At 39.0% G+C, this 53,881-nt stretch carries 47 protein-coding genes (1 of these 47 running past the window's edge); 15 read left to right on the top strand and 32 right to left on the bottom strand.

Going from position 1 to position 53,881, the window contains the following annotated elements; genetic code table 11:
* Positions 1–348: 348 nt before the first annotated feature.
* The 7 genes from GQR56_RS06965 to GQR56_RS06935 all read right to left on the bottom strand — a co-directional run bounded on the left by GQR56_RS06965 (position 349) and on the right by GQR56_RS06935 (position 9,481).
* Complete coding sequence (locus GQR56_RS06965; protein ID WP_166109747.1) at positions 349–960, bottom strand: hypothetical protein; 612 nt, start codon at positions 958–960, stop codon at positions 349–351.
* Positions 957–2,837: an NACHT domain-containing protein gene (locus tag GQR56_RS06960; protein ID WP_166109744.1), complete on the bottom strand. Its 1,881-nt coding sequence runs from the start codon at positions 2,835–2,837 to the stop codon at positions 957–959. The genes GQR56_RS06965 and GQR56_RS06960 overlap by 4 nt, the downstream gene beginning before the upstream one ends.
* Before the next feature lie 516 nt (positions 2,838–3,353).
* A complete protein-coding gene (locus GQR56_RS06955) occupies positions 3,354–3,554 on the bottom strand; it encodes a hypothetical protein (protein WP_166109617.1) in 201 nt (66 codons plus the stop codon).
* A gap of 617 nt (positions 3,555–4,171) precedes the next feature.
* Positions 4,172–7,063: an aminomethyl-transferring glycine dehydrogenase gene (gcvP, locus tag GQR56_RS06950; protein ID WP_166109741.1), complete on the bottom strand. Its 2,892-nt coding sequence runs from the start codon at positions 7,061–7,063 to the stop codon at positions 4,172–4,174.
* Positions 7,064–7,238: 175 nt separating this feature from the next.
* Positions 7,239–7,628 (bottom strand): glycine cleavage system protein GcvH, encoded by a 390-nt coding sequence (gene gcvH, locus GQR56_RS06945; protein ID WP_166109738.1) that lies wholly within the window; start codon positions 7,626–7,628, stop codon positions 7,239–7,241.
* Between the two features lie 73 nt (positions 7,629–7,701).
* The gene (gcvT, locus tag GQR56_RS06940; RefSeq protein WP_166109735.1) at positions 7,702–8,784 is read right to left on the bottom strand and encodes a glycine cleavage system aminomethyltransferase GcvT; all 1,083 of its coding nucleotides are present in this window, start codon (positions 8,782–8,784) and stop codon (positions 7,702–7,704) included.
* A gap of 97 nt (positions 8,785–8,881) precedes the next feature.
* Complete coding sequence (locus GQR56_RS06935) at positions 8,882–9,481, bottom strand: hypothetical protein (protein WP_166109732.1); 600 nt, start codon at positions 9,479–9,481, stop codon at positions 8,882–8,884.
* Positions 9,482–9,607: 126 nt separating this feature from the next.
* Between GQR56_RS06935 and GQR56_RS06930 the strand changes: the two genes are divergently transcribed.
* Positions 9,608–10,453 (top strand): LysR family transcriptional regulator, encoded by an 846-nt coding sequence (locus tag GQR56_RS06930; protein ID WP_024612696.1) that lies wholly within the window; start codon positions 9,608–9,610, stop codon positions 10,451–10,453.
* A gap of 212 nt (positions 10,454–10,665) precedes the next feature.
* Complete coding sequence (locus tag GQR56_RS06925) at positions 10,666–12,822, top strand: TonB-dependent receptor (protein WP_166109729.1); 2,157 nt, start codon at positions 10,666–10,668, stop codon at positions 12,820–12,822.
* A gap of 337 nt (positions 12,823–13,159) precedes the next feature.
* Here the strand turns inward: GQR56_RS06925 and rlmB are convergent, their stop codons facing one another.
* The 5 genes from rlmB to GQR56_RS06900 all read right to left on the bottom strand — a co-directional run bounded on the left by rlmB (position 13,160) and on the right by GQR56_RS06900 (position 19,215).
* A complete protein-coding gene (rlmB, locus tag GQR56_RS06920; protein WP_024612694.1) occupies positions 13,160–13,903 on the bottom strand; it encodes a 23S rRNA (guanosine(2251)-2'-O)-methyltransferase RlmB in 744 nt (247 codons plus the stop codon).
* Complete coding sequence (gene rnr / locus GQR56_RS06915) at positions 13,900–16,392, bottom strand: ribonuclease R (RefSeq protein ID WP_166109727.1); 2,493 nt, start codon at positions 16,390–16,392, stop codon at positions 13,900–13,902. The genes rlmB and rnr overlap by 4 nt, the downstream gene beginning before the upstream one ends.
* A 199-nt stretch (positions 16,393–16,591) precedes the next feature.
* Positions 16,592–17,326 carry an enoyl-CoA hydratase/isomerase family protein gene (locus GQR56_RS06910; RefSeq protein ID WP_166109725.1) on the bottom strand — a complete coding sequence of 245 codons (735 nt, stop codon included), beginning with the start codon at positions 17,324–17,326 and terminating at the stop codon, positions 16,592–16,594.
* A 155-nt stretch (positions 17,327–17,481) separates the two neighbouring features.
* Entirely contained in the window at positions 17,482–18,096 is a 615-nt protein-coding gene (locus GQR56_RS06905) for a response regulator transcription factor (protein WP_024612691.1), read from the bottom strand.
* A 30-nt stretch (positions 18,097–18,126) separates the two neighbouring features.
* Positions 18,127–19,215 (bottom strand): sensor histidine kinase, encoded by a 1,089-nt coding sequence (locus GQR56_RS06900; RefSeq protein ID WP_166109723.1) that lies wholly within the window; start codon positions 19,213–19,215, stop codon positions 18,127–18,129.
* A 318-nt stretch (positions 19,216–19,533) separates the two neighbouring features.
* Here GQR56_RS06900 and GQR56_RS06895 point away from each other — a divergent pair, with 318 nt between their 5' ends.
* From GQR56_RS06895 to queG, 4 genes are all read left to right on the top strand, one after another.
* The gene (locus GQR56_RS06895; RefSeq protein ID WP_166109721.1) at positions 19,534–20,400 is read left to right on the top strand and encodes a DMT family transporter; all 867 of its coding nucleotides are present in this window, start codon (positions 19,534–19,536) and stop codon (positions 20,398–20,400) included.
* Positions 20,397–21,101 carry a glycerophosphodiester phosphodiesterase family protein gene (locus GQR56_RS06890; protein ID WP_166109719.1) on the top strand — a complete coding sequence of 235 codons (705 nt, stop codon included), beginning with the start codon at positions 20,397–20,399 and terminating at the stop codon, positions 21,099–21,101. Before GQR56_RS06895 ends, GQR56_RS06890 begins: the two co-directional genes overlap by 4 nt.
* A 49-nt stretch (positions 21,102–21,150) precedes the next feature.
* Entirely contained in the window at positions 21,151–22,368 is a 1,218-nt protein-coding gene (locus GQR56_RS06885) for a methyl-accepting chemotaxis protein (protein ID WP_166109717.1), read from the top strand.
* A gap of 66 nt (positions 22,369–22,434) precedes the next feature.
* Positions 22,435–23,568: a tRNA epoxyqueuosine(34) reductase QueG gene (gene queG / locus GQR56_RS06880; RefSeq protein ID WP_166109715.1), complete on the top strand. Its 1,134-nt coding sequence runs from the start codon at positions 22,435–22,437 to the stop codon at positions 23,566–23,568.
* A gap of 47 nt (positions 23,569–23,615) precedes the next feature.
* On the opposite strand, the gene GQR56_RS06875 is transcribed toward queG, so the two are convergent.
* The 3 genes from GQR56_RS06875 to GQR56_RS06865 form a co-directional block, all read right to left on the bottom strand.
* Positions 23,616–24,743 (bottom strand): response regulator, encoded by a 1,128-nt coding sequence (locus GQR56_RS06875; protein ID WP_166109713.1) that lies wholly within the window; start codon positions 24,741–24,743, stop codon positions 23,616–23,618.
* A gap of 50 nt (positions 24,744–24,793) precedes the next feature.
* Positions 24,794–26,788 (bottom strand): ATP-binding protein, encoded by a 1,995-nt coding sequence (locus tag GQR56_RS06870; RefSeq protein ID WP_166109711.1) that lies wholly within the window; start codon positions 26,786–26,788, stop codon positions 24,794–24,796.
* Positions 26,789–26,907: 119 nt separating this feature from the next.
* Entirely contained in the window at positions 26,908–27,396 is a 489-nt protein-coding gene (locus tag GQR56_RS06865; protein ID WP_024612684.1) for a GNAT family N-acetyltransferase, read from the bottom strand.
* An 82-nt stretch (positions 27,397–27,478) separates the two neighbouring features.
* Here GQR56_RS06865 and GQR56_RS06860 point away from each other — a divergent pair, with 82 nt between their 5' ends.
* The 6 genes from GQR56_RS06860 to GQR56_RS06835 all read left to right on the top strand — a co-directional run bounded on the left by GQR56_RS06860 (position 27,479) and on the right by GQR56_RS06835 (position 32,980).
* Entirely contained in the window at positions 27,479–28,054 is a 576-nt protein-coding gene (locus GQR56_RS06860; protein ID WP_166109708.1) for a glutathione peroxidase, read from the top strand.
* An 83-nt stretch (positions 28,055–28,137) separates the two neighbouring features.
* Positions 28,138–28,419, top strand: a complete 282-nt coding sequence (locus tag GQR56_RS06855; protein WP_024612682.1) for a peptidylprolyl isomerase — start codon at positions 28,138–28,140, stop codon at positions 28,417–28,419.
* 62 nt (positions 28,420–28,481) lie between these two features.
* The gene (locus GQR56_RS06850; protein WP_024612681.1) at positions 28,482–29,060 is read left to right on the top strand and encodes a glutathione S-transferase family protein; all 579 of its coding nucleotides are present in this window, start codon (positions 28,482–28,484) and stop codon (positions 29,058–29,060) included.
* 17 nt (positions 29,061–29,077) lie between these two features.
* On the top strand, positions 29,078–29,428 hold the full coding sequence (locus GQR56_RS06845; RefSeq protein ID WP_024612680.1) for a DUF2750 domain-containing protein: 351 nt from the start codon (positions 29,078–29,080) through the stop codon (positions 29,426–29,428).
* A 170-nt stretch (positions 29,429–29,598) separates the two neighbouring features.
* Complete coding sequence (locus GQR56_RS06840; RefSeq protein WP_166109705.1) at positions 29,599–30,279, top strand: hypothetical protein; 681 nt, start codon at positions 29,599–29,601, stop codon at positions 30,277–30,279.
* Positions 30,280–30,406: 127 nt separating this feature from the next.
* A complete protein-coding gene (locus tag GQR56_RS06835) occupies positions 30,407–32,980 on the top strand; it encodes a M1 family metallopeptidase (RefSeq protein WP_166109702.1) in 2,574 nt (857 codons plus the stop codon).
* 81 nt (positions 32,981–33,061) lie between these two features.
* Here the strand turns inward: GQR56_RS06835 and GQR56_RS06830 are convergent, their stop codons facing one another.
* Together GQR56_RS06830 and GQR56_RS06825 are read right to left on the bottom strand one after the other, a co-directional pair.
* Positions 33,062–33,427, bottom strand: coding sequence for a hypothetical protein (locus tag GQR56_RS06830; protein ID WP_007579906.1), 366 nt, complete (start codon positions 33,425–33,427; stop codon positions 33,062–33,064).
* A 105-nt stretch (positions 33,428–33,532) separates the two neighbouring features.
* Positions 33,533–34,408 (bottom strand): hypothetical protein, encoded by an 876-nt coding sequence (locus GQR56_RS06825; RefSeq protein ID WP_166109699.1) that lies wholly within the window; start codon positions 34,406–34,408, stop codon positions 33,533–33,535.
* Between the two features lie 116 nt (positions 34,409–34,524).
* On the opposite strand from GQR56_RS06825, the gene GQR56_RS06820 reads away from it, so the two are divergent.
* From GQR56_RS06820 to yjjG, 3 genes are all read left to right on the top strand, one after another.
* Positions 34,525–35,424: a phosphoribulokinase gene (locus GQR56_RS06820; protein ID WP_166109696.1), complete on the top strand. Its 900-nt coding sequence runs from the start codon at positions 34,525–34,527 to the stop codon at positions 35,422–35,424.
* 78 nt (positions 35,425–35,502) lie between these two features.
* The gene (gene yjjX, locus GQR56_RS06815; protein WP_166109693.1) at positions 35,503–36,048 is read left to right on the top strand and encodes an inosine/xanthosine triphosphatase; all 546 of its coding nucleotides are present in this window, start codon (positions 35,503–35,505) and stop codon (positions 36,046–36,048) included.
* Positions 36,049–36,061: 13 nt separating this feature from the next.
* Complete coding sequence (gene yjjG / locus GQR56_RS06810) at positions 36,062–36,736, top strand: pyrimidine 5'-nucleotidase (RefSeq protein ID WP_024612674.1); 675 nt, start codon at positions 36,062–36,064, stop codon at positions 36,734–36,736.
* 127 nt (positions 36,737–36,863) lie between these two features.
* On the opposite strand, the gene lpxC is transcribed toward yjjG, so the two are convergent.
* The 15 genes from lpxC to rsmH form a co-directional block, all read right to left on the bottom strand.
* Positions 36,864–37,775 (bottom strand): UDP-3-O-acyl-N-acetylglucosamine deacetylase, encoded by a 912-nt coding sequence (gene lpxC, locus GQR56_RS06805; RefSeq protein WP_024612673.1) that lies wholly within the window; start codon positions 37,773–37,775, stop codon positions 36,864–36,866.
* Positions 37,776–37,879: 104 nt separating this feature from the next.
* A complete protein-coding gene (gene ftsZ / locus GQR56_RS06800) occupies positions 37,880–39,127 on the bottom strand; it encodes a cell division protein FtsZ (RefSeq protein ID WP_166109690.1) in 1,248 nt (415 codons plus the stop codon).
* A gap of 21 nt (positions 39,128–39,148) precedes the next feature.
* Complete coding sequence (ftsA, locus tag GQR56_RS06795; protein WP_024612672.1) at positions 39,149–40,381, bottom strand: cell division protein FtsA; 1,233 nt, start codon at positions 40,379–40,381, stop codon at positions 39,149–39,151.
* The gene (locus GQR56_RS06790; protein WP_024612671.1) at positions 40,378–41,157 is read right to left on the bottom strand and encodes a cell division protein FtsQ/DivIB; all 780 of its coding nucleotides are present in this window, start codon (positions 41,155–41,157) and stop codon (positions 40,378–40,380) included. Before GQR56_RS06790 ends, ftsA begins: the two co-directional genes overlap by 4 nt.
* 1 nt (position 41,158) lies before the next feature.
* Positions 41,159–42,079 carry a D-alanine--D-alanine ligase gene (locus GQR56_RS06785; RefSeq protein ID WP_024612670.1) on the bottom strand — a complete coding sequence of 307 codons (921 nt, stop codon included), beginning with the start codon at positions 42,077–42,079 and terminating at the stop codon, positions 41,159–41,161.
* The gene (gene murC / locus GQR56_RS06780; protein ID WP_166109687.1) at positions 42,076–43,527 is read right to left on the bottom strand and encodes a UDP-N-acetylmuramate--L-alanine ligase; all 1,452 of its coding nucleotides are present in this window, start codon (positions 43,525–43,527) and stop codon (positions 42,076–42,078) included. The genes GQR56_RS06785 and murC overlap by 4 nt, the downstream gene beginning before the upstream one ends.
* Positions 43,528–44,604 carry an undecaprenyldiphospho-muramoylpentapeptide beta-N-acetylglucosaminyltransferase gene (murG, locus tag GQR56_RS06775; RefSeq protein WP_166109684.1) on the bottom strand — a complete coding sequence of 359 codons (1,077 nt, stop codon included), beginning with the start codon at positions 44,602–44,604 and terminating at the stop codon, positions 43,528–43,530.
* The gene (gene ftsW / locus GQR56_RS06770; protein ID WP_024612667.1) at positions 44,601–45,776 is read right to left on the bottom strand and encodes a cell division protein FtsW; all 1,176 of its coding nucleotides are present in this window, start codon (positions 45,774–45,776) and stop codon (positions 44,601–44,603) included. Before ftsW ends, murG begins: the two co-directional genes overlap by 4 nt.
* A complete protein-coding gene (gene murD, locus GQR56_RS06765; protein WP_166109681.1) occupies positions 45,773–47,107 on the bottom strand; it encodes a UDP-N-acetylmuramoyl-L-alanine--D-glutamate ligase in 1,335 nt (444 codons plus the stop codon). The genes ftsW and murD overlap by 4 nt, the downstream gene beginning before the upstream one ends.
* Positions 47,108–48,190, bottom strand: a complete 1,083-nt coding sequence (gene mraY / locus GQR56_RS06760) for a phospho-N-acetylmuramoyl-pentapeptide-transferase (protein ID WP_024612666.1) — start codon at positions 48,188–48,190, stop codon at positions 47,108–47,110.
* Positions 48,190–49,572, bottom strand: coding sequence for a UDP-N-acetylmuramoyl-tripeptide--D-alanyl-D-alanine ligase (murF, locus tag GQR56_RS06755; protein ID WP_166109678.1), 1,383 nt, complete (start codon positions 49,570–49,572; stop codon positions 48,190–48,192). Before murF ends, mraY begins: the two co-directional genes overlap by 1 nt.
* Complete coding sequence (murE, locus tag GQR56_RS06750) at positions 49,569–51,047, bottom strand: UDP-N-acetylmuramoyl-L-alanyl-D-glutamate--2,6-diaminopimelate ligase (protein ID WP_024612664.1); 1,479 nt, start codon at positions 51,045–51,047, stop codon at positions 49,569–49,571. Before murE ends, murF begins: the two co-directional genes overlap by 4 nt.
* A complete protein-coding gene (locus GQR56_RS06745; RefSeq protein ID WP_024612663.1) occupies positions 51,040–52,857 on the bottom strand; it encodes a penicillin-binding transpeptidase domain-containing protein in 1,818 nt (605 codons plus the stop codon). The genes murE and GQR56_RS06745 overlap by 8 nt, the downstream gene beginning before the upstream one ends.
* A complete protein-coding gene (gene ftsL / locus GQR56_RS06740) occupies positions 52,854–53,183 on the bottom strand; it encodes a cell division protein FtsL (RefSeq protein ID WP_024612662.1) in 330 nt (109 codons plus the stop codon). Before ftsL ends, GQR56_RS06745 begins: the two co-directional genes overlap by 4 nt.
* On the bottom strand, positions 53,180–53,881 hold the 3' portion of the coding sequence (rsmH, locus tag GQR56_RS06735) for a 16S rRNA (cytosine(1402)-N(4))-methyltransferase RsmH (RefSeq protein ID WP_024612661.1). 237 nt of this gene lie beyond the right edge of the window; 702 of the gene's 939 nt are visible here — the last part of the coding sequence; its start codon lies off the right edge, out of view — the gene reads right to left on this strand; it ends in the stop codon at positions 53,180–53,182. Before rsmH ends, ftsL begins: the two co-directional genes overlap by 4 nt.

The following is a 53,881-nucleotide window of genomic DNA, read 5'->3' as shown; positions in this document are numbered from 1 at the left end:
AAATTTTTTCAGAGGCACTCAAGCAATTAAATAAGGATTGCCACGAGTGCTTGTAGCTTATTAGCAATTGTGGGGATCCCTCAGGATTTGACCCCTTTGGTTCAGTTTAAGCGCATAATAAAGGGCAATAACATTGCCCTTTATTTTCTCATGCACTCTCCCACGGTTAATCACATGGTAAACACATTCTTAAACTCTACTCGTCGTGATCTCGGCAGGGTAATTGACTCAACGAGCAATAAACTATAAACCTAGGTACTTGGTATGTAGTCAAGATTTGGTGCCTTTGGTTTACATCTGCATGCTTAACCGGAAGTTTCTAATGGGTGAACCTTAAGGTTTCTTTATTCAAGTTATATAAATAAGAGTAAAAATTATATTCTCAACACTCACAACACTCAAACATATGATCCCTAACAAATATAATATAAATACTGCAGCCTTAGAGTAAAAGAAGCTACTATCGAGCTTTGAGTATGTAAGCCAAAATAACTCCCTTTCTTTATCCGGATGTATATAACTCCGTTGTGTATTTTCACCAGCTTCGACTCTAATAAGGCTGCAGTTTTCTCTTAAATTAGCAACCTGCGTATCAAGTTCTTTTAAACTAGCAGAATAACCTTTAATATCTAACTTTGAAAAAGGCATCTTATAGGAATCAACATAGTAATCGACTATGTGCTGAGTATTTTTCATATCACTTCTGAAATCATCATAACTACTATATTCTTTAATTATTTTTGGACACCTAAATTGATATATAATTGTACCGAGTGCAAAAAAAAGTGATGCATAAAAAAGTCTGTTTATTGAAAAAGAAAACTTTAACTCAAAGCCAAAGGCACTTTGTAGTAAATCTAAATTTTTATAAATAAAAGGTAGTAAAAACAGCCAAAAGTAGTTGCTTTTAACAAGAGAACTATTACCGACCCCTCTAATTAGTGACCAATTAATGTTCATACTACAAATTTTCCTTTTTCCTTAGCGTCTTCTTTTTTCTTGATAACCTTAGTTATCTCATGGTATTTTTCTTTTATACCATCCAAAGGTAGCTTATTTATTAAAGTCAAAAACTTACCATCCAACTCCGCCCCCCCTAAAACTTCATTTAAAGGTAATGTCCAGGCTTTAAAACTTGTATTATTGGTAAATTTCCCTTTCTCCCTTATAGTACGTGTCAAATCTGCCGCAGATATTTTAGAACAAATTATTTCATAAAAATCGTTAGATATTTTTTTAACATTCACCTGCCCCCTTTGATTATTTGTCACACTCCTGAGATAAACAAAATGCCTATCGATTACGAATGATGTTACCGACTCAAAATAAATACCTAATTCTTTAGTAACAACAGTTTTATCATCAATATCATACATTTCTACTTCATATAAATGAAAGTTTTTAAATAAGTCCTTGGCGCTATTTTTAGTAAAAACAAACTGATTTGGCAATTTAGACTTTTCGAATAAGTTTTTAATCCCCGGAAGGTAGAGGTTTTCATAAAATCTTATTTTATCAATTTCAACTAGAAAGTTTAGGACATCTTTCCATTTCTTCCATTTCACAGAACTACTCTCATAGAATTGAGAAGACGATTTATCATCGGCTTGGTTTTTAATGAAAGATGCAGAGAAGTAGTTTATTATTGAATCATGTATATATTTATACTTATGATTATCTTTTTGTATTATACAAGTGTTCTTTACAATATCTTCGAATACTTTCTCACTTAGCGCAGTATTTTTGCATGAATCACTCAAGCACTCTCTGATTACACTTAAGAAGCTTTCCTTATTGCTATCAAAGTCGTCTTTTTTACGTATTGAAAAAGAAATATGTTCAATAACCTCTTTTAGCTCATCCGCATTGAAACCACTAAAAGTTGGCCTAGTATAGCCAACTTTCAAACCATCATGTTCAGAAACTAATGTATCAAAGAGTTTTTTATAAAAATCAGAATAGCTTTCAGGTATTTTCACCTCACGCCTATACACCATTGAAAACATTGTCAAAACTAACGGAGTTTCTAAAACCTCTCTCAACTTAGCTGGTAAGCTATCTAAGTTTTTTAACAATGTAGTTCTTTGAAATGAATTAGGTTCGCACTCAATTAGCTTTTTAACAAAACTTACTTGCTCTGGCTTTCTTAAAGGTTTTATTTTATAAATTTCAAAACCAGCTAATCGCTGTATTTCATTCTCTGGCCGAGATGAAACAATTAACTTATTGCTTGGTATAATTGAACTGAGCTCACTTATTTCTGTCATTAATTTTTTTCTGCTTTCATGTTGAACTTCATCGAAACCATCAAGAAAAAAAGAAAACAAACCTATTTCAGTAAGCTTTTTATATAGCTCGATTGAGCATCTAAATCCCAGTGAATTGATCTTGTTTAATATAACTGAATCTAAATCCTCATCCTTATTGATGTCTTTTAATTCTATAAATATTGGAAAACTACTGTAAGTATTCAATTCATTTATAAACAAAAACCTTAATAAAATAGACTTCCCCTGACCAACAGTACCTTCAATGATTATAGAGCGATCAGCTTCAAAATCAGCCAACAGCTTCGTATTAAAAAATTGGCCGCTAGACTTAGATGACTTACTTACGATTTTTGAAGGGTAGTAAAAATCTCTTATTTTATTAGGCTCTTCTTTTTTATAAATAGTCGGCACGTACTCCACTCTTCGAATTTTTTCTACTACACTTTTGATGAGCGGTTCATCTATCCACTGATTAAATTCAGCCATTTCATGCTCTGATAATTGAGAATAAAATACTTTGAATAATTTAGTTAGCCCTGAGAATGGTTTATTCCTATTCGAAATCATGTACGTCCTTTACTAGAGAAAATAAATACATTATTTATATCAGTGATATACAATTTAAGTTTAAGGTTTATATCTGCTAATTAATTTAATTTCTTTGATAAAAGAATTATGTTCAGTAACACTAGGGTCAGCACTTGCCTCCAGCCAAGACCAAACACTCACCTCACGTTTAACACCGTCCCCCGTCATCACGCCCTGAAAACAAGCAATTGATGAGTAATGCATTTCATGGATGAAATGAAAGCCATGTTTGTACATGGATGTGCTTTCATGGCGTTTACGTTCACATCAATTGTGGTTTGAAGGATTAAGCGTGATGCTCGGGGCGTCGTGGGGTTCCAAGGGGCGGTCGGCGGTAGCCGCCCCTTAGTTGCCGCCAGCAATCTGGCAAAAAAACTTGAATAAGGTTTCTTCTCTAAAAGCGCGAAACGCATTCACATTATCGGTGACGATAACCTCAAACACCTATTCAAATACTTATTCGGGCTGCCGCCCGCGCGTCAGCAAGCTAAACGCCTACAACAAATAACACATACTCTTGGCTTTTAAGCGAGTATGTATATTTGTGATTCGTTGGGTTTCGTTACACTCTTCCCAACCTACGCCCAAATACAGAGGGTCAGGTCTTGTTTCTTGCCAAAACCAAACACCAACCTCACGTTTAACACCCTTCCCCGTCATTACGCCCTGAAAATAAGCGATTGATGAGTAATGCATTTCATGGCGTTTACGTTCACATCAATTGTGCATTGAAGGATTAAGCGTGATGCTCGGGGCGCCGTGGGTGAGGAGTGACCGAAACGAAGTTTCGCAGCGCGAGAAAGTGGAAGCATGGATGCTGACAGGAACCCAGCTTCAGGGATGAATTACTTGCAGCAGAGTTAAGTTTGAAAATCTATAGCCCCTCTTTGGCTGCGGTCGCCAGCGCGACAAACCTTGAATAAGGTTTCTAATTACTAGATGAGCCAAAAGCAAACAAAGTATGCGCCTACAAAATTTAAACACTTTTGGGCTGTCGCCCAACACGTCAGCAAGCTGCACGTCTACAAAACTTAAACACTTTTTGGGCTGTCGCCCAACACGCCAGCAAGCTGCGCGTCTACAAAAATTAAACACCTTTTGGGCTATCGCCCAACACGTCAGCAAGCTTAACGCCTACAACAATTAAACACCTTTTGGGCTGCGCCCAACACGTCAGCAAGCTGTGCGTCTACAATGTTTAAACACACACAAAAAAGCCGTTGCATTGCTGCAACGGCTTTTATAATTTTAATAAATTCCCAAACTATAATGGAACTTAATACCCATTAAAGGTCAAAAATCAGTCTCTGCTCTTAGTCGCGGTAAGTATCAACCGGTGGGCATGAACATACCAAGTTACGGTCGCCGTATACGTCGTCTATACGAGTAACGGTTGGCCAGAACTTGTTTTTAGCTACTGCAGGCACTGGGAATGCAGCGTAAAAACGGTCGTATGCACGGTCCCATTCGTTACCTAACACGTCGCCTTGTGTATGCGGTGCAAACACTAGCGGGTTGTTTTCGATTGACCATTCGCCAGAAATTACTTTTTCAATTTCGCCTTTAATTGATACCATTGCTTCGATAAAGCGGTCAATTTCGCCTTTTGACTCAGATTCAGTTGGCTCAATCATTAATGTGCCAGCTACTGGGAACGACATAGTGGGTGAATGGAAGCCGTAGTCTTGCAAGCGCTTAGCTACGTCCATTTCAGTTATACCTGATAGCTCTTTAAGCGGGCGCAGGTCAACAATACATTCGTGAGCAACACGGTTGTTACGACCACGGTATAAAATTGGGAAGTGCTTGCTTAGCTCATGCGTTAAGTAGTTAGCATTAACGATTGCCATTTCAGTGGCTTGTTTTAAGCCCTCTGAACCCATCATGGTGATGTAAGCCCATGAAATAGGTAAAATAGCGGCTGAGCCGTAAGGCGCTGCCGATACCGCACCGTTACCGATGTTAGTACCTGGTACGTTAATTACGCTGTGGTTTGGCATAAATGGCGCAAGGTGCGATTTAACACCAATTGGGCCAACACCTGGACCACCGCCACCGTGTGGAATACAAAACGTTTTATGCAAGTTTAAGTGCGATACGTCTGAACCAATAAAGCCTGGGCTTGTTACGCCAACTTGCGCGTTCATGTTTGCGCCGTCCATGTAAACTTGGCCGCCGTGCTCATGAATAATGTCACAAATTTCGCGAATTGTTTCTTCGTATACACCGTGCGTAGACGGGTATGTGATCATGATGCACGATAAGTTTTCAGCAACCTCTTCAGCTTTCGCTTTAAGGTCAACCATGTCTACGTTACCGTTTTTGTCGCAGTTAACTACCACAATTTTCATGCTTGCCATTTGCGCTGATGCAGGGTTAGTACCGTGCGCAGAGCTTGGGATCAAACATACATTACGGTGTGCGTCGCCGCGTGACTCGTGGTATTTACGAATCGCGATTAAGCCTGCGTATTCACCTTGTGCACCAGAGTTTGGCTGAAGTGATACTGCATCGTAACCAGTAATGTTTACTAGCCAGTCGTGTAGCTCGCCAATCATTATTTGGTAACCTTCTGCTTGATCCAGCGGGCAGAATGGGTGAAGGTTTGCAAACTCAGGCCACGTAATTGGGATCATCTCAGCGGTCGCATTTAGTTTCATGGTACATGAGCCTAACGAGATCATTGAGTGATTAAGCGATAAGTCTTTGCTTTCTAGTCGCTTAATATAGCGAAGCATGTCTGTTTCGCTGTGGTAGCTGTTAAAGTTTGGATGCGTTAGTACTTCGTCGTCACGTACTAAACTTGCAGGTATTGACTCGCTGCCATTTGCTTCAACGTCGGCTGCAATAGCGTCAACACTTAGGCCATGGCCTTCGCCTAAAATAATATCGAATAACTGTGCAATATCGGCACGTGTTGTTGTCTCTGATACCGAAATTGAGTACTCGCCTTCGTGGTTTGTTGCAAAGTTTACGCCTTTTGCAATTGCACGTGCTGTTACGTCGTTTTTGTTGTCGCTTACTACTGTTAGCGTATCAAACCATGTGCTGTGCTTAAGTGCGATGCCTTTAGCTTTAAGACCACTTGCTAAAATATCAGCAAAGCGATGTATACGCTGCGCGATAGTTTTTAAGCCTTGTGGGCCGTGGTACACCGCGTAAAACGCTGCCATGTTGGCAAGTAATACTTGCGCTGTACAAATGTTTGAGTTGGCTTTGTCGCGGCGAATGTGTTGTTCGCGCGTTTGCATTGCCATACGTAGTGCGTCGTTACCTAAACGGTCTTTAGATACACCAATAATACGACCTGGTAATGAACGTTTGTATGCGTCACGTGTTGCAAAAAATGCAGCATGAGGGCCGCCATAACCCATAGGTACGCCAAAACGTTGAGCCGAACCAAGTACTACGTCTGCGCCTAGCTTACCCGGTGCTTTTAATAGTAATAAACTCATTATGTCGGCAGCAACACAGGCAATTGCCTTTTTGCTTTGTACGCCAGCAATTAGGTCTGTTATGTCTACCACTTCGCCTGATGTAGTTGGGTATTGAAACAATGCGCCAAAAATGTCGTGGTTAACGGCATCTTCTGCTTTACCTACAATTATTTCAAAACCAAACTGCTCTGCACGCGTTGTTACTACGTCGATTGTTTGTGTGTGTACGTCGTCTGCGATGAAAAAGGCATTTGCTTTTTTAGCTTTTGATACGCGTTTTGCAAGGCCCATAGCCTCTGCAGCCGCTGTTGATTCGTCAAGCAGTGATGCGCTTGCTAAATCAAGACCAGTTAAATCTAGAGTCATAGTTTGGAAGTTTAATAATGATTCTAAACGCCCTTGTGCAATCTCTGGCTGATACGGTGTGTACGCTGTATACCAACCTGGATTTTCTAGTACGTTACGTAAAATTACGTGCGGTACGTTAGTTGGGTGGTAGCCTTGACCAATGTACGATTTGAAAACTTTATTTTTGCTTGCTACTGATTTTAGGTAGCTTAGTGTTTCAACTTCAGTACGGCTTTCGCCAACTGTTAATGGCTGCTCTAAGCGAATGCTAGCAGGTACAGTTTGGTCGATCAGCTCTTGCACACTCGATACTTCTAAAGCACTTAGCATATCGCTTACTTGTGCTGGGCTTGGCCCAATATGGCGGCGAATAAAATCTTGCTTTTGCTCTAGTTCTTCAAGAGATTTGGCGTTTGACATGAATCCAGATTCCTATGATCTAAAAAGTGTGGCTACTGCTGATGGGTAAACAGCAATAACTTAAAATTTTTATAATTTAACGGCTTACTGTGTATGGGAAAGTGAGCTATAAAATCATAAAAGCCCCGATATCTAAACAGAACACGCGGGGCTTTTAGTTACCTACAAAGAGTGATTACTCTTCGTCGATAGTGTGCGAGTAACCTTCAGCGTCTAATAAGTTGTCTAGCTCAGACTCGTCAGATGCTTTAATACGGAATAACCAACCATCGCCGTAAGCGTCGTTGTTTACTGTTTCAGGTGAGTCTTCAAGTTCTTCGTTAATAGCAACAATTTCGCCACTGATAGGTGCGTAAATGTCTGATGCTGCTTTAACCGACTCTGCTACTGCACAGTCTTCACCAGCGTCTACTGCGTCGCCAACTTCTGGTAATTCAACAAATACCATGTCGCCAAGAAGTTCTTGTGCATGCTCAGAAATACCAACAGTAAATGTACCGTCGCCTTCACTGCGAACCCACTCGTGTGAAGGTGCGTATTTTAACTCGCTAGGAATGTTGCTCATTTTATTCGTCCTTTGGTTTACATTGGGAGAATACCAATCAAAGTAATTGCTCTGATTGGTATAACCAAATTATTTAAAGTATTGATTTACCGTTACGTACAAAGCTAGGCTTTACTACTTTAACGTTTACTAATTTTTTACGCATTTCTACTTGAGCTGTATCGCCTGTTGAACGTGGTACACGTGCAAGGGCTACACTAAAACCAAGTGTTGGTGAAAAAGTACCAGAAGTAATAATACCTATCCCACCGTCAACAATTACTTTAGAACCGCTACGCAAAACGCCTTTTTCTTCAAACACTAAGCCAACTAGTTTGTCGGTGCTTTTTTCTGCGCGTTGCTTAACAAGTACGTCACGACCAATAAAGTCACGACTCTCTGGTTCCCATGCAATGGTCCATGCCATGTTAGCAGCAAGTGGTGATACGCTTTCGTCCATATCTAGACCGTAAAGGTTCATACCAGCTTCTAAACGCAGCGTGTCGCGTGCACCTAAACCAGCAGGCGCAACACCTGCGTCTAGCAGTTGTTGCCATAAATCGGCTGCTTGGTCGTTCGGTACTACTATTTCGTAACCGTCTTCGCCAGTATAACCCGTTGTGGCAATAAATAAATCACCTACTTGAACACCAAAAAACGGCTTCATACCTTCAACAGCGGCTTGTTGCTCAGCATTTAAAAGAGTGGCTGTTTTAGCTTTAGCATTAGGACCTTGTACTGCAATCATTGCAAACTCAGGACGCTCTGTAACAGTTACGTCAAACTTGCTCGATACGTTAGCTAAATGCGCTAGGTCTTTTTCGCGCGTTGCTGAGTTAACAACTAAGCGGTAAAAAGTTTCGCTAAAGAAATAAATAATTAAGTCGTCTATTACACCGCCTTGCTCGTTAAGCATGCCTGTGTAAAGCGCTTTACCTGGTACGGTTAATTTTGCAACGTCGTTAGCTACTAGCTTACGTAAAAATGCTTTTGCTTGAGACCCTTCAATATCAACAATAGTCATGTGTGATACGTCAAACATACCTGCGTCGGTACGTACGCTATTGTGTTCTTCTATTTGTGAGCCGTAGTTGATTGGCATTTCCCAGCCATGAAAATCAACCATTTTTGCGCCCGCTTCTAGGTGCTTAGCATGTAGTACAGTTTTAGAAGTCATAACATTCCTTCACGTTTAAATTAACCCTTAGAGGGCATGGCTTAAATAGATCTAAAAACAGGTGAGCATTGTTATGCTCACCTGTTTTTTATATTTGTTACGCGGCTTTGTTTTGCATAAGTGCAAAACCTTTCGCTTGCATATAGCTTTGCCATTTTTGTAGTTCTGGCGCTTTAGCTATAAGTACAAAATGTTGTTCGTCGTTTTTATCAATAGCGGTAATAAACACTTCGCCACTTTGCGCACCGTAACATAGTTGCGCGTCAGAAAGGCGCAAACCTGGTGTTAACTTAAAAGCATTTACTAGGGTATCAAACGCGTTGTCGCCACTTAAAGTAAAGCTAGTTAGGTCGGTGCGTATTACATAATCAATATCAAAACGAAGTTGTTGCTCGTTTATGAGCGATTGTAATTGAAGGCTTGCGCTGTGGTGCAATACAAATCTAAAAGCGGTTTCGCTAAAGTAATACACTGCGTAGCTGTAATCAGAATTTAGGTCGCCGTCGAGGGTGCCTTTAAATCCTAAGCCGCTGGCCGTTAATTTTGTTAAATCGAGACCTAAAATGGTGCTCAAAAATACCGAGGCTTCGCTGCCGCTAAAATCCATTACAACGTTATTGTTGTTTGCTTGCAAAGCGTTAATAACTGCGTTGTTAGCATTGCTGTGGCGGGCAAACATTATTGGATTAAAAGTCATAACAAACACCTATGTATTTTCAATACTAAAAGTATATTGCGCGAGGTGAGTAACAACAAATTGTAATTATTTATCAATTGATAAATAATACTTATATATATAGCCATATAAATTGTAATTATAAATATGAAAAACATATCAACCGACAGCTTACGCACCTTTGTAATGGTAGTTGAGGTAAGTGGTTTTGCTAAAGCAGGCGACTTACTTGGCTTATCGCAGCCCGCTGTAAGCCTACAAATAAAACGTTTAGAAGATGTGCTTGGCTATAAATTATTTAAAAAACAGGGTCAACGCCAAGTACTTAATCAATACGGCGAGCTATTACTGCCTATGGCAAAGCAGATGATGCAACACAACGATGCTATTTTGCAGCAGTTCACCTCAGAAAACATTGCAGGTAAAGTACGCTTGGGTATTCCGAGCGAATTTGCGGCGCGTATTTTACCTTCAATTATTGGCGACTTTGTGGCGCTCTACCCTGAGGTGTCGCTAGAAGTTAAATCTCGTTTGAGTAAGCATTTGCTTTCGGCGTCTCGCCAAGATCAGTTTGATTTAGTGCTGGCGCTAAATGAGCGACTTAACTCCGATAAGTTTCCTATTTTTATGCAAGACAAACTCGTATGGGTAGGCGATTTATCGATTGCTCAAAACGAGGTGGTTACTTTAGTTACCGCTCCTGAGGGATGTATTTACCGTCGCCGCGCTACCGATGCATTAAAAAGTGCAGGTATAAAATACCGAATTGTATATAGCAACGCCGACTTAACCGGCCTTATTGCTGCATTAAAAGAAGGCTTAGGTATTACGGTACTTGCCAAAAGTACAGTGCCGAGTGAGCTTAATTATCAGGTTCAAACCAAGCATTTACCTGCTCTTGGTAATATTGGTATTAGCTTAGTTAAAAGTTCGGGTGAGTCGGAAAACGCGGTGGATAAACTCGCTGAATTTATAGCCCTACGCTTGGGCTAGCGCTCATATAGTACATATAATTAATCCAGCCTTTATAACTAGTAAAGCAATTACAAATCAATACAAAAGAAACAATTTAGTTAACAAAGTTGCATAAGCAGGTGTTTTTAGTTCTATTAAACAGGATAGTTAAACAGTTAATAACATTGATTCGTATTCGTTAACGTGTTCAAATTACGCCAATTGAGATAATTGACATGATTAGGAACACAATGAACCCTAAATTTTTAGTATCGACCCTTGCAACTGCGGTTGCTTTGTCTTTTAGTGCTACTGCAATAGCAAAAGACACCAGCAATAAAGAACAACGCTTTGAACAAATTACTGTTATTGGCTCAGAACAAGCAATTAACGATATTCCGGGTTCGGCTACATTTATTTCTGAAGAAGAACTTAAAAAATTCAAATTTACTGATATTTCTCGCGTTTTGGCGTCTGTTCCAGGTGTTTACGTGCAAGAAGAAGACGGCTACGGTCTGCGCCCTAATATTGGTATGCGCGGCACAGGTACTGGTCGTAACGATAAAATATCGGTAATGGAAGACGGTGTATTAGTTGCACCAGCACCTTACTCTGCACCTTCTGCTTATTACTTCCCTACTGTGGGTCGTATGGAGTCTATTGAAGTTTTAAAAGGCGCAGCCTCAGTTAAGTATGGTCCTCGTACTACGGGTGGTGTTTTAAACTTACTTTCGCGCAGCTTACCAACTGAGCCAAATAGCTCAAAAGGTATGGTAGATGCAGCCCTTGGTAGCGACGGTTACTACAAAGGTCACGCTTACTTTGGTAAAGAAAAAAATAATACAGCAGGTTTAATCGAAATATTTACTTACGGCGCAGACGGCTTTAAAGAGCTGCCAGTAGGCGATGACAACACCGGCTTTGAAAAAACAGATTTACTATTAAAGTTTGGTCACACGTTTGGTCAAAACGATGCGCATAATCTTGAGCTAAAAATTAAGTACTCTGACGAAACGTCAGACGAAACATACATGGGCTTAACAGACGAAGATTATCAACAAAGTCCTTATCGCCGTTATGCTGCATCGCAAAACGATGAGATGAACACTCGCCACAATGCATACCAGCTTAACTACGCGTATCGTTTTGGTGATGGCTACGAATTTTTAGCAACGGCTTACTTAAACGATTTTCATCGTAACTGGTATAAAGCCAGCCAAGTAAGCGAAAGCGTTTTAGAGCAATACAGTAACTTTGAAGCAAACCCTACAAGCGAAGGCATTGAAGGTATTGGTATTAAAGCTAATAACCGCGATTACCAAGCAAAAGGGATTCAGTCTGAATTACATATTCCTGCAGGCGATCACTATGTGACTGTTGGTGTGCGTTACCATGAAGATGAAATGGATCGTTTTCAGTGGGAAGACACATACACGCTTAATCAAGACCTAAGCTTAACGCTTACAGAGCAAGGCATTCCAGGCTCTGACAGCAACCGTGTAGATAGCGCAGAAGCAAGTACTTTGTTTATTCAAGACGAGTGGACAATTGACGCATTAGTAGTAAGTGCAGGTCTTCGTTATGAAGATATTACTATTACACGTGAAGAGTGGTCTAAATCAGATCCAACTCGCAGCAACGGTTTAACTAAAGATGTGTCGAACGATACAGAAATTTTAGTTCCATCGTTAGGTGCTACTTATACTCTTAACGAAAACGTGACATTTCTTGCCGGTATTCAAAAAGGGTATGCTCCAGCAGCACCAGGCAATGCTGACCAAGAAGAAGAAGAGAGTGTAAACATTGAGTTTGGCTCTCGCTTTAATATGGATGGCTTTAGCGGTGAAGTAATTGCGTTTTACTCTGACTACGACAACATGCACGGTAACTGTACTGCGGCTGTTGGTTGTAGCGATGAGAATATTGGCGATCAATATAACTACGGTGAAGTAGAAGTAACAGGCTTTGAATTTAGTGCGGCACGTACTTTTGCAACTGACGCAGCAATGTTCCCTGTTAAATTAACTTACACTTACACAGACTCTGAGTTTAAAAACGATTTTGATTCAGAAATTTGGGGCACGGTAGAAAAAGGCGATGCAATGCCTTACGTACCAGAAAACCAAGTAGCGTTATCGTTAGGTGCTGAGTTTTCTGCATTTGTAGTTAATAGCCAAGTACGTTATGTGTCTGATGCGCACGCTAACTTAACTGAGTCGGGCTTAAACGCAATTGATAGCCGCGTAGTGTGGGATTTAGCTGCTAAATACTTAATTGATGATAATCAAAGAGTATACCTAAACGTTGATAACCTGTTTGATAAAACATACGTTGCTAACCGCTCAAACGGTGGCATTCAGCCAGGTAAGCCACGTACTGTACAGATGGGCTACACTTATAGCTTTTAAGCTTAAAGCTGGTTAAACGGTTCACTAACAGCGTTAATAATTTTTTATGTAAAAGCACTACACATCTAAATTATTGCCTTGTTATTAAACCGTTTACCTGCGCTTTGTATAGGAGAAATCGTTCACTAGCTGCGTTAAAAATAACTCATATAAGAACAACTATATTTCGTTATTTTTGCCTTGCTATAAAGCTATTTTCCCATAGCTATAATAGAGCATCAATTCAGTACAATTGGTGCAAAGTTAAAAGCGTAAATTACAGACACAAAAAAGCCGAGATTGAATTTCAATCTCGGCTTTTTTAATACATAAAACTTATCGTTTATATATTAGTTTATTAGTTATTTGCGTTACGTTGGCGTAATACTTCAAACAAACAAATACCCGTGGCTACCGATACGTTTAAGCTTGAAACAGTACCCGCCATAGGGATTTTAACGAGCATATCGCAATGCTCACGCGTTAAGCGTCGCATGCCCTCGCCTTCTGCACCCATAACAATAGCCATAGGACCTGTTAAGCTTGCGTCAAATACGTGGTTATCAGTTTCGCCAGCGGTGCCTACAACCCATACGCCCGCATCTTTAATTTCACGAAGCGTACGTGCAAGGTTAGTAACCTGAATAAGTGGTACTGTTTCGGCTGCGCCACAGGCTACTTTACGTGCTGTGCCGTTAAGCTTTGCAGAGCGATCTTTAGGTACAATTACAGCGTGAACACCTGCCGCGTCTGCACTACGTAGGCATGCACCTAAGTTATGCGGATCGGTAATGCCATCTAGTACAAGTAAAAACGGTGTGTCTTCACGGGCAATGATCGCATCAAGATCTTTTTCATTAAACGTAGGCGCTGCTTTTACGTTAGCAATAATACCCTGATGTTGCTCGCCTTTTGATTTGCTATCAAGGGCTTTACGCTGCATAAACTGTACTGAAATACCAAATTTACGTGCTTCATCAATAATCGGAGTTGAGCGTTTATCGTCACGACCTTTAAGGGCGTAAATTTCTACAAAGCGCTCTGGCTCGCTTTCTAAAATTGCTTCAACAGAATGAAAGCCAAAAATTAATTCATTACTCACGTATTGTCTGCTCCTGGGCTAGTACGTTTACGGGCATTTTTGCCTGCTCTTTTAGGCTTTTTAACAGCCTTCTTTTTTGGTTTTTTCTTTACTGCGGTGTCTGCTGCTTTTTTATCTGCGGGTTTAGTTGCAGACTTATTTACAGGTTTACCTTTATCTTTATTCGCTGGTTTTTTTTTACCTTTTGGTTTGTCATCGCTGTGCGACTTTTTACCTGGTACTTTACCTGCTTTTAGTTGCGAACGTACGCTTGCTGGTGCATGACCAGATTTGCCTGCACCTTTTGGCGCACGGCGGCGTGAGTATCTGTCTTGTGCAACATCGCCTTTAAGCGTTAAGTTAATACGGCGATCATCTAAACTAACCGACGCAACCTGCACTGTTACTTTATCGCCAAGACGATAAACAGTATTAGTGTGTTCGCCAATTAAGCAATGTTTTGCAGCATCGTGTGCAAAAAACTCTTCGCCTAAGTTAGTAACATGAATCAACCCATCAATTTGTAAATCGTCTAAACGAATAAACAAACCAAAGTTAGTAACCGACGAAATAACACCGTTAAACTCGCTACCTACGTGATCTTGCATAAACTCACATTTAAGCCAATCGGCTACTTCGCGAGTTGCATCATCGGCGCGGCGCTCTGTTGTAGAACACTGCTCACCAAGTTGATCTACTTCATCATCGGTATACGCATATTCGCCAGATGTTTGCTGACCTTGTGCTTTTAATACCGCTTTAATAGCACGATGCACGACTAAATCTGGGTAACGACGAATTGGCGATGTAAAATGCGCATATGCCGATAACGCTAAACCAAAGTGACCAATGTTATCTGGCTGGTAAACAGCTTGTTTCATTGAGCGCAGTAGCATAGTTTGAATAAGTTCTGCTTCTGGGCGGTCGCCTAATCGGGCTAATACTTGCGTTATTTCTTTTGGCGTTGGCTCGTCGCTTAATGTGCTTTCGATACCTAACTCGCCTAAAAACTTAGTAAAGTTACTTAGTTTTTCGCCGTCTGGTTCGTCATGCACACGGTAAAGCGCGCTTGCTTCGTACTTTTCGAGTAATTTAGCCGCCGATACGTTGGCTAAAATCATGCACTCTTCAATTAGTTTGTGCGCGTCGTTACGAATAACTGGCACTATTGATTCTATTTTACGCTGAGCGTTAAATACAAAACGTGTTTCTAGGGTTTCAAACTCAATTGCACCACGCTCTTGGCGTGCTGCTTTAAGTGCCATGTACATTTGCTGTAAGTCAGTTAAATGTGGCACTACGGCTGAGTATTCTTCGCGTAGTTTTTCGTCGTTTTGTAAAATAGCATTTACTTTGGTGTAAGTTAAACGTGCATGCGAGTTCATTATCGCTTCGTAAAACTTATAACCCGAAAGCTTGCCTGCACTCGATACGGTTATTTCGGCAACCATACATAGGCGATCTACTTTTGGGTTAAGCGAACACAATCCGTTAGAAAGCACTTTTGGTAGCATAGGAATTACTTGCTCAGGAAAATACACTGAGTTACCACGCGTAATAGCTTCTTCGTTAAGCGGCGTGTTCATTCCTACATAATGCGATACGTCGGCAATGGCTACCCATAAGCGCCAACCACCTGATTTTTTAGGTTCACAATATACGGCATCATCAAAATCGCGAGCATCTTCGCCATCAATAGTAACCAGTGGTAAATCACGTAAATCTACGCGACCTTGTTTGTCAGCTTCATCAACAAACTCACCTAAATGGGCAACTTGTGCTTCAACTTCCTCTGGCCATACATGTGGAATATCGTGGTTACGCAGTGCTACTTCAATTTCCATACCTGGGGCTAAATGCTCACCAAGTACGTCAACTATTTTACCTACCGCGTTCATGTTGCGACTCGGATTTTGTGTAATTTTAACCTGCACCATTTGGTTATGGCGGGCACCGTTATCGTTGCCTGGTAAAATCATTATATCTTGCGTTATGCGCGGATCTTCAGCTACAACAACAGCAATACCGTGCTCAACAAAGTAACGCCCAACAACCGGGGCGCGCTCATTGGTAAGCACTTTTATAATACGTGCATCGCATTTTGAGCCAGAGCCACGTTTAGTGCCTTTAGCTAGTACAATGTCGCCATGTAACACCATATTCATTTGGTGTTTAGCAATAAACCAATCTTTGTTCTCGCCTTCGACTTCTAAAAAGCCAAAACCGTCTCTGTGGCCTATTACTTTGCCTTTGGTTAAACCGGCTTCGTCAATTAGGGCATAGCATTTAGATTTATTAAAATACAGCTGTCCGTCACGCTCCATAGCGCGAAGGCGGCGTTTAAATGCTATTTGGCGTTCTTCATCGTTTACAGCTAGTTCTTCACATAATTGTGCGTAATTAGCGGGCTTTGAACGCTCTTGAAGGTGAGTAAGTATAAACTCACGACTAGGGACTGGGTTTTCGTACTTTTCTTGTTCTCGACTGAGATTTGGATCTTGGTTTGACATTCACTATCTTGTTAGTTGGTTATATAGGCATTTTAACCCATATAGTTAAAATGAGACAGGTAAAAGCCATTAAACTTTTAAGAAAGCACTTTTACCTAACTGTATAGCCTAAAAATCTAGCGTAACAGGACTTAACGAGCCCTTAATTACAAAGTGTATATGGCTATGTTGTAGCAGTTACTAAAACATTTATTTTATACTATTTTTTTTGTAGGTTTTTCCAGAGCATTTTACTTATATTATCAATAAAACTTGGATCTTCTTCTTTCATTGTTAATAAAATTTGTTTATTCATTTGCGTTTTATTTTGTCCATATATCCAGCGGTTTTTATTAAACTGCTGGGCAAACTCAAGTACGCCGCTCTGTAAGGTATCGTCGTTTGTAAAAATATCTTCGGCTACATTGCTATCTAATAATTGCTTAGCGCCTACACGCAAGCCCGACATAGCTAAACGATTAAAAAATGTTTGTGGAATCGCTTTATTAATTATAGGAAACATAGACGGTACAAAGGGCACCATTACATCAACTTCGGGGAAGCAAAAAAAGCCTTTATCTGACTTCATAAATCTAAAGTCGCACGCGCAAGCAAGTACAGCACCATTACCATAAGTATGACCATTTAATGCAGCAATAACAGGCATAGGAAACGTAACTATGCGTTTAAATAAATCGCCTATTTGCACCATAAAGTCAGAAATTGCAGCCGGTAAAATACTTGGGTCAGACATCCATTGAAGATCAATGCCTAATGACCAGTTTTTGTCACTCGCAGACGTTAAAATAACAGATTTAATACTTTGATCTGCCTCGATATGATCAAGATGTAAATTAAACTCAGCCAAAAATGCTGGATTGTGACGGTTTTCAGCGGTATTCATGGTAAGTATAGCGATGTTATTTTTAGTTGTTAGTTCTATTAAATTTGCCATTAAGCCCTCTTTTAGCGCTATTTAAGTCAACTTTAAGCGCTGTTCGTTACTTTTATAATTAGCATAGTAATACTTTACTTATAATTTATAAACCCACTGTTTATAGCAAACAAAAAGCTAAAATTGTACGGTACTGGCTTAATTTATGTATTGGCTTATAGCCAGCCTTTTTGTTTTGCTATACGAGCAGCATCTATTCGGTTAGTCGCATTTAATTTAGCAATGGCGTCTGAAAGGTAATTACGTGTAGTGCCTTCGCTTATAAACAACTGCTTGGCTATTTCGCTTGTTTTAAGTCCGTCGCTTGCGAGTTTAAGCGCTTTACGTTCTTTATCGGTAAGCGGATCGGAGTCATCTAAAGCATTAATAGCAAGCTCAGGATCTATCACTTTTTGACCTTGCATTACTTTTTTTAGCGCATTGACTAGGTCTTCACTTGGTGCTTCTTTTAAAATAAAGCCTTTAACACCTGCCGAAAGTGAGCGCCTTATATAACCCGCTCTAGAAAACGTAGTCATTATTACTACTTTAATAGATGGGTATTTAGCAGCTATTTTTTCGCTCAATTCAATACCATTTATATTTGGCATTTCTATATCACTAAGCACAATGTCGGGTAATAGTTCGTCAGATAAACCAGATAATTGATCAAGTGCGGCTTGTCCGTCACACGCTTGCCCTATCACTTCTATATTAAAATCGAGACCAAGTAATGCTGCTATGGCATCGCGAACTAATCCTTGGTCTTCTACTAAAAATACTTTAATCATGCTTTTTATTCACTTATTTTTTAATTTTACTTATGACAAAGGAATGTTTGCGGTAAGTCTAAATCCATTTTTGGCTTCAAACTCTACTTGACCATTTAACTGCTCTACACGTTGCTTAATACCAGCTAAGCCGTTGCCAGGTGTAATACTTTTGCAATCGCCATTATTAAACAAGTTAAGCGTTATGGTTTGTTTATTTGATGTGAGGTTTATATCGCATTTATTAGCTTTACTGTGGCGTAAAATATTCGTCACGCTTTCTCTAATAATTAAGCACAGCTCACTCTCTATTGCTGCGGGAAGCGCTGGTAAGTTAAGCACTACATTGGTTGTAATATTTTGCTCTTCTAAGCGCTGTTTTAATTGCTCGACTTGCCCTGCTAATTGCTGCTGTTTTAAATCAGTAACAGCATGTCGTACATCAGACAAAAGCGCACGGGCTAAATTGGCAACTTGAGTAATTTCGCTTCCTGCTTGTTCAAACCGCTCAGCCTTTTGTAATTTATTAGCAAGCTCAGCTTTAAGCGCTATTGATGAAAGTGAGTGACCTAAAATATCGTGCAAATCGCGGGCTATTCGCTCTCGCTCTGCAATGGCTGCTAGTTGCTCTAATTGGGTGGCACTTTCTTGCTCACGTTTTTTATATTGACGCTCTCTTTTTGCTGCAATTCCGTAACTAAACAACGCAGCACATAAAATTAAAGCAACAGATAAAAAATACTCAAGCTTTGCCATACCACTAATATATGAGCTCAATAAAACCGTTAATATTATCGCTAAAGCAGCATAAACTCTGTGTGTTTTGTTATATGTGTAACCTGCCACATAAGCTACAAAGCCAAATAATGTAGGTGTACCAGAAGTAAAAAAAGTCGCACTAAAACAAATTAGGAGTAATGGTACAAATAACTTGGTTACATTTGTGCTTTCGCAATTAATTGCTTTTATATACAAAAGAATAAAAGCTATATAAAAGGCTAAAGACATGGTGATTTGATTAGTCGTAAAACTTTTAAAATCAATAATTAACGGTAATAAGTAAAAGCCAGTAAAAATAAGATGTCCATATTTCCAAAAACCTTTATCGCTTTGCTTAGAAAAAGTACTCAGTGAGCTCATATTAATCCCTTAGGTATATTGTTTTTATTTATAGTTATATTTTTACTAATTAACGCAAAAATATATAAGAGCACAAAGTAAACACCAAACGTAATACTAAAGCTTTGTGTCTCAAAAAACTCGCAGATAGATAAACTTATTAAAATTAAAGAATTCATAGTTACCTCCATTTGAATACGATAACTATGCCTGCATCTAAAAATAATATGAGTGTGAAATGTCATCAACTTTTCTGACATTTGTCATGTATGAAAAAAATTAATCTCAAGAATTTTTAACCAATGCTAATATGCTCAAAAAACATAACAAGGAAACTAAATGCAAGCCCAGCAGCAAAGCCTACTTTACTTACACATTGCCGTATTACTTTTTGGCGGAACCGCCCTTTTTGCCAAACTTATTGATTTAAATGCCATAGATATTACCGTTTATAGAACGGCGGTTGCAGGTATAGCTATTTTATTTATGCTGTATTTACAAAAAAAGCCGATTAAATTAAATAAACCAAAAGATTATTTAATTGTTTTATTATTAGGCATTGCTGTAGGTATACATTGGGTTACTTATTTTGCGGGTATGCAAATGGCGGGCATTACAGTTGGTATGCTTGCCTTTTTTAGCTACCCCGTAGTGACCGTTTTTTTAGAGCCGCTTTTCAATAAAAGTAGACCTAAAGCTAAAGATATAATAAGTGCCGCAGTTGTTATATTAGGTATTTATTTATTAGTGCCAAGCGCAAACTTAGGCGACGATGTAACAATGGGAATAGTAATGGGCGTGTTCTCGGGATTATTTTTTGCGTTAAGAAACATTACCCACAAGCGCTACTTTAGCCAATACAGTGGTCCGCAAACAATGTTTTATCAAACCTTAGTTGCAAGCATTATGCTATGCGCATTTATTGAAGTGCCTATATATGAAGTAAGTAATCATGATCTTACTTTAATTTTGATTGCAGGCGTTATTTTTACGGCAACCCCGCATTCATTATTTGCAGCAAGTTTAAAGCATTTGTCGGCAGCTACCGCTGGTTTAATTGCTTGTTTACAACCTCTTTACGGCACATTACTTGCGATAATAATTATACATGAACGCCCCTCTCTAATGACACTTGTAGGTGGCATATTAATTGTTAGTGCGGCTTGCTTTGAAACTTGGTCAATCACACAAAAGGCACGTAAATGAAAGTATTTGCACACAGAGGCGCCAGCGGTAGTTTTCCTGAAAACACTAAAAGCGCTATTTTAGAAGCATTAAAAGTGGGCGTTGATGGTATTGAAGTAGATATACAAAGCGCAATTGATGATTACATGGTAATACATGACTCATGGCTTGATAGAACGACTAATGGCACTGGTAAAGTAAATGAGTTTAACGCTGCAACTATAGCTAAACTTGATGCTGGAAATGGTGAGCAAGTACCAACGCTACAACAATTAATAGATTGGAATAACGATAAAACACTACTGAACCTAGAGCTTAAACATGCTTTTGAACTTGAAAAATTTGTGGCTCAACTTGAGCAAAACATAAGTACTGGAAAAATATCATGTGCTAATATTTTAGTATCATCGTTTGATCATCATCAACTACAGTGGCTTAAAAAGCGTTTACCATGGTTAAAAATAGGTGCACTAACGTCTTCGATGCCAATCAACTATGCAAAATTTGCTGAAGATTTAAATGCCTACAGTGTGCACGTAGATAAAAACTTTGTTAATAAAGCCTTTGTTGATGACGCTAAAAAACGCGGATTAAAAATTTATGCTTACACGGTAGATAAAGAGCAAGACATAGCATTAATGGTTAAATATGGCATAGATGGTCTTTTTACCAATTATCCTGAGCAAACAAAAACACGTTTACTATCATTAGTTAATAATTAACCTAAATTTTGGATAATTAAACAATGCAAATAATTAAGGTTTAAGCAAAATGAGTGGCAGCATGAAAGTTTATAATTACATTGAGCAAACCTTCTTTTTTACACTAACGCGTAAAATTGTAGGTAATTTAAGTTTTGTATTTTTGTTTCAAGCTATTACTTTATTTTGGTTGTACCAAAGCCTGGAGGAGCAGCAAAATACCAATCTGTTTTGGCTTTTGACTCTCGTAATTATTATGGGCTTTGCATTTACCCTTTTTTATATGCGCTTTTTAATTGTGCGACCCGTTAGTGCCATGCGCGACACGCTGATAAAAATAAATCAACAAGATGGTAATTTAGCCGCTAAATTACCTCACTTTTCATATGATGAGTTTAGAGATTTAAGCTCACAATACAATACTTTTACCGCTCACTTAGGCGAGTTACTAAACACAACATATAGTAGCGCTAAAGAAAGTGCAGATAGTAATAAAGCAGTTGCTGAATCAATGAAAAATACACAGCATTCAAGCGAGCAACAAATAAACTTAAGCAGCAGTATTATTAATTCAAGCATGCAAATCACTCAGAGTTTACAAAATATTGTAGGTAATACTGATAGCGTACACAGCATTAATAATGAACATTTAGAGTTTGTAAAACTCTCAGCTAAAGAACTCTCAACACTTGTTGAACAAGTTAAATTAATTACTAATATGCTGGGGAGTTTTTCAAATACGGTCGCAGGTTTAAAAGAAAACAGCGAAAATATCCGCAGTATTTTAAAAATGGTTGAAGAGTTTTCAGATCAAACCAATTTATTAGCGCTCAACGCTGCAATAGAAGCAGCAAGAGCCGGAGAAGCCGGTCGAGGCTTTGCTGTAGTTGCTGATGAAGTGCGCACACTATCTATAAAGGTAAGTGGGGCAACCAGACAAATTAGTGACTTTATTGTCCAAATGAATGAGTTGGTAAACGAAACAAATAAAGAGTCAGAGCAATTAATTACCCACTCCAACAATGCGCAAAGCTCAATTAGCACAACCTCCGACGGGTTTAGTAAAATGCTTAATGAGTTTGAGCATAACCAACAACAATTGCAGCAAATAGCCAGTGCAGTTCATTTGCTAGAACAAACACAAAACCAAACTCATCACTCTGTTGAGCAAATTGTAGCGCTAGGTGAACACGCTAAACAACTAATAGACACTGCCTTAGCCGACAGTGAGCAATCCCAGTTGTTAAGCTTACAAACTCAACAACAGTTAAAACGCTTTGTGCTTTAACAAGCGTTTTACCCTATTGGTAAATATGGTAAATTACGCAGCTATTAATTTAAGTGTGTAAAGCGTGTGAGCAACCCAATCCCAGACTATGAAAAACTAGCCCTACAAATAAAAACCTGGGGGCAGGAGCTTGGCTTTAACGAAGTGGGTATTACTGATATTGATTTAAGTAATCATGAAGCTCAACTTCAACGCTGGCTTGATGCGGGCTTTCATGGCTCAATGGATTATATGGCAGCGCATGGTATGAAACGGGCTCGCCCAGCTGAATTAGTACCAGGTACACAACGTGTCGTATCTGTAAAAATGAACTACCTTCCTCCCGATGCTGGCTTTGCAAAAACACTCAAAAATAAAGAAAAAGCGTATATAAGCCGTTATGCATTGGGTCGTGATTACCATAAATTAATGCGTAATCGATTAAAAAAACTCGGTCAAAAAATAGAACAAGAAATTGGCGAATATGGCTTTAGACCCTTTGTAGATTCAGCGCCAGTACTTGAGCGTCAATTAGCTGAAAAAGCAGGTTTAGGTTGGCGTGGTAAGCATTCTTTATTAATTAACCAAGAAGCTGGGTCATGGTTTTTTTTAGGCGAACTATTCGTTGATTTACCACTACCAATTGATGCAGAAAACACCTTTGAAGGCTGCGGTAAATGCGTTGCTTGTATAACTCTGTGCCCAACAGGTGCAATTGTAGAGCCTTATGTTGTTGATGCCCGTAAATGCATATCGTATTTAACAATAGAACACCAAGGGCCAATTCCTGAGCAATATAGAACCTTATTAGGGAATAGAGTTTATGGCTGTGATGATTGCCAGTTAGTGTGCCCTTGGAATCGTTATGGGCAAATTACAGACGAGAATGACTTCCACCCTCGCACACAATTAAAAGATAAAGACTTACTTGAGCTATTTGCTTGGGATGAACCTACATTTTTAAAAAACACCGAAGGCAGCCCTATTCGCCGTATTGGTCACGAACGCTGGTTACGTAACTTAGCTGTAGGATTGGGTAATGCACAATTTAGCCCTGCAATTATATTTGCGCTTGAAGAGAAAAGCTTAATTTGTAGCGATCTTGTTTTAGAGCATATTAATTGGGCACTCGTACAGCAAAACGATAAGCAACGAGTTAAACTTCGTAAAACAGCAAGGTTAATTAGAATTGTAGAAAAAGGCTTACCCAGAGACGCATAATGCGATTGGTGTAAGCCTTTGAAGTAACATTATTTAATTAAATTTATTTAGCTTTTTAAAAGTAACGATAAATCTTGTTCTATTTCAGCAAAAGCTGCTTTTACTTGCTGAACAGACTCCTCCCGAGCCACTGATTTTTGGATGGTTTCATCCACTTTTTTGTAGATAAATATCTCTTGATCTTCATCTAATCCCATAGAAGGTATTCGTTCTTCAAGCTCTTCTTGAAGCTGTTTAAATACTTTTTCGTTATTTTGGCGGTTATCGTTTAACAGACTAATTAAGCTGTGAAACTTACTGTGCACTGTACTTGCAATAGAATTAAGTTGTTTTTGTTGTGACTCAAGCATTTGCTTTGTCATAATGGCACGTAGTTGCTGCTCAGTAACACTCACAATAAAGCATACGTGGTCTCTAATTCGTCCGTGCTTGTCTGGATCGTGGTCAGGCATATTTAATATTAATAAACTAATTAGTTCGTAGTTAACTAAAATCCGATGTGAAAATTCATGTAATCGACCTTTGTTTTTAAGCATTTCAAACAGTTCTATAACAATAGGTGAGCAAACACCATTTAATGCAAAATGCTCATTCTCATCGTTATGTCTAAACTCTACATTACTTTTCAAATCAAAAGACTGCAAACAATCTACCAGTGCTTTGCCTAAGCTTTTAAAATTATTTATAAGCCCTATGTTTTCGACATAGTTGACTATTTTCCCCATTTCACTGCTATTAGCCATTGCATTAAATGCGGTTGATGTTGCATCTTCAACTTGTTTTTCAAGACTCTGTTTTTCTACTAATACGTGATTTAAGTTTTTCAGCTTTGATTTAAGTTCATCATGACCAAATGGTTTTACAATGTAGTCCTCAGCACCTACTGAGTAACCTTCCATGCGCTCTTCCACTGTACCTCGAGCCGACACAAACATTACAATAATGTGTGCTGTATTTGGGTTCGATTTAAGACTTTTACACACTTCGTAGCCATTCATTTGCGGCATACTTACATCAAGTAAGATTACTTGCGGCATAAAATCTTCAACCATCCCCAAGCATTCTGGACCACTCATCGCCACTTTTAATTCAAAATCAAGATCCTCTAAAATCTCTTCAATTATTTCAAGATTAAAGGGCTCGTCATCAACAGCAAGAATTTTAGTTAACGTCATAATTTATAATCCAAATTCCTAATAAGGTTATTCTGCTCACTAACCAATTTTTAACTCGCTTGTTCTGCTAGTTTTTCGTCGGTTAGATGTTCATCTAAATTTATTTTTAGCGGTATTTGTATGCATATAGTAGCACCGCCCTTTTCATTATTTAATGCAGTAATATTACCTTGATGCAAAGAAACAAATTCTCTGCACAAGGCAAGTCCTAAGCCAGTGCCACCTGCACCACTGTTTGTTTTACTACTTTGCACAAACTTGGTAAAAATATGCTCTAGCTCATCTTCTGGTATACCTATACCTGTATCTATTACTTCTAATGTAGCAAAGTCATCGTCCGACTCTAAACTAATCAATATTTTACTTTTGGGTTCGCTAAATTTTAATGCGTTACCTAATACATTACGCAATAACTGATTTATTTGCTCTTCGTCACATTGTGCAATAATAGGAGTTGGCTGCGGGGTGAATACAATTTCAATCTCTTTTTCCATCGCTGTTCCAGCGACATCGTCTATGCTTGTTTTAATAATATTAGCTAAGTTGTAAGGCTGAGGATTAAAAGGAAATTTCCCCACATCAAGCTTAGACAAATCGAGTAGATTATTAAGTAATGAAAGTAATCGCTCACCACTGCATTCAATACGAGATAGGTACTTTAAAAGCTTTTCTTTGGCAAAGTCGCCGGCTTCTAATTTACTAAGTCCAAAGCGCGCAAAACTTAATATTGAATGCATTGGAGTACGTAGTTCATGCGACATATTTGCTAAAAATTCTGATTTACTAAGGTTTGCAGCTTCTGCAACATTTTTGGCGTGTTCGAGCTGTGAAGTTCGTGCTCTAACTTGTTCCTCTAAAACATCTTTAGCCTCAAGTAGTAGCTCTTCTTTTTGTTTTAAATGAGTCACATTTTTAAAGATTACAGCGAGTGCTATTTCACCATGATGATCTATTTCATTAAATGAACCTACAAGCGGCACGTACCCGCCCGCCGCCTTTGATAGGCGTAAGTCGCAACTAAATTGGCGATTACTGTTTAATGTTAATATTTTATCTTTTATACCTGTAATCGAATCTGCATCTAAAAAGTTAAAAACTGACCTGTGTTCGAGCTCGCTAAACGTTAAATTAAACAACTTTAAGCAAGCATCATTTGCTTCAATTACTTTGCCATTTTTTTCAAATAACATTATTGGATCTGGCGTATGTTTATAGATTACTTGTAATAAACTGTCTTTTTCAATGAGTGCATCAACAGTATCTTGTAGTCTTTCAACAAGTTCAGCATTGTGCCTTTTTAGTAATTCGGTTTGCCATAACTTATGAACCGATTGCAATAGGACGTTATCGTTAAGCGGTTTTACTAATACATCTTCTACGCCTTTACGAATTGCTTCTATCATCGAAACTTGATCTGGACGGGATGTAAATAACAAACATCGGCAATCAGCCTGCAATCGTTTTAAATCAGAGAAAATATCTAACCCTGTACCGTTATCTAAACTAAAGTCACTAATGAGTATGTCTATTTTATTATTTTTTGAGATGTTTAGTGCTTCAGTTAAGTTTGTTGCGGTGTGGGTTTTTATGTGTGCGCCCACTAAATTGCTTTTCATTTTTTCGAGACGTTCAGGTATATGATCAACTAATAAAATAGTTGGCAACTGAAGAATATGATCAAAGCCAAGTTCTAGTAGGCTTTCTAGTAAAGAGGTGATTTCTTTATTAGAAAAAAACGGGTAAACCACCGTTGCATTAGGTGCAACATGATTAAGCTCACTAAATGCATTGAGTTGTTCACCACTTTCGGCTTTAGGTGCCAATAACATAAATCGATCTTGTGGCACTTTTTCAACTAAAGCTTTAATAGCAGAAACCGAAACACCATGCGCAACCACAACTAAGTCGTAACAACTCACATTTGTGTACATATCAAGCATAGAGAAATGAATTAATTCGACCTCACATCCCATTAACTCTAATAGTACCTTTACTCGCATAGCTATTATGCTACTGCTATCTACAATTAATATTTTTCGAATCATCAAGCTACACTTAAAATTAATTAACTTAATATGTTAATAGCGTAGTCTATTATTGTTTAGTTAGCATATGTTCTTGCACTTATTTTGTAAGAAAATATTACCTAAAATGAATACTGTCTTTATTCTAGATGTTTTCCAAAAATAGTGAGGCTGTATGGTTTGTTATCCATAATGGCAACGTTAGGTAATTCACCCCATACATCAAAGTTAAAATGCTTAAATAATTTTACACTTGGTAGGTTATGGCTAAAAATAAAACCGAGTAATACTTTTATATTTAATTGCTTAGCTTGAGTTTGTGCAAACTCCATTAATTTTTTACCAAGCCCTTTACCTTGTGCTTTTGAGGTGATGTATATACTCATTTCTACAGTACCATCGTAAGCAGGTCGTCCATAAAATGACTTATAACTTAACCATGCAAGTATTTGCTTATTTTCGCAGTAAACATAAATAGGTCGCTCTTTTGTATGACCATTAAACCAATCGCGTTTTTCCTCAACGCTTACCTCTTCGGTATCAGCGGTTACCATTCTACCGGCAATGGTTTCATTATAAATTGCTACAATGTCACTTAAGTCATTAATATTTGCTAAACGAGTTGTCATAAGAAGTTTCGTGATTGATCAGTTTACCCCATATTAGCGTATGATCATCAGTTCAAACAATCGTAAATTTTAGGTAGTAGCCATGCTAAAAATAATTGTTTTAGGGTTAAGCGTTTTACTTTTTAATGCCTCTTTACAAGCTCAGGAAAACTTAGCTAGTAATAATAAATTAGAACAAACTTGCCAAGACTTTACGAATGTAGATATTCGTAAACTACGATCTAAAGAATCAATAAACCTGTGTCAGTTTAAAAATAAACCTCTACTTATTGTAAATACAGCAAGTAATTGTGGTTATACACCGCAGTTTAAAGGCTTAGAAACCATCTATAAGCGCTATAAAGAACAAGGTTTAGTGATATTGGGTTTTCCTTCTGATGATTTTTTTCAAGAAGAAAATGATGAGAAAGCGACTGCTAAAGTTTGCTTTATTAATTATGGCGTAACATTTCCTATGTTTGCCACCAGCGAAATACGCGGAAACAATGCAAATCCAATTTTTAAGCATTTAAACGAACAAACAAGTGCTCCTAATTGGAATTTTTATAAATATTTAGTGTCAAAAGACCGTAAAACTATTTTACGCTTTAACAGTAAAGTATCGCCAGAATCAGATGAGATGATTGCTGCAATTGAAAATGCGCTTTCTGATAAATAGGTTTATACTGGTACAATTAGTTGAAACTAACTAGAATGATATTTCATTAGTTTAAAAAAACATCAAATACAAGCGGAGAATTTATGACAGTGGCAAGCGCACGACACATATTAGTAGATAGTGAAGCACAATGTTTAGACTTAAAAGCAAAGATTGAACAAGGTGAAGCTTTTGCTGACCTAGCAAAAGTACATTCTAACTGTCCTTCTGGTCAAGATGGCGGAGCCCTTGGTGAGTTTGGTCCTGGTATGATGGTACCTGAGTTTGATAAAGTAGTATTTTCTGCGCCTATTAATGAAGTACAGGGTCCAGTGCAAACACAATTTGGTTATCATTTACTTGAAGTTACCAGCCGTTCAGAATAAATTAGTCTGAAACCGCACGTTTTTAAATAAAGCCGCTTATGCGGCTTTTTTATGGAGTAATTATGCAACTAATTAGCACTGTAGCCTCACCTTATGCTCGTAGAATTAGAATATGGGCGCTTGAAAACAACTGCGATCTAGAGCTTGTCACTTTAGATATTTTCTCAGAGCAAGATCGCCCTACAATGATAAGTAAAAACCCAGCTCGTAAAATCCCTATCCTTATTGATGGTGATTTAACACTCGGTGATTCAAATTCAATATTGCGTTATTTACTTGAAAAAACAGCTCAAGAAAAATTAACTTGGGCGCAAGAAAACCTACTTACAATTATCAATGCCTGTAATGACTCTCTAGTTGAAATGGTTTTATGTAAGCGCTCTGGTTTTGATACGCAAAGTGATAAATTATTTTTTAATTTACAAAACGAACGTATTGCACAAACATTAAGCTATTTAAATACCCATTTAACTGATGATGAATTTAAAAGCTGTGAATGCCTCAACATCAGTTTATACTGCCTGCTTGATTGGATTTGCTTTCGTGAGTTGACTGATTTCAGTCAGCACTCAGCGCTTGTTGCTTTTCATCAGCAATACAGCAAACGCCAAGCAGCAATAGACACTAATCCTCGTCACTAATTTAAAAAGGTAAATACATGAGCGATATCGAAATTGAATCACAACTAGTCAACTTTGTTGAAAAAGTACGTATTAGCGAAGTAATTTGGGCACTAGGTGCAGACGATAATGGCTTTGTAGTGTGCGATTCAAATCAATTTGATGAGACTGACGTATTACTACTTTGGGAAAGTGAAGAAGCCGCTAAAGCCCAATGTAAAGATGAATGGAAAGAATACAGTCCTGTAGAAATTAACCTTGATGAATTTTTAGATACTTGGGTTGAAGACTTAAACGAAGATAGTGCATTAGTAGGCATTAACTGGAATGACGACCAAGTATGTGTAGAAATTGAACCTGTAGGTTTGGCTCGCGCTTTAAGCGAATAATTTAGCTACATGACTATAAAAACACCCTGCATATTTTAATGTGCAGGGTGTTTTTGTTTAAGCTGCATATTTTAATCTATATAAATATTTTAAGTTATTCAAATCCAAACTCGCATATTTAAGCAGTTTAAGTATAAAATAGAACATGTCATTATTTTCAAGGTATTGCGTTGAAAACCCATCTTGGTCGCCGCCCTTTTTCAGCCATGGAGCTGCATACTCTTTATAATGGATATATATACGGTGATTTTAAGCTTGCGCGTGAACAAGCAAAGCATTGGCATTTTTGGCTGCCTTTAATTGCTTATTATAGTGGTGCTTACAGCGATGAAATTGGCTGCTTAACACTAGATGACCTGTCTCTTGAGCAAAATACCTTATGTTTTAATTTCCATACCCATGGAAAAATAAAATCTCGACTTGTACCTGTCCATAAAGCACTCATTAATGCCGGATTTAACGACTATATAAATTTGGTCAAATCACAAAACCATCATCGCTTGATGTTCGATTTACCTGCTAAAACAGGTAGATATAGTGAAAAAGTTCGGATTTGGTTTTCAGGTGAAGGTGAGCGTGCTGGTTATTTACAAAAATGCGCCATTCCTAATATAGATCAGCTCGGAATGAAAACGGCCATTAGTAGCTTACGCCTTAATTTTGAACAACAAGTTCGTATTTATGCTTTACAGGCAAACTCTAAAGGCGCATTTAATTACTTAATGGGCTTTAACGAGTATCAACACGATACGTTTAACGATATCACTTTGCTAAATACCGTTATTCAGCAAATACGTATTATAAATTCTCAGTTAAGCTGGCAGCGTTTTATAGCACGCGAAAGCAACTGACAAACTTTGTTACCATTTACCCTTGAAGCCACGGGCATAATCAATTACTCCATTTAAAAAAGCTGGTACGATAAGCTGTACCCAATCTATTTGGGAAGTTTCTAACAACAATAATCTAGGGATCACTATGTTTCTTAAAAGCCTCTTAACAGTAAGCGTTGCTTTTGCAATGAATACTGCAAACGCTAACGAATTCGTTATTGAAAAACTCGCAAAACCAAACTCACAAAAAGTGTCGTTAACACTCGACCCGAGCCAAGATACGTTTACAGGGATGACTGAAATTTCCCTAGAGGTACTTAAGCCAACAAAATATATTGAATTAAATGGCGTGGCTTACGCAGTTAAAATGGCGCAACTGCTAGGCGAAGAAAACTGTGATTTAAACAACGAAATGCTTAAAACAGGTAAAGTTAAATTTAGCTGTGATGAGCAAATTCAACCAGGTAAATACATCCTTAAAGTTGATTTTTCAGCGCCATATAATCGTCAAAGTGTTGGTTTATACAAAACGTTAGATCAAGGCACACCTTACTTATTTACTCAGTTTGAAATGAGTGATGCACGTCGTGCGTTTCCTGTTTTTGACGAGCCTAGTTACAAAATTCCATTTCAGTTAACGATTACTGCGCCTACATCACAAAAAGTATATTCAAATACGCCCGAGCTAAAAACAACAGTTAATGGCGATATGACAACACACTTTTTTGATAAAACACCGCCAATCCCTTCATACCTAGTAGCGATGGCTGTTGGCCCGTTTGAAGAATTAGATATTAAAGGTATGCCAATTCCTGGTCGTGTTATTACCCCTCAGGGTAAAATTCACTTAGCTGAATACGCAAAAGAAAACATGCCAAAAGTACTGGGCGCACTTGAAGCGTACTTTGGTATTCCTTACGTTTACAAAAAATTAGATTCTGTAGCTGTACCAGAATTTCCATTTGGCGCAATGGAAAACTCAGGTTTAGTAACCTACAGAGAAGATATTTTATTAGTTGATTTAGCGGCTGCAACACGCAGTAAAAAACAACGTAATGTATCGATTATTGCTCACGAACTTGCTCACCAATGGTACGGTAACTTAGTAACCATGAAATGGTGGAACGACTTATGGTTAAACGAAGCGTTTGCTAGCTGGATGGCTGCAAAAATTACTAAGCAGCTTAACCCTGAGTTTGAATCGCACTTAGACTTGCCACAAAATAACGTAATGGCACTTGATGCACGTTTAAGTACTAAGCCTATTCGTAAGCCAATTAAAACCGAAGCCGATATTATGGATGGTTTAGGTCTTGCTTACAGTAAAGGTAGCTCAGTACTTGCTATGGTCGAAAATTGGATTGGCGAAGATGCATTCCAAAAAGGTATTCAAAGCTACTTAAAAGAGTTTTCATATAAAAATGCTGAAGCAGCTGATTTATGGGAAGCACTTGGTAAAGCATCAAACAAAGATGTAGCAAGTGTTTTAAAATCGTTTATTGAACAGTCTTCTTTCCCGCTAGTTAAAGTAACTCAGCACGGTAGCAAAGTAACTATTTCACAAAGTCGTTTTGTAAATGCAGGTGTTGATGCACCAGAGCAATTATGGAATGTACCAGTTGCAATTAAATATGGCGCTGGCGATAAAGTAAAAACTGCAAACGTATTACTTAATAAGCAAAGCCAAACGCTAGATTTAGACTTTGAACCAGAGTGGATTTATCCAGACCAAGGTGCTCTAGGCTACTACCGTTGGGTAATGGATGATGCACAGTTTAGCGCGCTTATTAAAAAGGCGCCGAGCGTACTTAGTGACCGTGAACGCTTAGCATTATTATCGGCTACTGATGCACTACTTGATGCTGGTGTTATATCTGCTGCTAAATTAATGCAAACTCTTGAAGTGTTCGTAAGTGACAGCCATCCTCGCGTAGCAAATACGGCACTAGGTTACTTAGTATCGCAACAACGCACTTTTAAAGACGATAGTAATAAAGACCTATGGCCTGAATTTATTCGTGGTGCAGTAACGCCTGCGGCTAAAAAATATGGTCTTGAAGCTAAAGCAGGAGAAGACGGTGCTATTGCACAGCTTCGTGCTGCAGTTGTATCGCGTTTAGGTTTTGATGGTGAAGATAAAAACGTAATCAGTAAAGCGAAAGAGCAAACACAAGTTTATTTAAATGACCCACAAAAAGTAGACCCTTACTTGGCGGGCACGTACTTAACTCTTGCTGCTTTTCATGGTGACAAAGCACTGCTTGATCAATTCATGACAACGTTTAAAACGACTAAAGATCCACAAGTACGTACTAACATGCTTGCTGCAATGGGCTTTTTTGGTAAACCTGAATTACAAAAAGCGGTATTAGCTTACAGCTTAACGGATGAAGTAACAGCATCTGACATGCGTACTATTTTATCGGGTCAAAGTTACACAGATGAGCGCCAAGCATTATTTATTGATTGGGTTTACAGTAACTACGATAAAGTAACAGCAAGTTTACCGCCGTTCTTTATACCTAACTTACCGTACTTTACAACTGCAAGCTGTGATGCAGAAAGCTTAGCTAAAACAACTACCTTTTTTAACAAAAAGGTAGTTGATGTAGCTGGCTACGCACGTACATTGAGTAAGCTTGAAGAAAGCACAAACGATTGTATTGCGCTTAAAACACGCGAACTTGAATCGGTTAATAGCTTCTTAAAAAGTAAGTAACTCTTAGGCTTATTAAGCTATAAAAATACAAAAGCCGCTGAATATAAATTCAGCGGCTTTTTACGTTTATATTTAGCTTTATTAGTTGCCAATAATCATCGTTAGCTTAGCAATAAAGTCTTTTGCCGCTTGCTCAGAATTTATTTTAAATGCAACACCGTAGTGAATAGGCTGAGCACTTTTAAAAATACGTGTAGGAAAGCGTGTCATCTCGCTGCTATGAAAGTAGCCTTGCGCACGAGTTACGCCATCAATATCACTAAAATCATCACTAAACACTTCAAATGCGGGGCGAATTACTATTTTACCCTTGCCGCTTTCGCTGTGGGTATAAAAAGCTTCTTTAGAATTTACTAACATGTACTCTGCAATGTTTTTAATCTTAAAATTACTTCTGCACTGTAATTTAATGAGCTGTTCTGTTAGCTCGTCTGCACTATAAGCCACGTGTAATCCCTATTAGTTAAATTTACGCATTACCTTAACGTATACGTATTGTTAGAGCATTAATTTAATGCAATTTGTATGAAGTCTGTATTTATTTATGCTGTTTTACTTAATTACATCACACACAAAAGCGAGCTTTTCATTGTTGTAGCTGATTCTTGTAATGTTTGTTTCGCAGTAAGTACTTAAATTAAGCCATTGCGATACTTCGTCACTTCCATCGAGCTTACGCTGATAAACACGATTTTTAATGGCGTAGGCAATAGTCGTATCATCTTTTAAAATAAAATCTTGAACTTGAGCCGGTAATCTTAGTAAATCTTCAACTTGCTTATCTTGTGGATTAAAACTAGCTAAAATATGTTGCTCGTTCTTGGTATAACTAAATAAAAATGTAGCCGTCGACTTGTTATAAATAAGCGTCCGTCCAATATTACTCGCAGCTACTTGTCCCTTAGCTTCTTCAACAGAAGTATATTGAAGTGTATGGGGCTTGCCTAAAATGAACATCACTAAATCATTTTGAACACCCCATGCATGATATCCAACAGGTTCAATCCAATCAAAAATTCGACTTGGTGCATTTTCGCTTTTAAGAGGGTATTGCCACAGTTTTTGCTTACCGTCAGCTTCTACAACAATAGCTGATAAGTTATTTTTATTTGGCATAATGGTTGGCGAATATTCGCTTACAGGCGAGTTTGTTATGTTGGTAATTTGCTTTGTTGTTAAATCGTAATAGACGATATCGGTTTGACTTTGCCCATTAGTAATTACTTCATGCGTAAAGTACACGCCATTATCAATTAAATTAGGTTGATTATTATAACTGTTTTTGTCGCTTACTATGCTTACTTGTAACCCATAAGGGGTGTTTAAATCTGCAAGTAATATTTGGCTTTTTGGCATGCTAGCCTGTGCTACACCTAAGGTTAAAGCACTTAATGAAAAGAAGCCAATTAGTGGTTTAATAAGTTTCATGCTTTCTCTCGTTTTAATTTTAAGCACCTCATGATAACGTTATTTGCTGATGACGTCACTTGACCTGAGTCAGTAAGCTCTTTATAACTAACTTGGTCCTAAAAAAGAGAAATAACATGTCAGCTAAAAATCCTATCATTGCAATAACGGGTTCCTCTGGTGCGGGTACAACTACCACGACCAATGCAATTAAACATATTTTTCGTAGCCTAAATATTAAAGCGGCTTTTATCGAAGGGGATAGCTTTCACCGTTACACTCGCCCTGAAATGGATAAAAAAGTACGAGAAGCTCAACAAGAAGGTAAGCATATTAGCTACTTTGGTCGAGAAGCCAATGACTTTAGCGCTTTAGAAACCCTCTTTGGTCATTACAGTGATACAGGGCAAGGTAAGCTGCGCCGTTATTTACATACGTTCGATGAAGCTGTTCCTTACAATCAACTGCCAGGCACATTTACTCCTTGGCAAGAGCTTGATCACAGTACTGATATTTTATTTTATGAAGGACTACACGGTGGTGTAGTCGATCAAGATGTAGACGTGGCTAAGCATGTCGATTTACTAATAGGCATGGTGCCTATTATTAACCTTGAATGGATTCAAAAGTTAATACGCGATACTTCGGAGCGAGGGCATTCTCGCGAAGCGGTTATGGGCTCTATTGTACGCAGTATGGATGATTATATTAATCATATAACCCCTCAGTTTTCTCGTACCCATATTAATTTTCAGCGAGTACCAACAGTTGATACATCAAACCCATTTAGCGCGAAAGATATTCCATCGCTAGATGAAAGCTTTGTAGTTATTCGTTTTAGAGGGATTGAGGATGTTGATTTTCCTTATTATTTACGCATGATTGAAGGCAGCTTTATGTCACGTATTAATACACTTGTAGTGCCTGGTGGTAAAATGGGTTTAGCTATGGAACTTGTACTTACACCACTTATTAAAGATATTATTTTAAAGAAACGCGCATTAGAAAACCTAGCTCCTCTGGATTTACCGATTTAATATTAAGTTAGTCGTATTGCTCTTTTTTGTTAAAGCTAACTCACGTACACTGCTGATTTTGCTTAAAGTGAGAGCAGTATGTCGCAACAATTAAAAATTATTGTCGGTTCTAAAAATCCTGTAAAAATAAATGCAGCCAAACATATTTTTACTGTGTATTTTCCAGAACACATTATTGATTGCGAAGGTGTTAACGCTCCTTCTAATGTACCTGATCAACCTATTGGTGAAGACGAAACCCGAATCGGCGCTCAAAACCGTGTAAATTACTGCAAAACTGACCATCAGGCTCACTACTATGTGGCAATGGAAGGCGGTGCAGAGCAATTTAGCTATGGACCCGCAACGTTTGCTTATGTAGTAATTGATAATGGCTTAAATCAAGTTGTAGGACGCAGTAGTAACCTTCCCCTACCCCAAGTACTTTATAACGCATTACTTAAAGGTGAAGAACTTGGTGATGTAATGGATAAAGCATTTAATACCACCAATATTAAGCAACAAGGTGGCGCAATAGGTCTACTCACCAATCATCATGCCACGCGTGAAAGTACTTACACTCAAGCGCTGACTTTAGCAATGGCACCTTTTTTACATTCTGAGCTTTACAGCCAAACAAATTAATTTAGGAAGTTTAATGAAATACAGCTATGTATTGTTTGATGCAGACGAAACCTTATTTAAGTTTGATATTCTAGCGGGCATGACTCGTATGTTTAAAGCCTACGATGTAAATTTTAGCCAAGACGATTACATTCATTATCAAAAAACTAATAAGCAACTATGGGTGGATTATCAAAACGGCTCTATAACTGCTGATTACTTACAAGTAACTCGCTTTAACGAATGGGCTGCAAAACTAAGTGTGCCAGCAAAAGAGCTAAATGATGCATTTTTAGATGCAATGGCGCAAATTTGTGAGCCATTACCAGGTGCTATTGAGCTTTTAAATAAGCTTAAGCCGAATGCTAAGCTGGGTATTATCACTAATGGTTTTGCTCGTTTACAAACCGTACGCCTTGAGCACACAGGCTTAAAAGATATGTTTGAATGGTTAGTAATATCTGAACTAGTAGGTATAGCAAAACCTAATAAAGCTATTTTTGAACATGCATTTGAATTAATGGGCAACCCAGATAAAAGCCAAATATTAATGGTGGGCGATACAGCAGCAAGTGACATACTTGGCGGCAACAATGCCGGTATTGATACCTGCTGGTTACAACATCCTGGTGAGCAATTACCTGAAGGAATAAAGCCTACATATTCAGTCACTAATTTAAATCAGTTACAGGCTATTTTAGAACTGTAATTTTGAAATGAAATATAAAAACGAATAATGTTATAAATTATTAAATTTAAGGCAAAAAAAAGACGCTAATTAGCGTCTTTTTTATAACTGTTTGTGAGCTCTGTATTTATTAAGTACAGGTAGTAAATTAGGCTGGCGCTAGTTCAAGGCCGGGTGCAGGCATCGTCACAGGCGTTTCGAATGTAGCCCACTCCCATGCTGACTCTGTAGCCATAATTTTACGAAGTAATTTGTTATTTAAATCATGACCTGATTTAAACGCAGTTACTTTACCTAAAAGGTTGTGACCTGTCATAAACATGTCACCAACACAGTCTAGTATCTTGTGCTTAACGAACTCATCGCTGTAGCGTAAACCGTTCGGGTTTAAAACTTTAAACTCGTCTAGCACTACTGCGCTATCCATGCTGCCACCTAAAGCTAGGTTATTTGCATGCATATATTCAATATCTTTCATAAAACCAAAAGTACGCGCACGGCTAATTTCTTCTGTAAAGCTACGTGTTGTAATATCTAAAGCAACACGTTGACGGCTTTCGTTGATAGCTGGGTGATCAAAGGCAATTTCAAAGTCAATATGAAAACCATCATATGGTTCAACTTCAGCCCATTTATCACCTTCTTCAATGCGTACTTTTTCTTTAATACGTAAAAAGCGCTTGGCAGCGTTTTGCTCTTCAATACCGCCTTTTTGTAACAAGTAAATAAATGGTAATGCACTACCATCCATTATTGGTACTTCTGAGCTATCTAATTCTACAATTAGATTATCAATTCCCATTGCAGCAACAGCGGCAATAAGATGCTCAGTAGTCGATAAGCGAACACCATCTTTGTTAATTAAACAGGTACACAACTGCGTATCACCAACGGCTTCAGGTGTTGTTTCAAAATCAACAACCGGATCAAGGTCGACACGACGAAATACAATCCCAGTATTTGCGCTCGCAGGTCGGAGAGTTATTGTGACCTTCTCACCTTTATGAAGTCCAATTCCTATGGCTTTGACTACTTCGGCAATCGTACGCTGTTTAATCATAGGTTCGCTCACTTAAAATTAGTTACAGTTAGACGGCAGATATTAACATAAATAAGCTTAATTTCCAATGTTTGTTCAAATTACAAACAAAAGTGCTATTTTTATTAATCAGCCTGTTTACGTAAAAAAGCTGGAATATCAAAATAATCACCGCCTTCTGATTTATCCGCTTTTTTGCTATTTTGTGCTGAAGAACCTGTATTACTACTTGAGCTAGATGAAGCAACTTTCTCTTTGCTTTGCGTTTGCGCATTAGTAGTACTTTCTTCAGAACTTGTACCTTGACTTGCAAAGCTTGGTACGTACATGCTACTTGTTTGGTTTGATGAGCTATCGACATCAGAACCTGATGCTTTTTTAAAGCCGTTATCAACAATACCAAACTGTGGACGACGATCGCCGCCTAAACCAGTTGCAACAACAGTTACACGTAGTTCATCTGTCATTTCTGGGTCAATTACTGCACCAACAACTACTGTTGCGTTTTCTGATGCTAACGCTTTAACGTGGTTACCGACAATTTCAAATTCTTCAATCGCAATATCCATACCAGCGGTGATATTAACTAAGATACCTTTAGCACCTGTTAAATCAACGTCTTCTAGTAGTGGGCTTGAGATAGCCGCTTCAGCAGCTTCTTGTGCACGATCAGGACCAGACGCAGACGCCGTCCCCATCATTGCAGTACCCATCGCTGACATTACAGTTCTTACGTCGGCGAAATCCACGTTAATTAAACCAGAACGTGTAATTAATTCTGCAATACCTTGAACCGCACCAAATAATACGTCATTTGCTTTAGCGAAGGCATCTAGAAGTGTAGTCCCTTTTCCTAAAACTTTAAGCAGTTTATTGTTCGGAATTGTAATAAGAGAGTCTACAATTTCTGACAACTCATTAATGCCTTGTTCAGCTGCTGCTGCACGCTTCTTACCTTCAAAATCAAAAGGACGTGTTACTACAGCTACAGTTAAAATACCAAGCTCTTTAGCAATTTTTGCAACTACAGGTGCTGCACCAGTACCTGTACCGCCACCCATACCGGCCGCAATAAATACCATATCGGCGCCTTCAAGGCTTGCACGAATAGTATCTGCATCTTCTTCAGCCGATTGACGACCTACATCAGGATTTGCGCCCGCACCTAACCCAGAGGTTATTTGCGTACCTAGTTGTACTGTAATATCTGCAGATGAATTACGTAATGCTTGCGCATCCGTATTTGCAGCAATAAAACGTACGCCTTCAATCTGTTGTTTTACCATGTGCTCAACAGCATTACCGCCACCGCCGCCCACACCAATTACTTTGATTACAGCTTCTTCGCTGTGTTGTTCCATTATATCAAACATGTTTACTCTCCGACTTGAGTACTAAAACTCGCCTTGAAACCATTTAGTAATGCGGTTCCACCAATTATTGTTGTCCTCTGCTTTCGATTTTTGTGCATTCATCGTTCGCATAGTACGCCCGTATTGTAACAAACCAACAACGGTTGCGTACGAGGGATCATCTACGTAGTCCGTTAAACCAACTATCCCGATTGGTTTACCTATTCTTACTGGCATTTGGAAAATGTCTTCAGCCACTTCCATCGCACCAGTCATTTTAGCTGTCCCGCCAGTAATAACGAGACCTGCTGCAATTTGATCCTCTAAACCTGAACGACGAATTTCTTCCATCGCTAGTTCAAATAATTCTCTAAAGCGAGGCTCTACAACCTCTGATAATGTGTGACGAGACATAAGTCGTGCTGGACGTCCGCCTACACTTGGCACTTCAATTGTGTCTTCACTACTGGCCATTTGGCTACTAGCACATGCGTATTGTACTTTGAGTGACTCTGCATGTGATATAGGTGTACGAAATATTTTTGCAATATCACCAGTAACTTGATTGCCCGCTACAGGTATTACAGCTGAGTGACGAAGTGCACCATTAATATAAATGGTGATATCCATTGTACCGCCACCAATATCAAGTACCGCTACACCTAATTCTTTTTCATCTGCAGTAAGCACTGAATAACATGAAGCTAACGCAGTAAAAATAAGCTGGTCTACTTCTAAGCCACAACGCTCTACGCATTTTTCGATATTTTTAGCCATATCGTTTGAACACGTAATAATGTGTGCACGTGCTTCCATTCGAACACCGCTCATGCCTAGTGGGTTTTTAATCCCTTCTTGCATATCAATGCTGTATTCTTGTGGTAATGCATGCAGCATTTTTCGCTCAGCCGAAATAGGCACAGAGCGCGCAATATGAATCACATTTTCAATGTCTTCGTCAGTTACTTCAGTGTTGTTAATTGCCACCACACCACTTTCGTTTTGACATTGTATATGCTTGCCAGAAATACCAAGGTACACAGAGCTAATACGACAGTCAGCCATTAATTCGGCTTCGTCTATTGCTCGGCGAATAGATTCCGACACTAAGTTTAAATCGTTAACGCCACCTTTATCCATACCATGGGATACTTGGCTACCCACACCAACAATGCTGAGCTTGTTATCTGCGGTGATTTCACCTACCGTGGCAACCACTTTCGAGGTACCAACGTCTAATCCAATCACGAGGTTTCTTTCTGCTGACTTAGTCATGCCTTACTCTTATTTTGTAATTGTTCTTCTTGCACTGGCTTAAAGCTCACTGCAAGGCCGGTATCATACCGTAAATCGATTGTATCTACTTGTGCATCTGCACGTTGTTCCATTCGTGGGTAAACGTCTATAAAACGTTGTACACGCTTGGCTTTATCTTTGCGCCCTAAATTTAAACGCACTCCGCTATCTAACCACAACTGCCACGAGAAACGCTCTGATAACGCTAAACTCTTTAATTTTAAAGAGTTTACCTTAAGCATTTCATCAAACTGTTTAAAGGCAACCCATGCTTCTTCTTCGCTGCCTTCAGGTCCAAATAACTGAGGTAAATCATCACTCAACTTATCGCTACTCGCTTGAAAAGCTTCACCACTTTGATTAAGCAATAAATCACTATTCCAATGCGCAACTACTTCATGTTCAACCACATATACTTGTATTGTATCGGGCCACTGTTTACGTACCGAAACCGTAGCAACCCAAGGTAAATCTTGTACAAGTTGCTGCACGTGCTTTACGTCTAATTCAAAAAAACTACTTAAGTCTGCTTTTTTTATAGCTTTTATTATTGCAGTTTCATCTGTGTACTTTGGGTTTCCTTGCACCGTTAAATGCTTTATTTGGGCATCTTTATTTTCTACTAACCAATCAGACACACCCGTGGTTATTTGTACCAAACTAATAACGACAACCAGAAAAAAACTGACCCCAAAAATCAGCGACCAATTTAGTTGCTGTTTGATTTGTAGCGCTTTTTCTAAAAGGGGATGCATATTAAAGCGTTTGCTCCAAAATGCGAACAACTAATTGCTCAAAACTTGCCCCATTTGCTTTTGCCGCCATAGGCACTAGCGATTTCTCAGTCATTCCTGGCACTGTATTTACCTCTAACAGGTAAAAGTTGCCTTCCTCGTCTTGCATTGCATCTACCCGACCCCAGCCACTTGCACCTACAAGGTCAAATGCATCAAGCGATATTGCTTGTAAATACTTGGTATCTTGCTCTGATAAATTAGCAGGGCAATGATATTGCGTTGTACTTGACTGATACTTAGCTTGGTAATCGTAAAAACCATTTGGTGTCGTCATTTCAATCACAGGCTGTACATCGTCACCTAACACAGTGACAGTAAATTCTCTGCCTGTAATCCATTGTTCAACAAGTACTTGGCTATCAAACTTAAATGCATTAACAAGTGCATCTTCAAGTTCTTGTGCTGTACTTGCTTGTGCCATGCCTATACTTGAACCTTCGTGCGATGGCTTAACCATTACTTTTTTAAATTTATTCATTATCGCGGTTGCATCAAAACCTTTTTTGGCATCAACTACCGCGTAAGGTGCGGTACTCAAGCCCGCTGATTTAAATAGATGCTTACAGCGAATTTTATCCATAGCAAGTGCCGAACCTAATACGTTACTGCCTGTATAAGGTAGGTTCATAAATTCAAGTGCACCTTGTACCGTACCGTCTTCGCCACCACGACCATGCAGAGCAATAAACACACGCTCTACATTTAACTCTTTTAATTCCCATAAAGAACGACTTTGTGGATCAAACGCAATCGCGTCAACACCGCAATTTTGCAGTGCATTTAGAACAGCCTGACCAGATTTTAATGACACTTCACGCTCTGCTGAGTTTCCACCTAGCAACACCGCTACTTTTCCAAATTGTGCATTTGCCTGAGTCATACTTCACCTTGTTTAAGTTTTTCTATCGACATACCCGTTGCAGCTAAAGCTTTTACTAATTGCCCTATATTACCTGCACCTTGGGTTAATACTAAATCATTATTTTGCAAACAGTCAGCCAACACACCTGCAAGCTCTGAACTTGAAGCTACATGTAACGGCTCTTTACCACGTTGGCGTAAGCTACGGCATAGGCTTTTGCTATCTGCACCTACAATTGGCTCTTCACCAGCGCTATACACATCAAGTAATAATAACTGATCAACATCAGCTAATACTTTTACAAAGTCTTCATACAAATCGCGAGTACGCGTAAACCGATGTGGTTGATAAACCATTACTAAGCGCTTATCGGGCCAGCCTTCACGTACTGCTGCAATTGTTGCAGCTACTTCTGATGGATGATGACCATAATCGTCAACCAACATAATGTTGCCACGTTCGTTTTCAAAGTCACCGTAATGCTGAAAACGTCGACCGATCCCTTCAAACTTTTGCAACGCTTCTAAAATTGCATAGTTAGCAATATTTTGATCTTTTGCAACGGCAATAGCAGCGGTTGCATTAAGTGCATTGTGCCTACCTGGCATGTTCAAGGTTGCCGTTAAGCTCTCGCCTTGTTTGTTAGTAACCGTAAACTTACACGTATTAGCCGATTGGCTAAAATCGCTCATGCGATAGTCTGCATCACTCGCCTCACCGTAAGTAATTACAGGGCGACCAAAACGAGGAATTAAATCTTTAGCAACTTCAGAGTCAATGCATACAACGGCTAAACCATAAAACGGTAAGTTATGAATAAAATCCACGTAAGTGTCTTTCATTTTCTCAAGGCTACCGCCATAGGTTTCCATGTGATCTTCTTCAATGTTTGTGATCACCGATACCATTGGTTGTAAATGTAAAAACGACGCATCACTTTCATCAGCTTCTGCTATTAAAAAGTCGCTTTTACCAACTTTGGCATTACTACCTGCGCTATTTAGCAAACCGCCAATAATAAATGTTGGATCGAGCCCTGCTTGCCCATAAATACTCGCAATTAAACTTGTTGTTGTTGTTTTCCCATGCGTACCCGCAATAGCTATACCGTGTCGAAAACGCATAAGCTCAGCTAGCATTTCTGCACGGCGTACAACGGGAACTCTTGCTGCTTTAGCGGCAATAATTTCAGGGTTTGTTTCGTCAATAGCACTTGAAACAACAACCACGTTGGCATCTTTTACATTATTTTCATGATGACCAATAAATACTTCTGCGCCCGCTTTAATTAAGCGCTCAGTCATTGCACTGTGAGCAATGTCTGAACCTGTAATACGGTAGCCTTCAAAAGCGAGTACTTCAGCAATACCGCCCATACCCGCACCACCAATACCAATAAAATGGATAGTCTCGATTCGACGCATTGCAGGTCGTGTGTGTTTTTCTTGTACTGACGTTTGTTTCACTTACACTCTCTTATTTGATACTTGCTCACAGTGCGCAGCTACGCTTGCTGTGGCATCTAAAATGGCTTGTTTTTTAGCATTAGCAGCCATTTCAGTGATTAATGAAGGTTGGGCTAAATATGGGCTTAAAAGTTCAACTATTGATTGTTTATTGAACTGCCCTTGTGGCATTAACAATGCACCATTAGCCATCACTAAATATTGTGCATTTGCTGTTTGATGATCGTCCACCGCATGAGGAAATGGTACAAAAACAGCCATTTTTCCTGCAGCGGCAATTTCGCTAACCGTTAATGCGCCTGCGCGACAAATTACAATGTCAGCCCAACTATAAGCGGCGTCCATATCATCAATAAATTCTGCTGCTTTTATACCTGCATCAGCAAACTCATGCGCTTTATAAGCCGCTTCTACAGAGTCTAAGTGCCCTTTACCTGTTTGGTGCCACACACTTATTGGCGTGGTATTACCAAGTACTTTAAATGCTTCTGGTAACGTTTGATTAAGCACTTGTGCGCCAAGCGAACCACCAACCACTAAAATATTGATAGGGCTTGATACATCGCGCTTAACTATATCAATAACGCTTTGGCGAACCGGATTACCTACTAGCTCAGCTTGTCCCTTTGCAAACGCGCTAGGAAAAGCAGCTAATACTCGATTAGCAAACTTAGCAAGCCATTTGTTACTCATACCGGCAACTGCATTTTGCTCATGAATAACCAATGGAATACCCAAACTTTTAGCAGCAATACCTGTTGGACCAGTAACATAACCGCCCATTGCAAGTACTACATCTGGTTGCTGTTCTTTCAATACCTTACGCGCTTGCAATATTGCATTAAGTACCATGAATGGGGCTTTAATAAGGCGCTTTAAACCGTTGCCACGAACGCCTTTAACATTAATAAAATCAATATCAATATTATGCTTAGGAACAACTGTCGCTTCCATTCTATCGGGCGTGCCAATCCAGCTAACTTGCCAGCCTTGCTGCTTTAAATAATCAGCCACTGCAATGCCTGGGAAAATATGTCCGCCGGTACCACCAGCCACTACTACTAATTTTTTACTCATCGTTTACCTCCGCGTGAGGTGGCTTGTTTGGTTGCCATTTTGGTTTCAAAATCTACGCGCAATAAAATACCGGTGGCTATTGTCATTATTAATAGGCTTGATCCACCATAAGAAATAAACGGCAGCGTTAACCCTTTTGTTGGCAATATACCTGCACTTGCGCCTACATTAACCATGGTTTGAAACGCAAACCAAATACCAATGGCAAACGCAAAGTAACCTTCGTATTCTTTGCCACATTTAAGTGCTTGTTGCCCAATTAATAATGCCCTAAACACTAAAGTGCCTAGTACAACTAAAATACTTACTACGCCGATTAAGCCAAGCTCTTCGCCTATTACAGCAAAAATAAAGTCATTATGCGCCTCTGGTAAATATTGGAGCTTTTGCACACTGTTACCTAAGCCTTGACCAAACCAACCGCCTTGGCTGTACGCCATTAACGATTGTACTAATTGATAGCCTTTGCCAAAGGGATCATCCCAGGGATCTAAAAAGCCAACAACACGCGCCATTCGATACGGTTCAACAATTATAAGTAATACAACCAAACCAATGCCGGTTAGGATAAGTACAAAAAACTGCCATAGCTTAGCGCCTGCCAAAAACAATAAACCAACGGTTGTTACAAACATAACAACCACGGTGCCTAAGTCTGGCTGTAATAAAATAAGCAGTGCGTACACAGCAAAAACAGCAATTGGCTTTGCAAACCCTTTAATATTTTCTTGTACTTCTTCGCGCTTTCTAACTAAGTAGCCCGCTATATAACTAAAAAAGTATAACTTAGCGGCTTCAGCCACCTGAAATCCAACCGGTCCAATGGGGATCCATCGTTTTGCACCATTAACCTCTCTACCAATAATTAATACTGCTATTAACAGCACCATTCCTAATATTAGTAAATAAGGATTTGACCGTTTCCACCAATCCATTGGTACACAAACAGTGATCCAAAAAAGTACAAAAGCCATCGCTAAAAACATGCTATGACGAATTGTTATGTGGTAAGGGTCATTAAACAATCGCTCAGCTGTCGGCATTGATGCACTGGTTACCATTATAAAACCAACACCAATTAGCATTATTACGCAGTACAACAGCGGTACATCGTATAGCTGCCCAGAAGGCTTAGGTGTTAATGCATCTTTAATATCGGCAAAAGCAATCATAATTGCTCCGCCATAACACACTCAACAAAATGCTCACCACGCTGCATATAATTGTTGTACATATCAATACTCGCGCAAGCCGGTGCCAATAAAACAATATTACCATTACGGCTAAGTACTTTAGCCAAAGTAACGGCTTCTTCCATATTATTAGTTAAGTAGCTTTTATTAGTAATTGCAGCTAGCTCATTTGCATCTTTACCAAAACAAATTAGCGCTTTAACATGTTGTTTTATGTAAGGCTTAAGGGCATTTAAATCAGCACCTTTAGAATCTCCACCCGCAATAACAATAAGATTCTCACCGTCACTTGCTAAACTATCTATTGCTGCAATAGTTGCCCCAACATTAGTCGCTTTTGAATCGTTAAAATACTTAACGCCATTTTGCTCAGCTACAAATTGACAACGATGAGCCAAGCCATTAAATTGACTTAACGCGTTTTTATATTGCTTTTTATTTACTTCAAACGGGCTTAAAAGTGCCATTACTGCAAGCGCATTTAAATAATTGTGCTTACCCACTACCGCCAATGTACTCACAGCTAAAAAAGCTTCGCCTTTAACAATAAAATGAGTTTCACCATTGTGTGGCGCTAAATGGTAATCACCATGTTGAGCACCAAAGCTAACTTGAGGTGTTACACCGCTATTAATTGGGTATGTTTGTATATCGTCGGTATTTACAACAATAAGCTCTGCAGAGTTATAAATACTTAGTTTTGAGTCAATATAAGCCTGGTAACTATCGTATCGATCAAGGTGATCCTCCGACACATTAAGTACAGTCGCACTAATTGGCTTTAAGCTCGTGGTGGTATCTAGCTGAAAACTTGATAACTCAAGTACATACACATCAAAATCATCACTAAGTAAATCAAGTACCGCAGTGCCAATATTTCCACCTAATGCAACTTTGTAACCGGCTTCTTTTAGTACTTCATAAGCAAGTGTAACTACGGTTGATTTACCATTAGAGCCCGTTACTGCAACTACAGGTTTGGTGTTTATACGTGCAAATAATTCAACATCACCAATAACTTCAACACCGCTATTAATTGCGTGCGCAATAGCCGGTATTTTTAAGCTAAGCCCCGGACTTACAATAATTATATCGCTTGAGCTAAGTGCTGCGTCATCTAAATTACCAAAGTGCGTATTTAGCATTGGTGCATGCTCTTTTAGCCAATCAATCCCTGGTGGGTTTGCTCGGCTATCAACTACTTTGGGTGTAAAGCCTTGAGATAATAAAAAACGCACAATGCCCAGACCGGTTACACCGAGTCCGAGCACTGTTATTTGTTTGCTTTTTATCTCGTTTAAATACTGCATTTATCGAATCTTTAATGTCGCAAGGCCAGCAAGTACTAGCACAATAGAAATAATCCAAAAACGCACAATAACACGCGGCTCTGGCCAACCTTTTAATTCGTAATGATGATGGATTGGTGCCATTCTAAAAATTCGTTGCCCTCGCAGTTTATACGAACCAACTTGTAAAATTACCGACAATGCTTCCATAACAAACACACCGCCCATAATAATAAGCAGTAATTCTTGGCGAACTAACACAGCAATAATACCTAATGCACCACCAAGGGCTAATGAGCCTACATCGCCCATAAACACTTGGGCTGGGTAAGTGTTAAACCATAAAAAGCCAAGCCCGGCACCAACAATAGCAGTACACACAACTACAAGCTCACTCGCTAGTGGTAAATGCGGAATATGTAAGTAAGCTGAAAAGTTAATATTACCCGTTAAATACGCAATAATAGCCAGTGCAGAAGCCACTAAAATAGTGGGTACAATTGCAAGTCCATCTAGTCCATCTGTTAAATTTACAGCATTAGAAGTACCTACTATCGCAAAATACGTAAGTACTATGTAAAACAAACCTAATTGCGGTAATACATCTTTAAAAAATGGTACAACTAACGATGTTTCAGAAGCTTGTGCGCTGGTAAAGTACAATGCAGTAGCCACAACTAGCGCAATTACCGATTGCCAAAAGTACTTCCACTTAGCAATTAAACCTTTAGGGTCTTTACGAATAACTTTACGGTAGTCATCAACAAAACCAACAATACCTAACGAGCCAATTACAAACAGTGTTGCCCATACATACTTATTCGATAAATCAGCCCACAGTAATGTACTGGTAAAAATAGCCGCTAAAATAAGTAAGCCACCCATAGTCGGTGTACCTGACTTAGATAGATGCGATTGTGGACCGTCATCACGAACTGTTTGACCTATTTGCATACGCTGCAAGCCACGGATTAATTTAGGACCTAAATAAAGAGACATAACCAACGCAGTTAAAATACCTAAAATAGCACGGAGCGTTAAATACGAAAAAACATGAAAACCACTAAAATATTGTGTTAAATACTCAGCCAGCCAAACTAACATTATGATACTCCATTGATGGCTTGTTGCTGGCCATTAACTAAATCTGTTACTAATAATTCCATGCGAGAACTACGCGATCCTTTCACTACTATCGTTGTTTTTTTATTCACTTCATTAATACTCGTTTGTATTCTTTGTTGCATTTGCTCTCGACTCGAGAAATGGCGATTAGGTATTTCAAATACATCACTAGCATATTTACTCAATACACCTAACGTAAATAGCTCATCAATACCTTTTTGCAGTGCATATTCACCTACTTCTTGATGATATTTACGTGCATCTTCACCGAGCTCTCCCATGTCTCCGAGTGCTAAAATACGATGACCCTGCATATCGCTTAACAAATCAATAGCTGCCTTTACCGACTTAACATTGGCATTGTATGTATCATCAACTACGGTAAGTAAATCAGATACTTCAATTAAATTTACACGACCTTTTACATCTCCCATAGTGGCAAGTGCATTGGCTATGTCTTCAAGAGTTACATCAAACTCGCTAGTTAATGCGGCTGCAATAAGCGCGTTACCAATATTATGTTTACCAGGCAATGCTAAAGTAACAGGGACCTGCTTATCTTTAGTACAAAGCGTAAAGCTTGCGCGAGCGTTGGCATCAAGTGTTATATCTTCTGCCCAAATATCGAGTTTTTCGGTTGTTGAAAAGCGCTTAACATCACGCCCTTTAAGTTTATCTAACCAATATTGACTAAATTCACTGTCACAATTAACAATGGCGACACCATCGCCTTTAAGACCATCAAAAATCTCACCTTTTGCTTTCGCGACCCCCATCAAACTACCAAAACCCTCTAAGTGGGCTGCAGCTACATTACATACTACCGCTACATCTGGCTTTGTCATTGCTGTGGTATATGCTATTTCGCCTAAGTGGTTTGCGCCAAGCTCAATAACAGCAAAGCGATGTTGTGGCTCTAAGCGTAACAATGTTAGTGGCACGCCAATATCGTTATTAAAATTGCCTTTAGTAGCAAGTACATCACCGTGCACCGATAAAATTGCCGCACACATTTCTTTTACCGTGGTTTTGCCTACACTTCCTGTAATGGCAATTGTTTTAGGCGCAACTTGCGCCATAACTGCTGTGCCAATTACACCTAGTGCAATACGCGTATCGCTAACTATAAATTGTGGAATATCTACATCTACTTTATGCTGAACAATAACGCCAATAGCGCCCTTTTGTTTAGCCTCTGCTATAAATTTGTGACCATCAAAATTTGGTCCTTTAAGCGCTAAAAACACTTCGCCTTCGCATACTGTGCGAGTATCAGTATTTATATTTAGCACTTGTTGATTATCACCTTGATAATCGGTTGCTAGCACATTGGCTAACCAATCAAAATCCATTGGGATCATGCTTGAGTCCCTCTTACTGCTTTTTTTAGTTGTTCTTGTATATAACGGCGATCACAAAAATCGATGCGCTTATCGCCTATTATTTGATAATCTTCGTGACCTTTACCTGCAATCAAAATCACATCATCTGCCGTTGCATTTTCAATGGCGTAGCTAATTGCTGTGGCTCTATCTGCTTCTAAATGCGCTTTTTCAGGATGTGTTAAACCGCCAGCTACATCAGCAATAATATCATTCGGGTTTTCTGAGCGAGGGTTATCACTTGTGATAATTATTTTATTCGCATTTTGCTCTGCGGCTTGTGCCATTAATGCCCGTTTACCTTTATCTCTGTCGCCACCACAACCAAACACACAACTAACTCCACCTGGCACATGTTGCTGCAATGCTTGTAATGCAAGTGCAAGTGCATCTGGAGTGTGTGCGTAATCAACAACACACGTTGGCATATTTGCTTGGCTAAATGATTGCATTCGCCCAGCAACTGGTTGTAATTGCGCGCAACCAGCAATTAACTGCTCAAGCGAATAACCTAAACCTAATAATGTGGCAATAGCCGCAGTCAGGTTGTATAAGTTAAATTCCCCAAACAATGGAGATTTGATTGCAACATCACCCCAGCTTGTAGTTAATTGCGCCGAAATACCTTCACTTGAATATTTAACGTCAGAAAAATATACAAATTTCGCATTTTTAGGAGGCAGGCTTTTACGCCCGTAACAAATAAGGTTCTCAAAATCATATTTTTCAAGCCATTGCTCAGCTTGAGAATCGTCTTGATTGAGTACTACAACCTCTGGCTCAAAATCACGAAACAGCATTAGTTTAGCGTCACCATAACTTGCCATATCACCGTGGTAATCTAAGTGATCGCGAGAAAGGTTTGTAAATACAGCGGCTTTAAATTCACACTTTGCAACACGGTGCTGCACTAAACCATGGGATGATACTTCCATCGCCACTAGTTTTTTATGTTGCGAGCTTAAGTCACTTAAAATGTGTTGTAAGTCGACCGTAGAAGGTGTGGTATTAATAAGCGGAATTAGGCTATCGGGATGCCCATAACCTAGTGTGCCAATAATAGCTGATTCAGTACTACAAAATTGCGCCAAATGGGCAATCATTGCAGTGGTCGTCGATTTACCATTAGTTCCAGTTACACCAATTAAATCAATATTCCGACTTGGTTGATTGTAAAAACGACTAGCCAATTCTGGCAGTTTTTTATCAAGCTCTGTTACTAAAAACAGTGGTTCAAAATTTGTTTCAAACTCACATAATCTATCAGCTATGATAGCTATTGCGCCATTTTCAATTGCTTTGGCAATAAAGTGCCCGCCATCTAATTCATGACCTTTAATTGCAACAAATACATCGCCAGGGGTTACTTCACGGCTATCTAGACGCAAATGCTTAACCTGTTGCGAGGGTGCATCTATTTCGATGTATTTTAAAATATCCTTTAAATCACGCATCGTTATCTTTACCTTTTACGTACGCAACCTCTTCCTTGTCTGGCGCTACGTTTAATATTCTTAATGCGTTAGAGATGATTTCTGCAAATGCAGGTCCCGCAGTGGCACCTCCATAGTACACATCACCGCCTGGCTCATTAATCATAACTACCACTGCTAAACGAGGATTACTCGCCGGTGCTACACCTGCAAAATAACCTACGTATTCATCACCATAACCACCAGCAACAGCTTTTTTAGAAGTACCTGTTTTGCCCGCTGCACGGTAACCATCAACTTTTATATTTCGTGCAGTACCGTCTTTTTCAAACACACTTTCCATCATGCTTACTACGGCTTCTACGTCTTTTTGCTTAAAAATGCGTTCGCCTTCAGGCACACTATCTTGTTTTAAAATAGTCAAAGGGCGATTAACTCCACCTGCACCTAACATGGTATAAAAACGTGCCATTTGAGCAGTACTTACCGAAATAGCATACCCGAACGATAAGGTCGCAATTTCAAAGTCAGACCAACGACGGTTTGGATAAAATAATCCACTACTTTCGCCCACCATGCCCGTACCTGTGTCACTTCCAAATCCTACTTTTTGATATAAACCGACTAAGTAGTCTTTAGGTACAAGTTGCGTCACTTTCGCAACACCCATGTTTGAGGAATACTTTAATATTTCACGTAAGGTTAGTTCGCCATGGTTACGAGTATCTCGTACTAGGCTTCCGCCTAAACGCATCCAACCTGGGTAGGTATCAATTGTGTCATCTGCTTTAATTGCGCCGTAGTCTAGCCCAGCTAAAATGGCTAGTGGCTTAACAGTTGAGCCTGGTTCAAACAAATCGGTAATTGCGCGATTACGGCGCTTGTGAGGAGCTGCATCATTTAAATTATTAGGGTTAAATGATGGGCTATTAACCATTGCAAGTACTTCACCAGTTTTAACATCAACCACCATGGCCGATCCCGATGTCGCTTTATAAGTAAGTACAGCAGATTTTACTGCTTTGTAAGCAATACCCTGAATACGTTGATCAATACTAAGCTGAATACTTTCGGGCTCTACACGCTCACGTTCATCGAGTACTTCTACCTCACGCCCTTGTGCATCTTTACGAATAGTACGACGGCCTTCTTCGCCCGTTAATGCATTTTCATAAAGCTTTTCAATGCCTTCTATTCCTTTGCCATCAATATTGGTAAAGCCAATAACATGCGCAGTAACTTCACCAGCAGGGTAATAACGTTTAGATTCATCTAATAAGTGAATACCCGGTAAGCGCAAATCAGCAATGTAATTTGCGACGGCAGGTGTAACTTGGCGTTTTAAATACACAAAACGACGAGTAGGATCATCTAAAAGTCGAGTATTTATTTTTTTAGGATCAGTGCGTAAAACATCGGCAAGTTCACGCCAACGTAGATCATTTTTATAATAAAGCGCAGTGCGTTTATCAAGCTCAACTGCGTTTTCAGCTAAAGACACTTGATCTTCGCCATCTTTGCGCGCTTGTTTAACCACTTTAGAAACAAGTGACTTACGCAATGCTTTAGGATCAGCATACACACTTACTACAGGTACACTAACAGCAAGTTCTTTACCGTTGCGGTCAAAAATCATTCCGCGTTGCACATGAAGTTTTTCGACACGTACAGTTCGCTTGTCACTCTCCGAACGCGCCTTATCTGGTTCAATTACTTGTAAGTAAGCAGCTCGAGATACCAGTGTTACAAACACCATAAACACAACGCCACACACCAACATAAAGCGCCATGTGATTAAATTATTTGCTGGTTTTTTGCCTCGAGTTCTCATTGTAATACTATTACCTGTTCATCTTGGCTTGTTGGCCGTTTCATTTTTAGCTGCGATATAGCCACTTCTTCAATGCGCGCATGCTGCGAATAAAATTCTTCTTCAACTAATAAATAACGCCACTCTAAATCAAGCTCATCACGCTCTTCTAATAACGTGTCTTGCTCAATTAGCTGCCCACGAGCAAGATGAGTTGTTTGTACAACCGTTAAACTTGAAGCGAATATCACAACCAACAAAACCGAGGTAAGCTTGTTAGCTCCCAGGCCTTTAATTATTTCAAAGAATAAATTGGGTGGTTGACGATGATTCGCTTTATTACTCATCCAAGCCTCTGTGCAATCCTAAGTACTGAACTACGAGAACGTGGATTACGCTGAACTTCTGCAGCACTTGGTTTAATTGCTTTACCCACTGCTTTTAACGTCAAATTTTTATTTATTTGTGCATCAGTTAAAGGTAAACCTCTAGGTAAAATCTCTCCCCGACTCTGTTTTCTAATAAATTGTTTTACGATACGGTCTTCTAATGAGTGGAACGAAATAACCACTAAACGCCCACCTGGCTTTAGTACTTTAACTGCGGACTGCAATGCAGTTTGAATCTCTTCGAGCTCGCTGTTTATGTAAATACGAATAGCCTGAAAGGTACGTGTAGCTGGATGTTTAAATTTATCTTTTACTGGTACCGCTTCGTCAACTAAATCAGCAAGCTGCTTTGTAGTTGTGATTGGTGTGTGTTCACGTATTTCGAGTACTTTATGCGCAATACGTTTGCCAAACTTTTCTTCGCCCAGCTTTTTAATAACATGGGTTATATCATCTAGTTCAGCTTCGGCTAACCATTGTGCTGCACTGCGACCCGAAGTAGGATCCATGCGCATATCAAGTGGGCCATCTTTCATAAAGCTAAAACCACGTTCGGCATCATCAAGTTGTGGCGACGACACACCAATGTCTAATAAAATACCATCTACTTTGCCAATGAGATCGTTTTGCTCTGCTACTTCGTAAAGTTTTGAAAA

It is taken from the genome of Pseudoalteromonas sp. Z9A5, assembly GCF_011378875.1.
GTDB lineage: Bacteria > Pseudomonadota > Gammaproteobacteria > Enterobacterales > Alteromonadaceae > Pseudoalteromonas.
This window is presented reverse-complemented; position numbering and strand designations above follow the sequence as displayed.

What these genes read in the sequence shown, in the direction of transcription:
- GQR56_RS06855 (WP_024612682.1), top strand. Translation starts at nt 28,138, where the DNA reads ATGACAGTGGCAAGCGCACGACACATATTAGTAGATAGTGAAGCACAA.
- GQR56_RS06785 (WP_024612670.1), bottom strand. Translation starts at nt 42,079, where the DNA reads ATGACTCAGGCAAATGCACAATTTGGAAAAGTAGCGGTGTTGCTAGGT.
- ftsL (WP_024612662.1), bottom strand. Translation starts at nt 53,183, where the DNA reads ATGAGTAATAAAGCGAATCATCGTCAACCACCCAATTTATTCTTTGAA.
- GQR56_RS06885 (WP_166109717.1), top strand. Translation starts at nt 21,151, where the DNA reads ATGAGTGGCAGCATGAAAGTTTATAATTACATTGAGCAAACCTTCTTT.
- GQR56_RS06890 (WP_166109719.1), top strand. Translation starts at nt 20,397, where the DNA reads ATGAAAGTATTTGCACACAGAGGCGCCAGCGGTAGTTTTCCTGAAAAC.
- GQR56_RS06745 (WP_024612663.1), bottom strand. Translation starts at nt 52,857, where the DNA reads ATGAGAACTCGAGGCAAAAAACCAGCAAATAATTTAATCACATGGCGC.
- yjjG (WP_024612674.1), top strand. Translation starts at nt 36,062, where the DNA reads ATGAAATACAGCTATGTATTGTTTGATGCAGACGAAACCTTATTTAAG.
- GQR56_RS06845 (WP_024612680.1), top strand. Translation starts at nt 29,078, where the DNA reads ATGAGCGATATCGAAATTGAATCACAACTAGTCAACTTTGTTGAAAAA.
- GQR56_RS06935 (WP_166109732.1), bottom strand. Translation starts at nt 9,481, where the DNA reads ATGACTTTTAATCCAATAATGTTTGCCCGCCACAGCAATGCTAACAAC.
- ftsW (WP_024612667.1), bottom strand. Translation starts at nt 45,776, where the DNA reads ATGATTGCTTTTGCCGATATTAAAGATGCATTAACACCTAAGCCTTCT.
- ftsA (WP_024612672.1), bottom strand. Translation starts at nt 40,381, where the DNA reads ATGACTAAGTCAGCAGAAAGAAACCTCGTGATTGGATTAGACGTTGGT.
- GQR56_RS06865 (WP_024612684.1), bottom strand. Translation starts at nt 27,396, where the DNA reads ATGACAACTCGTTTAGCAAATATTAATGACTTAAGTGACATTGTAGCA.
- GQR56_RS06910 (WP_166109725.1), bottom strand. Translation starts at nt 17,326, where the DNA reads ATGGCAAATTTAATAGAACTAACAACTAAAAATAACATCGCTATACTT.
- GQR56_RS06875 (WP_166109713.1), bottom strand. Translation starts at nt 24,743, where the DNA reads ATGACGTTAACTAAAATTCTTGCTGTTGATGACGAGCCCTTTAATCTT.
- GQR56_RS06820 (WP_166109696.1), top strand. Translation starts at nt 34,525, where the DNA reads ATGTCAGCTAAAAATCCTATCATTGCAATAACGGGTTCCTCTGGTGCG.
- murD (WP_166109681.1), bottom strand. Translation starts at nt 47,107, where the DNA reads ATGCAGTATTTAAACGAGATAAAAAGCAAACAAATAACAGTGCTCGGA.
- murG (WP_166109684.1), bottom strand. Translation starts at nt 44,604, where the DNA reads ATGAGTAAAAAATTAGTAGTAGTGGCTGGTGGTACCGGCGGACATATT.
- gcvH (WP_166109738.1), bottom strand. Translation starts at nt 7,628, where the DNA reads ATGAGCAACATTCCTAGCGAGTTAAAATACGCACCTTCACACGAGTGG.
- GQR56_RS06905 (WP_024612691.1), bottom strand. Translation starts at nt 18,096, where the DNA reads ATGATTAAAGTATTTTTAGTAGAAGACCAAGGATTAGTTCGCGATGCC.
- GQR56_RS06960 (WP_166109744.1), bottom strand. Translation starts at nt 2,837, where the DNA reads ATGATTTCGAATAGGAATAAACCATTCTCAGGGCTAACTAAATTATTC.
- GQR56_RS06850 (WP_024612681.1), top strand. Translation starts at nt 28,482, where the DNA reads ATGCAACTAATTAGCACTGTAGCCTCACCTTATGCTCGTAGAATTAGA.
- GQR56_RS06860 (WP_166109708.1), top strand. Translation starts at nt 27,479, where the DNA reads ATGCTAAAAATAATTGTTTTAGGGTTAAGCGTTTTACTTTTTAATGCC.
- GQR56_RS06925 (WP_166109729.1), top strand. Translation starts at nt 10,666, where the DNA reads ATGAACCCTAAATTTTTAGTATCGACCCTTGCAACTGCGGTTGCTTTG.
- GQR56_RS06825 (WP_166109699.1), bottom strand. Translation starts at nt 34,408, where the DNA reads ATGAAACTTATTAAACCACTAATTGGCTTCTTTTCATTAAGTGCTTTA.
- rnr (WP_166109727.1), bottom strand. Translation starts at nt 16,392, where the DNA reads ATGTCAAACCAAGATCCAAATCTCAGTCGAGAACAAGAAAAGTACGAA.
- lpxC (WP_024612673.1), bottom strand. Translation starts at nt 37,775, where the DNA reads ATGATTAAACAGCGTACGATTGCCGAAGTAGTCAAAGCCATAGGAATT.
- GQR56_RS06900 (WP_166109723.1), bottom strand. Translation starts at nt 19,215, where the DNA reads ATGAGCTCACTGAGTACTTTTTCTAAGCAAAGCGATAAAGGTTTTTGG.
- GQR56_RS06835 (WP_166109702.1), top strand. Translation starts at nt 30,407, where the DNA reads ATGTTTCTTAAAAGCCTCTTAACAGTAAGCGTTGCTTTTGCAATGAAT.
- ftsZ (WP_166109690.1), bottom strand. Translation starts at nt 39,127, where the DNA reads ATGTTTGATATAATGGAACAACACAGCGAAGAAGCTGTAATCAAAGTA.
- gcvT (WP_166109735.1), bottom strand. Translation starts at nt 8,784, where the DNA reads ATGACTTCTAAAACTGTACTACATGCTAAGCACCTAGAAGCGGGCGCA.
- mraY (WP_024612666.1), bottom strand. Translation starts at nt 48,190, where the DNA reads ATGTTAGTTTGGCTGGCTGAGTATTTAACACAATATTTTAGTGGTTTT.
- murF (WP_166109678.1), bottom strand. Translation starts at nt 49,572, where the DNA reads ATGATCCCAATGGATTTTGATTGGTTAGCCAATGTGCTAGCAACCGAT.
- yjjX (WP_166109693.1), top strand. Translation starts at nt 35,503, where the DNA reads ATGTCGCAACAATTAAAAATTATTGTCGGTTCTAAAAATCCTGTAAAA.
- murE (WP_024612664.1), bottom strand. Translation starts at nt 51,047, where the DNA reads ATGCGTGATTTAAAGGATATTTTAAAATACATCGAAATAGATGCACCC.
- GQR56_RS06790 (WP_024612671.1), bottom strand. Translation starts at nt 41,157, where the DNA reads ATGCATCCCCTTTTAGAAAAAGCGCTACAAATCAAACAGCAACTAAAT.
- GQR56_RS06895 (WP_166109721.1), top strand. Translation starts at nt 19,534, where the DNA reads ATGCAAGCCCAGCAGCAAAGCCTACTTTACTTACACATTGCCGTATTA.
- gcvP (WP_166109741.1), bottom strand. Translation starts at nt 7,063, where the DNA reads ATGTCAAACGCCAAATCTCTTGAAGAACTAGAGCAAAAGCAAGATTTT.
- GQR56_RS06870 (WP_166109711.1), bottom strand. Translation starts at nt 26,788, where the DNA reads ATGATTCGAAAAATATTAATTGTAGATAGCAGTAGCATAATAGCTATG.
- GQR56_RS06955 (WP_166109617.1), bottom strand. Translation starts at nt 3,554, where the DNA reads ATGCATTACTCATCAATCGCTTATTTTCAGGGCGTAATGACGGGGAAG.
- GQR56_RS06965 (WP_166109747.1), bottom strand. Translation starts at nt 960, where the DNA reads ATGAACATTAATTGGTCACTAATTAGAGGGGTCGGTAATAGTTCTCTT.
- GQR56_RS06930 (WP_024612696.1), top strand. Translation starts at nt 9,608, where the DNA reads ATGAAAAACATATCAACCGACAGCTTACGCACCTTTGTAATGGTAGTT.